Source organism: Thalassospira sp. MCCC 1A01148, assembly GCF_001613795.1.
Taxonomy (GTDB): Bacteria; Pseudomonadota; Alphaproteobacteria; order Rhodospirillales; family Thalassospiraceae; genus Thalassospira.
Window position 1 is genome coordinate 1 of sequence record NZ_LPVZ01000024.1, and the last position, 55,860, is coordinate 55,860.

57 protein-coding genes and 3 tRNA genes (1 of these 60 only partly in view) are annotated in these 55,860 nt (G+C 55.1%); 25 read left to right on the plus strand and 35 right to left on the minus strand.

The features are described from left to right. The 3 genes from AUQ43_RS20165 to AUQ43_RS18975 form a co-directional block, all read right to left on the minus strand. A partial coding sequence (locus AUQ43_RS20165) for a GTP-binding protein (RefSeq protein ID WP_198157154.1) occupies positions 1 to 93 on the minus strand: 93 nt, incomplete at its 3' end. An 81-nt stretch (positions 94 to 174) separates the two neighbouring features. Next, positions 175 to 248 (minus strand) — tRNA-Gly (locus tag AUQ43_RS18970). A 36-nt stretch (positions 249 to 284) separates the two neighbouring features. Then, a tRNA-Tyr gene (locus AUQ43_RS18975) sits at positions 285 to 369 on the minus strand. Between the two features lie 207 nt (positions 370 to 576). Between AUQ43_RS18975 and rlmB the strand changes: the two genes are divergently transcribed. Together rlmB and AUQ43_RS18985 are read left to right on the plus strand one after the other, a co-directional pair. Beyond that, positions 577 to 1,449 (plus strand): 23S rRNA (guanosine(2251)-2'-O)-methyltransferase RlmB, encoded by an 873-nt coding sequence (rlmB, locus tag AUQ43_RS18980; protein ID WP_062957895.1) that lies wholly within the window; start codon positions 577 to 579, stop codon positions 1,447 to 1,449. A gap of 109 nt (positions 1,450 to 1,558) precedes the next feature. Further along, positions 1,559 to 1,635, plus strand: a tRNA-Thr gene (locus AUQ43_RS18985). A 60-nt stretch (positions 1,636 to 1,695) separates the two neighbouring features. On the opposite strand, the gene AUQ43_RS18990 is transcribed toward AUQ43_RS18985, so the two are convergent. The 8 genes from AUQ43_RS18990 to AUQ43_RS19025 all read right to left on the minus strand — a co-directional run bounded on the left by AUQ43_RS18990 (position 1,696) and on the right by AUQ43_RS19025 (position 7,901). After that, complete coding sequence (locus AUQ43_RS18990; protein ID WP_062957896.1) at positions 1,696 to 2,103, minus strand: GFA family protein; 408 nt, start codon at positions 2,101 to 2,103, stop codon at positions 1,696 to 1,698. A gap of 10 nt (positions 2,104 to 2,113) precedes the next feature. Beyond that, on the minus strand, positions 2,114 to 2,998 hold the full coding sequence (locus AUQ43_RS18995; protein ID WP_062957897.1) for an oxaloacetate decarboxylase: 885 nt from the start codon (positions 2,996 to 2,998) through the stop codon (positions 2,114 to 2,116). Between the two features lie 6 nt (positions 2,999 to 3,004). Next, positions 3,005 to 4,276: a TRAP transporter large permease gene (locus AUQ43_RS19000; protein WP_062957898.1), complete on the minus strand. Its 1,272-nt coding sequence runs from the start codon at positions 4,274 to 4,276 to the stop codon at positions 3,005 to 3,007. After that, on the minus strand, positions 4,273 to 4,761 hold the full coding sequence (locus AUQ43_RS19005) for a TRAP transporter small permease (RefSeq protein ID WP_062957899.1): 489 nt from the start codon (positions 4,759 to 4,761) through the stop codon (positions 4,273 to 4,275). Before AUQ43_RS19005 ends, AUQ43_RS19000 begins: the two co-directional genes overlap by 4 nt. Positions 4,762 to 4,940: 179 nt before the next feature. Further along, entirely contained in the window at positions 4,941 to 5,930 is a 990-nt protein-coding gene (dctP, locus tag AUQ43_RS19010; protein WP_062957900.1) for a TRAP transporter substrate-binding protein DctP, read from the minus strand. A gap of 303 nt (positions 5,931 to 6,233) precedes the next feature. Next, positions 6,234 to 6,788 carry a GNAT family N-acetyltransferase gene (locus AUQ43_RS19015; RefSeq protein WP_062957901.1) on the minus strand — a complete coding sequence of 185 codons (555 nt, stop codon included), beginning with the start codon at positions 6,786 to 6,788 and terminating at the stop codon, positions 6,234 to 6,236. 14 nt (positions 6,789 to 6,802) lie between these two features. Continuing rightward, a complete protein-coding gene (locus AUQ43_RS19020) occupies positions 6,803 to 7,357 on the minus strand; it encodes a helix-turn-helix domain-containing protein (RefSeq protein ID WP_062957902.1) in 555 nt (184 codons plus the stop codon). Between the two features lie 139 nt (positions 7,358 to 7,496). Beyond that, a complete protein-coding gene (locus AUQ43_RS19025; RefSeq protein ID WP_062957903.1) occupies positions 7,497 to 7,901 on the minus strand; it encodes a RidA family protein in 405 nt (134 codons plus the stop codon). A 143-nt stretch (positions 7,902 to 8,044) separates the two neighbouring features. On the opposite strand from AUQ43_RS19025, the gene AUQ43_RS19030 reads away from it, so the two are divergent. Next, a complete protein-coding gene (locus AUQ43_RS19030) occupies positions 8,045 to 8,647 on the plus strand; it encodes a TetR/AcrR family transcriptional regulator (protein ID WP_062957904.1) in 603 nt (200 codons plus the stop codon). 73 nt (positions 8,648 to 8,720) lie between these two features. Here the strand turns inward: AUQ43_RS19030 and AUQ43_RS19035 are convergent, their stop codons facing one another. Next, a complete protein-coding gene (locus AUQ43_RS19035; protein ID WP_062958067.1) occupies positions 8,721 to 9,065 on the minus strand; it encodes a rhodanese-like domain-containing protein in 345 nt (114 codons plus the stop codon). A 602-nt stretch (positions 9,066 to 9,667) separates the two neighbouring features. Here AUQ43_RS19035 and AUQ43_RS19040 point away from each other — a divergent pair. The 3 genes from AUQ43_RS19040 to AUQ43_RS19050 all read left to right on the plus strand — a co-directional run bounded on the left by AUQ43_RS19040 (position 9,668) and on the right by AUQ43_RS19050 (position 14,694). After that, positions 9,668 to 11,614, plus strand: coding sequence for a PrkA family serine protein kinase (locus AUQ43_RS19040; protein WP_062957905.1), 1,947 nt, complete (start codon positions 9,668 to 9,670; stop codon positions 11,612 to 11,614). Positions 11,615 to 11,788: 174 nt separating this feature from the next. Beyond that, the gene (locus tag AUQ43_RS19045) at positions 11,789 to 13,126 is read left to right on the plus strand and encodes a YeaH/YhbH family protein (protein ID WP_062957906.1); all 1,338 of its coding nucleotides are present in this window, start codon (positions 11,789 to 11,791) and stop codon (positions 13,124 to 13,126) included. Further along, positions 13,123 to 14,694 carry a SpoVR family protein gene (locus tag AUQ43_RS19050; RefSeq protein WP_062957907.1) on the plus strand — a complete coding sequence of 524 codons (1,572 nt, stop codon included), beginning with the start codon at positions 13,123 to 13,125 and terminating at the stop codon, positions 14,692 to 14,694. Before AUQ43_RS19045 ends, AUQ43_RS19050 begins: the two co-directional genes overlap by 4 nt. Positions 14,695 to 14,783: 89 nt before the next feature. Here AUQ43_RS19050 and AUQ43_RS19055 read toward each other — a convergent pair whose 3' ends face one another. Then, on the minus strand, positions 14,784 to 15,617 hold the full coding sequence (locus AUQ43_RS19055) for a hypothetical protein (RefSeq protein WP_062957908.1): 834 nt from the start codon (positions 15,615 to 15,617) through the stop codon (positions 14,784 to 14,786). Between the two features lie 284 nt (positions 15,618 to 15,901). Here AUQ43_RS19055 and AUQ43_RS19060 point away from each other — a divergent pair, with 284 nt between their 5' ends. The 3 genes from AUQ43_RS19060 to AUQ43_RS19070 are packed head-to-tail and all read left to right on the plus strand — an operon-like array spanning position 15,902 to position 18,669. Continuing rightward, entirely contained in the window at positions 15,902 to 17,032 is a 1,131-nt protein-coding gene (locus AUQ43_RS19060) for a zinc ABC transporter substrate-binding protein (protein WP_062957909.1), read from the plus strand. A gap of 10 nt (positions 17,033 to 17,042) precedes the next feature. Continuing rightward, positions 17,043 to 17,687, plus strand: coding sequence for a DUF1007 family protein (locus tag AUQ43_RS19065; RefSeq protein WP_232310751.1), 645 nt, complete (start codon positions 17,043 to 17,045; stop codon positions 17,685 to 17,687). Then, positions 17,635 to 18,669 (plus strand): nickel/cobalt transporter, encoded by a 1,035-nt coding sequence (locus tag AUQ43_RS19070; RefSeq protein WP_232310752.1) that lies wholly within the window; start codon positions 17,635 to 17,637, stop codon positions 18,667 to 18,669. The genes AUQ43_RS19065 and AUQ43_RS19070 overlap by 53 nt, the downstream gene beginning before the upstream one ends. Here AUQ43_RS19070 and AUQ43_RS19075 read toward each other — a convergent pair whose 3' ends face one another. Further along, positions 18,670 to 19,539: a LysR family transcriptional regulator gene (locus AUQ43_RS19075; protein ID WP_062957911.1), complete on the minus strand. Its 870-nt coding sequence runs from the start codon at positions 19,537 to 19,539 to the stop codon at positions 18,670 to 18,672. Between the two features lie 174 nt (positions 19,540 to 19,713). Between AUQ43_RS19075 and AUQ43_RS19080 the strand changes: the two genes are divergently transcribed. After that, the gene (locus AUQ43_RS19080; RefSeq protein WP_062957912.1) at positions 19,714 to 19,992 is read left to right on the plus strand and encodes a DUF1127 domain-containing protein; all 279 of its coding nucleotides are present in this window, start codon (positions 19,714 to 19,716) and stop codon (positions 19,990 to 19,992) included. 316 nt (positions 19,993 to 20,308) lie between these two features. Here the strand turns inward: AUQ43_RS19080 and AUQ43_RS19085 are convergent, their stop codons facing one another. From AUQ43_RS19085 to AUQ43_RS19100, 4 genes are all read right to left on the minus strand, one after another. Next, the gene (locus AUQ43_RS19085; RefSeq protein ID WP_114129934.1) at positions 20,309 to 20,755 is read right to left on the minus strand and encodes a hypothetical protein; all 447 of its coding nucleotides are present in this window, start codon (positions 20,753 to 20,755) and stop codon (positions 20,309 to 20,311) included. A 123-nt stretch (positions 20,756 to 20,878) separates the two neighbouring features. Then, on the minus strand, positions 20,879 to 21,631 hold the full coding sequence (locus tag AUQ43_RS19090) for an anti-sigma factor domain-containing protein (RefSeq protein ID WP_062957913.1): 753 nt from the start codon (positions 21,629 to 21,631) through the stop codon (positions 20,879 to 20,881). Further along, a complete protein-coding gene (locus AUQ43_RS19095; RefSeq protein ID WP_062958070.1) occupies positions 21,628 to 22,170 on the minus strand; it encodes a sigma-70 family RNA polymerase sigma factor in 543 nt (180 codons plus the stop codon). Before AUQ43_RS19095 ends, AUQ43_RS19090 begins: the two co-directional genes overlap by 4 nt. Before the next feature lie 143 nt (positions 22,171 to 22,313). Beyond that, positions 22,314 to 23,183: a LysR family transcriptional regulator gene (locus AUQ43_RS19100; protein WP_062957914.1), complete on the minus strand. Its 870-nt coding sequence runs from the start codon at positions 23,181 to 23,183 to the stop codon at positions 22,314 to 22,316. 149 nt (positions 23,184 to 23,332) lie between these two features. On the opposite strand from AUQ43_RS19100, the gene AUQ43_RS19105 reads away from it, so the two are divergent. Continuing rightward, entirely contained in the window at positions 23,333 to 23,566 is a 234-nt protein-coding gene (locus AUQ43_RS19105; protein WP_062957915.1) for a hypothetical protein, read from the plus strand. Between the two features lie 122 nt (positions 23,567 to 23,688). Here AUQ43_RS19105 and AUQ43_RS19110 read toward each other — a convergent pair whose 3' ends face one another. The 5 genes from AUQ43_RS19110 to zwf all read right to left on the minus strand — a co-directional run bounded on the left by AUQ43_RS19110 (position 23,689) and on the right by zwf (position 29,419). Next, the gene (locus tag AUQ43_RS19110) at positions 23,689 to 24,330 is read right to left on the minus strand and encodes a bifunctional 4-hydroxy-2-oxoglutarate aldolase/2-dehydro-3-deoxy-phosphogluconate aldolase (protein WP_062957916.1); all 642 of its coding nucleotides are present in this window, start codon (positions 24,328 to 24,330) and stop codon (positions 23,689 to 23,691) included. Positions 24,331 to 24,351: 21 nt separating this feature from the next. Continuing rightward, entirely contained in the window at positions 24,352 to 25,290 is a 939-nt protein-coding gene (gene glk, locus AUQ43_RS19115; protein ID WP_062957917.1) for a glucokinase, read from the minus strand. Then, positions 25,290 to 27,122, minus strand: a complete 1,833-nt coding sequence (gene edd / locus AUQ43_RS19120) for a phosphogluconate dehydratase (RefSeq protein WP_062957918.1) — start codon at positions 27,120 to 27,122, stop codon at positions 25,290 to 25,292. The genes glk and edd overlap by 1 nt, the downstream gene beginning before the upstream one ends. A gap of 5 nt (positions 27,123 to 27,127) precedes the next feature. Beyond that, positions 27,128 to 27,847, minus strand: a complete 720-nt coding sequence (pgl, locus tag AUQ43_RS19125) for a 6-phosphogluconolactonase (RefSeq protein WP_062957919.1) — start codon at positions 27,845 to 27,847, stop codon at positions 27,128 to 27,130. Between the two features lie 84 nt (positions 27,848 to 27,931). Then, positions 27,932 to 29,419 carry a glucose-6-phosphate dehydrogenase gene (gene zwf / locus AUQ43_RS19130; RefSeq protein WP_062957920.1) on the minus strand — a complete coding sequence of 496 codons (1,488 nt, stop codon included), beginning with the start codon at positions 29,417 to 29,419 and terminating at the stop codon, positions 27,932 to 27,934. Between the two features lie 795 nt (positions 29,420 to 30,214). On the opposite strand from zwf, the gene AUQ43_RS20645 reads away from it, so the two are divergent. After that, positions 30,215 to 30,346 (plus strand): hypothetical protein, encoded by a 132-nt coding sequence (locus tag AUQ43_RS20645; RefSeq protein WP_255356139.1) that lies wholly within the window; start codon positions 30,215 to 30,217, stop codon positions 30,344 to 30,346. Between the two features lie 715 nt (positions 30,347 to 31,061). Beyond that, on the plus strand, positions 31,062 to 32,351 hold the full coding sequence (locus tag AUQ43_RS19135; RefSeq protein WP_062957921.1) for a polyhydroxyalkanoate depolymerase: 1,290 nt from the start codon (positions 31,062 to 31,064) through the stop codon (positions 32,349 to 32,351). Between the two features lie 80 nt (positions 32,352 to 32,431). Here the strand turns inward: AUQ43_RS19135 and AUQ43_RS19140 are convergent, their stop codons facing one another. Beyond that, positions 32,432 to 32,815, minus strand: a complete 384-nt coding sequence (locus tag AUQ43_RS19140; RefSeq protein ID WP_062957922.1) for a hypothetical protein — start codon at positions 32,813 to 32,815, stop codon at positions 32,432 to 32,434. 123 nt (positions 32,816 to 32,938) lie between these two features. Between AUQ43_RS19140 and AUQ43_RS19145 the strand changes: the two genes are divergently transcribed. Further along, positions 32,939 to 33,661, plus strand: coding sequence for an SDR family oxidoreductase (locus tag AUQ43_RS19145; RefSeq protein ID WP_062957923.1), 723 nt, complete (start codon positions 32,939 to 32,941; stop codon positions 33,659 to 33,661). Positions 33,662 to 33,667: 6 nt separating this feature from the next. On the opposite strand, the gene AUQ43_RS19150 is transcribed toward AUQ43_RS19145, so the two are convergent. The 5 genes from AUQ43_RS19150 to AUQ43_RS19165 form a co-directional block, all read right to left on the minus strand. Beyond that, entirely contained in the window at positions 33,668 to 34,285 is a 618-nt protein-coding gene (locus tag AUQ43_RS19150) for an NUDIX domain-containing protein (protein ID WP_062957924.1), read from the minus strand. Positions 34,286 to 34,300: 15 nt separating this feature from the next. Next, positions 34,301 to 35,089 carry an alpha/beta fold hydrolase gene (locus AUQ43_RS19155; protein ID WP_062957925.1) on the minus strand — a complete coding sequence of 263 codons (789 nt, stop codon included), beginning with the start codon at positions 35,087 to 35,089 and terminating at the stop codon, positions 34,301 to 34,303. A 165-nt stretch (positions 35,090 to 35,254) separates the two neighbouring features. After that, positions 35,255 to 35,416 (minus strand): RSP_7527 family protein, encoded by a 162-nt coding sequence (locus AUQ43_RS20390; protein ID WP_157088485.1) that lies wholly within the window; start codon positions 35,414 to 35,416, stop codon positions 35,255 to 35,257. Between the two features lie 222 nt (positions 35,417 to 35,638). Then, on the minus strand, positions 35,639 to 35,980 hold the full coding sequence (locus AUQ43_RS19160; protein ID WP_147250489.1) for a hypothetical protein: 342 nt from the start codon (positions 35,978 to 35,980) through the stop codon (positions 35,639 to 35,641). Beyond that, positions 35,949 to 37,487 carry an NAD-dependent succinate-semialdehyde dehydrogenase gene (locus AUQ43_RS19165; RefSeq protein ID WP_084272174.1) on the minus strand — a complete coding sequence of 513 codons (1,539 nt, stop codon included), beginning with the start codon at positions 37,485 to 37,487 and terminating at the stop codon, positions 35,949 to 35,951. The genes AUQ43_RS19160 and AUQ43_RS19165 overlap by 32 nt, the downstream gene beginning before the upstream one ends. A gap of 198 nt (positions 37,488 to 37,685) precedes the next feature. On the opposite strand from AUQ43_RS19165, the gene AUQ43_RS19170 reads away from it, so the two are divergent. Next, on the plus strand, positions 37,686 to 38,153 hold the full coding sequence (locus AUQ43_RS19170) for a cytochrome c (RefSeq protein ID WP_232310753.1): 468 nt from the start codon (positions 37,686 to 37,688) through the stop codon (positions 38,151 to 38,153). 112 nt (positions 38,154 to 38,265) lie between these two features. On the opposite strand, the gene AUQ43_RS19175 is transcribed toward AUQ43_RS19170, so the two are convergent. Further along, positions 38,266 to 38,967: a cytochrome b/b6 domain-containing protein gene (locus AUQ43_RS19175; protein WP_062957927.1), complete on the minus strand. Its 702-nt coding sequence runs from the start codon at positions 38,965 to 38,967 to the stop codon at positions 38,266 to 38,268. Between the two features lie 341 nt (positions 38,968 to 39,308). On the opposite strand from AUQ43_RS19175, the gene AUQ43_RS19180 reads away from it, so the two are divergent. The 4 genes from AUQ43_RS19180 (at position 39,309) to AUQ43_RS19195 (ending at position 44,479) form a co-directional block, all read left to right on the plus strand. After that, positions 39,309 to 40,577, plus strand: coding sequence for an imelysin family protein (locus tag AUQ43_RS19180; protein WP_062957928.1), 1,269 nt, complete (start codon positions 39,309 to 39,311; stop codon positions 40,575 to 40,577). A 91-nt stretch (positions 40,578 to 40,668) separates the two neighbouring features. Continuing rightward, entirely contained in the window at positions 40,669 to 42,132 is a 1,464-nt protein-coding gene (locus AUQ43_RS19185) for a di-heme oxidoredictase family protein (protein WP_062957929.1), read from the plus strand. 55 nt (positions 42,133 to 42,187) lie between these two features. After that, on the plus strand, positions 42,188 to 43,315 hold the full coding sequence (locus AUQ43_RS19190; protein WP_062957930.1) for an imelysin family protein: 1,128 nt from the start codon (positions 42,188 to 42,190) through the stop codon (positions 43,313 to 43,315). Positions 43,316 to 43,339: 24 nt separating this feature from the next. Beyond that, on the plus strand, positions 43,340 to 44,479 hold the full coding sequence (locus AUQ43_RS19195) for a DUF1513 domain-containing protein (RefSeq protein ID WP_062957931.1): 1,140 nt from the start codon (positions 43,340 to 43,342) through the stop codon (positions 44,477 to 44,479). A gap of 456 nt (positions 44,480 to 44,935) precedes the next feature. Here AUQ43_RS19195 and AUQ43_RS19205 read toward each other — a convergent pair whose 3' ends face one another. Continuing rightward, positions 44,936 to 45,694 carry an IclR family transcriptional regulator gene (locus tag AUQ43_RS19205; protein ID WP_062957933.1) on the minus strand — a complete coding sequence of 253 codons (759 nt, stop codon included), beginning with the start codon at positions 45,692 to 45,694 and terminating at the stop codon, positions 44,936 to 44,938. A gap of 41 nt (positions 45,695 to 45,735) precedes the next feature. After that, positions 45,736 to 46,122: a RidA family protein gene (locus AUQ43_RS19210; RefSeq protein WP_062958073.1), complete on the minus strand. Its 387-nt coding sequence runs from the start codon at positions 46,120 to 46,122 to the stop codon at positions 45,736 to 45,738. 315 nt (positions 46,123 to 46,437) lie between these two features. Between AUQ43_RS19210 and AUQ43_RS19215 the strand changes: the two genes are divergently transcribed. Further along, positions 46,438 to 47,484 carry a D-TA family PLP-dependent enzyme gene (locus AUQ43_RS19215; RefSeq protein WP_062958074.1) on the plus strand — a complete coding sequence of 349 codons (1,047 nt, stop codon included), beginning with the start codon at positions 46,438 to 46,440 and terminating at the stop codon, positions 47,482 to 47,484. Between the two features lie 21 nt (positions 47,485 to 47,505). Then, positions 47,506 to 48,417: a sugar kinase gene (locus AUQ43_RS19220; protein WP_062957934.1), complete on the plus strand. Its 912-nt coding sequence runs from the start codon at positions 47,506 to 47,508 to the stop codon at positions 48,415 to 48,417. An 80-nt stretch (positions 48,418 to 48,497) separates the two neighbouring features. On the opposite strand, the gene AUQ43_RS19225 is transcribed toward AUQ43_RS19220, so the two are convergent. Both AUQ43_RS19225 and AUQ43_RS19230 read right to left on the minus strand, forming a co-directional pair. Next, on the minus strand, positions 48,498 to 50,894 hold the full coding sequence (locus AUQ43_RS19225) for a heavy metal translocating P-type ATPase (protein ID WP_062957935.1): 2,397 nt from the start codon (positions 50,892 to 50,894) through the stop codon (positions 48,498 to 48,500). 106 nt (positions 50,895 to 51,000) lie between these two features. Continuing rightward, on the minus strand, positions 51,001 to 51,435 hold the full coding sequence (locus AUQ43_RS19230) for a helix-turn-helix transcriptional regulator (RefSeq protein WP_062957936.1): 435 nt from the start codon (positions 51,433 to 51,435) through the stop codon (positions 51,001 to 51,003). Positions 51,436 to 51,612: 177 nt separating this feature from the next. On the opposite strand from AUQ43_RS19230, the gene AUQ43_RS19235 reads away from it, so the two are divergent. Together AUQ43_RS19235 and AUQ43_RS19240 are read left to right on the plus strand one after the other, a co-directional pair. Continuing rightward, entirely contained in the window at positions 51,613 to 52,167 is a 555-nt protein-coding gene (locus AUQ43_RS19235; protein ID WP_062957937.1) for a DUF2975 domain-containing protein, read from the plus strand. Continuing rightward, complete coding sequence (locus tag AUQ43_RS19240) at positions 52,167 to 52,373, plus strand: helix-turn-helix transcriptional regulator (RefSeq protein ID WP_062957938.1); 207 nt, start codon at positions 52,167 to 52,169, stop codon at positions 52,371 to 52,373. Before AUQ43_RS19235 ends, AUQ43_RS19240 begins: the two co-directional genes overlap by 1 nt. A gap of 53 nt (positions 52,374 to 52,426) precedes the next feature. Here the strand turns inward: AUQ43_RS19240 and AUQ43_RS19245 are convergent, their stop codons facing one another. Continuing rightward, the gene (locus tag AUQ43_RS19245) at positions 52,427 to 54,874 is read right to left on the minus strand and encodes an FAD-dependent oxidoreductase (protein ID WP_062957939.1); all 2,448 of its coding nucleotides are present in this window, start codon (positions 54,872 to 54,874) and stop codon (positions 52,427 to 52,429) included. A 287-nt stretch (positions 54,875 to 55,161) separates the two neighbouring features. Here AUQ43_RS19245 and AUQ43_RS19250 point away from each other — a divergent pair, with 287 nt between their 5' ends. Together AUQ43_RS19250 and AUQ43_RS19255 are read left to right on the plus strand one after the other, a co-directional pair. After that, positions 55,162 to 55,578, plus strand: coding sequence for an MAPEG family protein (locus tag AUQ43_RS19250; RefSeq protein WP_062957940.1), 417 nt, complete (start codon positions 55,162 to 55,164; stop codon positions 55,576 to 55,578). Positions 55,579 to 55,710: 132 nt separating this feature from the next. Continuing rightward, positions 55,711 to 55,860 carry the 5' end (the start) of an SDR family NAD(P)-dependent oxidoreductase gene (locus tag AUQ43_RS19255; protein ID WP_062958075.1) on the plus strand. It continues 612 nt past the right edge of the window, so 150 of the gene's 762 nt are visible here — the first part of the coding sequence; it begins with the start codon at positions 55,711 to 55,713; its stop codon lies off the right edge, out of view.

Genomic DNA, 55,860 nt, shown 5'->3' on the forward strand with positions numbered 1-55,860 from the left:
TGCTGCGGTCAGCGTGGTTTTACCGTGGTCAACGTGGCCGACGGTGCCAACGTTAACGTGCGGTTTTGTACGCTCAAACTTTTCCTTGGCCATTGCCCTCAGATCCTATTATCCGAACCAAAAAAACACGTAGAAACCCACCGCACGAGCCGACGGGTCGCATCATTAGAATATTGGAGCGGGTGAAGGGAATCGAACCCTCGTCGTAAGCTTGGAAGGCTTCTGCTCTACCATTGAGCTACACCCGCATAGTTCTGCTGCGAGCTCTCGCGAGGGCGAGAGAATGGTGGAGGGGGCAGGATTCGAACCTGCGTAGACTAAGTCGGCGGATTTACAGTCCGCTGCATTTGACCGCTCTGCCACCCCTCCATCAGGGTCGTAACGCCATCCGGGTTTGACCCCGGCCTCGTTGCGGCGAGGGAGGGAATACGGTGGACAGCCATGTGTTGTCAACAGCAAAAAAAGCACGAAATCGTATTTCCTTTCCTATATGTTCCCCAAGCTTCGCTTAACAACCGAAACAAAGTGCATTCAGTTCGCCACGTAGTCCCTCAAGGCCCGGAGGTTTCCGCCATCATGTCGCGTCGCAATAAATCCCGTTCAGGAAATCGTCATCAAGGTGATGGTGCGCCCGATGCGCTCCCGCAAGGCGATGAAAACCGTGAAGGCAATTCGCGCCGAGGACGAAAACGTGGCCGTGACGGTGGCGGATCGGGTGGCAATTCGCGCCTGATTCTATTCGGGCGTCACCCGGTGATGATGGCAATTGCCAATCCGCAACGCACGATTCACAAAATCTGGGCGACGGAAAACACCCGTGATGAAGTTACCGCCGCCCTTGCCGATGCAGACCGGACCGACATTGCCGTAGATTCGGCCGGGCGCACCGACCTTGATGAAATGCTGCCGCCAGGCACCGTGCATCAGGGTATGGCAATGCATTGCGCGCCCCTGCCCCAGCTGTCGGTCGAGGAACTGATCGCCGATCACCGCGATTCTGAACAGTGCACGGTTCTGATCCTTGATCAGGTCACCGATCCGCACAATGTCGGCGCGATCCTGCGCAGTGCGGCGGCCTTTGGCGCCTCTGCCGTCATCGTGCCCGACCGTCATGCCCCGCCTGAAACCGGCGTGCTTGCCAAATCGGCCAGTGGGGCACTTGAAACCGTGCCTTATATTCATGCCGGGAACCTGAACCAGACGCTTGATAAGCTTAAAGGGGCGCATTTCTGGCTGGCGGGCATGGATGGCTATGCCACGCAGACACTGGCCGAAGCCAAACTGCATGGCCGCGTCGGGATTGTCATGGGATCAGAGGGTGAAGGGCTGCGTCGCCTGACGCGCGAGAGCTGTGATTTTCTGGTCAAGCTGCCGATGTCAGATCGCATCGAAAGCCTGAATGTATCAAACGCGGCGGCGGTCGCGCTTTACGAGCTGTATCGCAAGTAGGTCACAGCCCGCGAACACGCGCGTTTGAAGGGTTTTCACGGGATGTAAATTTCCCTGCTTCAAACTCTTGCATTCGTCCGCGGCCCGGATTATGTTTCGCGCCGCTCACGCCGGCATAGCTATAATTGGTAGAGCAGCTGATTTGTAATCAGAAGGTTGGGAGTTCGAGTCTCTCTGCCGGCACCATTAAAGAAAACCCCGCAAGCCTTGAGCTGCGGGGTTTTCTTTTGGCGTTGCATCGAAATGTTATTTGGGCAAGCCATCAAGCCCTTCGATTTCATCAAGCCCGTCGTCCCAGCTCGCCTTACTGCCCAGCATGATATGGGCGTTCGGGCGTATCGAGACAGGCGTTTCAAGGCTACCTGCGGGCACCACCAACAGCTTGCCATCCATCTGCGTGTAGGGCACAGCGGAGCCGCATGTCTTGCAAAACGCCTTTTGATGGCGTGTTTCGGGTACGGTGTAGGACTGCGTGTTATCGTAGCCGTCAATCCACGACAGCTTTGCCTTGCGGGAAAACAGGTTGGCCGCATGGGCCGCACCGGTGTCCTTTTGGCAATATTTGCAGTGGCACAGGAAGAACGCATCGAAGCCCCCCGTGACTTCGTAGCGCACAGCCCCACACAGACAACTGCCGTGATGTCTGTCGTCCATTACCTGTCCCCTAGCCGTCGCGTCTGGACGACGCATAGCGTTCCGAAACTTCGTAATAGTCATCAAAGCCGATGCGCTGGCGCAGGTCCGCCCAGCCCATCAGTTTGTCGTCACGTGGCTGGCCGTGCTTCATGGTTTGCAGGCATTCGACCATGGCCTTCATCGCCGCTGCCATCAGCGACAGAGGATAGGCCGCGATCTGATAACCGATGTCCTTGAGTTCTTCGGGTGACAGATCGGGCGTTTCGCCGCCTTCGACGATGTTGGCCATCTTGGGGCCGGGGAGCTCGGCACAAAGGGTGCGCATTTCGTCGACAGATTTCGGGGCCTCGACAAACAGGATATCGGCACCGAGTTCCTTGAACTTCGCCGCACGGTCAATCGCCTCTGACAGGCCGTGCTGATGACGGGCATCGGTGCGCGCCAGGATCAGGATATCTGCCCCGGCCTCGCGGGCGTCGACGGCGGCCTTGATACGGTCAAAGGCCTCGTCGCGACCGACGACTTCCTTGCCCTTGGTATGGCCGCAGCGTTTGGGCGCCAGTTGATCTTCGATCATGACCGCCGCACAGCCCGCCTTGGCAAAGCCGGTGACGGTGCGCCGGACATTCATGGCATTGCCATAGCCGGTGTCGCCATCGCCGATTACGGGGATCGAAACCGCATCGGTGATGTTGCGCGCCTGATCAAGTACTTCGCCATAGGACATCAAGCCTAGATCAGGTTCGCCAATCCGTGCCGCAGAGGTGGCAAATCCCGACATAAAGGTCAGGCCGAATCCTTCCTGTTCGATCAGCTTGGCAGAAAGCGCATCAAAGCAGCACGGCATGGTAATCAGGTCGCCTGTGGCAAGAAGTGCGCGCAGGGCATCGGCAGGTGATTGAGCGTTCGTCATCGGTCTTTACAGCTTGAAGGGAATATAAAGGGCGAGATCGTGCCACAGATACAAAACCGCGGCACAAACAAACATCAGGGCCAGGAACGGCGCAACGCCGCGGGCAACCTCGCCCAGTCGGGCCTTGGCCACGGACTGGATAACATAAAGGTTAAGCCCCACCGGCGGTGTGATCAGGGCACATTCAACCATGATCACCATATAAACGCCAAACCAGATCGGATCGAATCCAAGGGCAAGGGCAGCGGGCAAAAGCACCGGCGTCATGATCAGAACCATGGACAGCGCTTCGAACACCAGTCCCATCACCAGAAGCACGACCGTAACGATCAGTATAAAGGCAAGCTCGGTATCGACCCCTTGGGTGATCATCACCGAAATATCCTGTGGAATGCGATAAAGGGTGATCGCCTTGCCAAAGATTTTAGCCCCGGCAATGATCAAGATGATCGCGACCGTGGTTGCCATGGAATCGAATACCGCCTTTTTAAGGGCATCCCATGTCAGCACCCGCATGATCGGCCCCGTGATGATCAGGGCGGCGGCAAAGCCGATGGCGGCGGCCTCTGTCGGGGTGAAGGCACCGGAATAGATGCCCGATATAATCAGAACCGCCAGAACGACCGATGGCAGCGCGCGGATGGTCGCACGTTTGCGTTCCGCCCAGCCTTTTTTCGGTTCCAGTTCCTGTCCGCCCATGCGGGCATAGATCATCGAGAAGACGATAAAGAACAGCAACAACGCGATCCCCGGACCGATCCCGGCCAGAAACAGCGAGATCACGGATTCTTCGGTGATAAAGCCATAAATGATCATCGGAATGGAGGGCGGGATCAGAATGCCAAGCGTGCCGCCAGCGGCCAGCAACCCGTAAACAAACCGCTTGTTATAGCCACGATTGATCATTTCCGGGATGGCAACCGTGCCGATGGTCGCCGCCGTTGCAACAGATGATCCGGAAATGGCCGCAAACACACCACATGACAGGATGGTCGCCACCGCAAGCCCGCCCGGCCAATGGCCGACCCAGGCACTGACCGCAGCAAAAAGGTCGTTGCCCACACCTGCGCGCAGCAGGATGTTGGACATCAACAGGAACAAGGGCACCGCCAGCAGGATAAAGCCATCAAGCGTGGAAAGAACGGCCTGCGGGGCCATCAGGGGCGAAAAGCCCCCCAGCAACAGCATGGCAAGGCCAAGCCCGCCCAGCGCAAAGGCAACCGGCACACGCATCAAAAGCAGCGTGAACATCGCTGCAAGGGTAAGGACAATCGTCATTCGTGCGCCCCTTTCGGAATATCCTTGCCCCGCGCGAGGCCAACAATCTCGATCACAGCCTGAATGGCAAGCAGCGCAAACCCGATGGCAACCGGCAATTCGGCAATCCACGCAGGCAGATCAAGCATGGTGCCACTGGTGCGGCCGCGTTCGAAACTTTCATAGAAGATTTCCCAGCCCTTGAATGTCACCATCACGGAGAAGGCCAGAATGCAGGTCATGGCGATGATTTCCACAAGACGCTGGATTTTGGGCGAAAGAAGACGGGTGACAGCATCCACCGAAATATGGCGGCGAGCCGAAAGCGCCCAAGGCATCCCCAAAAGCGATCCCCAGATCAGACACAGTTGGGAAAGCTCAGCCGCCCAAATGGTCGGACGGACAAAGAAATAGCGCGCCAGCACTTCATAGGTCAGCATGCAGCCAGCCAGCACAAACAGGATGGCAGCGACCCACGCAAGGGTAAGCGTTAATCGATCAAACATGATTTAAACAGTGCGTGTTGAAAGACGGGGTGTCATCACCGCGACGGGATTAAAGTCCTTTGGAGCCCGTGCGGTGATGACAACAGATCAAATCAGGTTCACTTCACGCCCCGGTCGGCGCCCATATGCAGTCATGTCAGGCATGGCACATGGCACCCGACCGCCGAGCGTTACGGAAATCAGAACTTCTGAGCGGCCTCGAAGACCTGTTTGCCGAGATCACCGGCATCTTCGAGGAAGGCTTCATAGACCGGCTGCGCGACCGAACGCCATTTAGCCAGTTCCTCGTCGGTCGGCTTATAGACATTCATGCCGGCTTCTTCGGCAGCGGCATAAGCCGCGGCTTCGATTTCGCTCATGCGGTTGCGCACATCGGCCTCTGCGTTCATGGCTGCGGTATTGATGATATTGCGCTGCTCATCGGTCAGTCCGTTCCAGAAGTCGGTATTGACCACAACGATGAACTCGATATCGGCATGGTTGGTCACGGTGATGTGGTCCATGACTTCCCAAAGCTGACGCGATTTGACACCGGAAACACCGGTCATACCAATATCAACGGTACCGCGCTGATAGGCGATATACTGCTCGGACCCGGAAATGAGGGTCGGCGCACCGCCCGCGGCAACGGTGAAGTCACCAAGTGTCTTGCCAAACACGCGGACTTTTTTGCCTTCCATGTCGGCCGGACCATGCAACGGAGCATCCTTGGAAAGCATGATCGCACCACCATAGGCCTGCCACCACAGGACGGTCGCACCGGTATCAGCGATTGCGGCATCAAGCGGACCACGCACAGGGGAATCCTTGGCCACCGCCTTGCGGACCTTTTCTTCGGAATCAAAGACAAACGGCTGATAGAAGATATCGACCGCCGGTACATCACCGACATAACGGGTCAGCGATGCCACACCCATTTCAATCGCTCCAGATCCCACTGCTGCCGGGACTTCCTTGTCCTTGTAAAGCTGTGCAGAATCATAGATCTCAACTTCGATGTCACCGTTTGATTTTTCCTCGACCTCGTTCTTGAACATCAAAAGGTTCTGGCCGAGGTGGCTTTTGAGTGGCAACTGAAGCGAAATACGCAGGGTCAGGTCTGCGGCCTGAACGGTGCCGGAAAATCCGACGGCTGCCATCAGGGCGGCAGCAAGAGCAAACTTCTTCATGATGAACGTCCTCCGAGAATTTTTATTCCGTTTTTTTATTCAGGACGGAAAGGATGCGCCCATTTTTCGGCGGTGTTCAACATGTTTTGACTAAGTCGAATCCCTTAGTCAGTTGCCCTTGATGCGGCGCACACAGCTGCCGAAGGCACTGGCAAAAAGACATTGGCAATGTGTGCGCCGGTTTGATTACGGCACTGCGGCAATCAAATTTAGTTGGCCTTGAGTCAGACAAAGACGCCGTTCTGGCATGCCAGAGGGGCTTTTATGAATACAGACCCGAGAATCGTACAGGGTTTCAAACCACTACCTGATGATGCGCTTATACATAACAGTGGTGCCACTCAGCTTTTCTGAGTCCGGATCACGGGCGAAATCGGGGATGATGCCGGTGGTTTCAAAGCCAAGCGATGTATAAAGCACTTCGGCACTGTCCCCCGTGCGAGTGTCGAGCGTCAGAAGCGTTCGGCCAAGTTCACGCGCACGTTTTTCGGCCGCGCTCATCAACAATCTGGCAATCCCGCGACGACGGCAATCGGGGCGGACCATCAGTTTGCTGATATCACCGCGATGGACCTGATTGGGCATGGTGTCGTAATCAAGCTGCACCGTGCCAACCACCCGGTCACCGTCAAGGGCGGCAAACAGAACGCGCTTTCCCCCCATCAGTGCCGGGATGGTCTTGTCGCGCCAGAAGGTGGCAGCCTCGTTTATCGGAAAGGGTTCAATAAAGCCGATGCTGGCCCCGTCATGCACGCAGGCATGGAGCATGTCGGCAAACTGATCAAGGCGGGCTGCGACCTGATCGGCATCAAGGGTGACGACCTTAATGTCAGATGCGAAATGGGCGTTGGACGACATGGCGGCTCTTTCGGTTAGTCGATAATGAAGAGGTGATATTTCGCACCCTGATCAGGCGGCGTTTGGAAGACGTTGCCACCACGCAGCAAATAACGCAGGCAGTCACCCGCCCTTAGCTGGTGTGTTTGTCCGTCGATTTGCATCGCAAGCGCGCCTTCAAGCATCACCAGATGATGTTCAAGGCCGTCACGCGGGGATCCGTCATATTCAATGCGCTGGTCCGGGCCGATTTCGACTTCGATTACCTCGCCCGATAACTGCTTTGATGTCGGGGAGACCAATCGTCTTCGATACCCGGTATCGGGATCGGTCCAAACTTCCTGATCTGCACGCATCACAAGCGGGCCAAAATCATCTTCGACCATCTGCATGAGCCGTGACAGGGTGACACCAAAGGCAACACAAAGCTTTCCAAGCACGCTTGCGGTCGGGCTGACCTCCCCCTTTTCGATCCGTGACAAGCTGGCGCGACTGACCGCACTTTTCTGGGCCAGTTCATCAAGCGACCAGCCCCGCTCAGAACGCAAGCTTGCCAAGCGATGGGCAAGACGTGTTTCTATTTCATCCATAACAAAAACATCCTCGAATCTCTTATCCGGGATTTTTTCCCTATTTTGAGAACAGGTCAAGAAGTAAATACCGGCCCCACTGTCATGTCGGGGCCGGTTCATCACCAAGCCAAAGTGTTATGGCCCAAAAGCCATAGGGTCAGGCATTGCCCGCCGGGATGCGGGCGATGACCTTGATCTCGAAATCAAACCCGGCAAGCCAGTTAACCCCGACGGCTGTCCAGTTCGGATAAGGTGCTTTATCAAACACAGTGCCCTTCACCGCCATAATATCATCGAACTGGTTTTCCGGGTCAGTATGGAAGGTGGTGACATCGATGATGTCATCAAGACTGCAATCGGCCGCTGTGAGGATTGCCTTAAGGTTATCAAAGGCACGCACGACCTGTTGCTTGAAGTCCGGTTCGGGTGATCCGTCTTCGCGACTGCCCACCTGGCCAGAAACAAATAACAGATCGCCGGATTTGATGGCCGGGGAATAGCCATGTGCATCATAAAGTGCATGCCGGTTGGGTGGAAAGACAGGTTGGTTTGCGAGGGCCATGAAGACCTCCTTGTTCGGGTAAAGTTAGTATCTGTGGTATTTCGAATTCGTTTCAGATACGCTGCGTATGTGAAACAGATATATTCACATACGCGACGTACGTCAATTCACATACGTTGCGTATGTTAAATTCGGAGTGCCTGATGGCTGCGAAAACGCGCGCTGAAAAAATGGAAGAAACCCGCATCAAACTGATTGCGGCAGGTCGCAAGGCCTTTGCCGAAAAGGGTTTTGCAGATGCATCAATGGATGAGTTGACCGCAACGGCGGGGCTGACACGCGGCGCGCTGTATCACAATTTCGGAGACAAACGCGGTTTGCTGGCGGCCGTGGTCGATGAAGTGGATTCAGCCATGGCGCAGACGGCGAAGGAAGCTGGCGATGCTGCGGGTGGTGGCTGGAACGGATTGATGGCCGAGGGCCGGACATATATCGAATTGGCCCTTGATCCAGAGATCCAGCGCATTGTGCTGCGTGATGGTCCGGCCTTTTTGGGTGATCCGTCGCAGTGGCCCAGTCAGAACCGCTGTTTGCAGGCAACAATCAAAACACTGACGGAACTGGCCGATCAGGGGGCGATCAAACCGGTCGATATAGAGGCGTTGGCAAGATTGCTGAATGGCGTTGCGATGAATGCAGCCCTGTGGGTCGCGGCAAGTGACAATCCGCAAGACACCCTTCGCAAGGCAATTGCCGCGTTTGAAGTTCTTGCTGCCGGTGCGTTGGTCACGCCTGACAAGAAATGACGTCGCCTGACGGCATCATTCATGCAGGGTGTGCCCGGTCACATTCCGTCCCCTGCCCCGTCATCAAAAAAAGTCAGGTTTCGCTGGCGCCTTCAAGATCAAAACCGGCACGGGTCCAGCTTTGAAGACCACCCTTGAGGTTGCTGACGTCGCAATCAACGTGCTGCAGCACAGCGTTGGCCGCCCCGAAGGAACGCTGACCGACTGAACAGACAAAGACCAGATCGGTGTCACTTTCATCGGTAAGATCAACAAGGGCCGGGATATCGAAGTTTGACGTCGGGATGTTGATCGCGGTTTCAATATGGCCAGTTGCGAATTCTTCGGGTTCGCGAACATCAATGACTGTGACGGCCTCTTCGCCGATCAGGCGATCAAGCTCATGCGGTTCGATAAACTGTACGGTTTCGTCGCTCATTGTGATGTCCTTCGGGGCCGGATCCTGTCTGCCCGTGATAGCGCCGGGCGCGCCCATTACGCAAATGCAAAATATTTTTGGCTTTGGCCTTGGATCAAAAAGCGGCACCAAAGCTGGACTGGTGGTCACTTACATGTGAACAGGGCCACATAATTTTACGGTGTTCGACGGAAGTATCGTCTTGCGAAATCAGTTCCTTATTCCCACGTCTGAATAACAGGGCAATTTGCCTTGGCAGGCTCAAAGGTCACTTTGATGTTCGTTCGACAGAAGCCTGCCCCGACCAGTTCAGTGTCGGTATATCGGTCGCCGCAACGGGGCCCAAAAAAGTCTGATCAAGACTGCAAAACGGCGTAATGGCCGCAACTGCACAATCAAATTTTCAAAGCTTGGCATGTTCCGCCAGAGATTAACCGTGAACGCCTTTTATTAAAACATGACCGTCTGGCGGACTCCCTTCACAGGAGACTTGCCGACGCCACAAAAACAAGGCCGGGCATATCGTGCCCCCTACAAGACAGAACGCATCAATGCGCAAGAACAGGAATGAAACCGGAAACGTAAGTTTGACAGTGCGATAACGTTTGAAAGGAGACCGCGCCATGGCTGAAGACCAGGATATCTTCGAGCTGTATGCGGAAGGCTATGACGGAAAGCAGGAAACTGAACTGACCATCCGCGACTACCTTAATCTGTGTCGCGAAGACCCGACTGCCTATGCCTCTGCTGCTGAACGCATGATCACCGCGATCGGCGAGCCTGAACTGATCGACACCTCGACAGATTCCCGACTTGGCCGCATCTTTCTGAACCGGACCATTAAACGCTATCCGGCTTTCGCCGACTTCTTTGGCATGGAAGAAACCATCGAACGCATTGTCGGCTTCTTCAAATACGCCGCCCAAGGCCTTGAGGAACGCAAACAGGTTCTTTATCTGCTGGGCCCGGTTGGCGGGGGCAAAAGTTCACTTGCCGAACGGCTCAAGGAGCTGATGGAACGTGAACCGATTTACGTGCTCAAGGCGGGCGATGAAATCAGCCCGGTGTTTGAAAGCCCGCTTGGCCTGTTTAACCCGGCCAAAATGGGCGACGCCATCGAGGATAAATACGGCATCCCCAAACGCCGCCTGACCGGTTTGATGTCCCCATGGGCGGTCAAGCGCCTTGATGAATTTGGCGGGGACCTGACCAAGTTTTCGGTCGTTAAACTGATCCCGTCGCGCCTGCGTCAGATCGCGATTGCCAAAACCGAACCGGGTGATGAGAACAACCAGGATATCTCGTCGCTGGTTGGTAAGGTTGATATCCGCAAGCTGGAATATTTCAGCCAGAACGACCCGGATGCCTATAGCTATTCCGGGGGCTTGAACCGCGCCAATCAGGGCATTCTTGAATTTGTCGAGATGTTCAAGGCCCCGATCAAGATGCTGCATCCGTTGCTTACCGCCACCCAGGAAAGCAACTATATCGGCACGGAAAACCTCGGCGCCATCCCGTTCCAGGGGCTGATCCTTGCGCACTCGAACGAGGCAGAGTGGCAAACATTCAAGGCCAACAAGAACAACGAAGCCTTCATTGACCGTATTTCAGTGATCAAGGTGCCTTATTGCCTACGGGTGACCGAAGAAACCATGATTTACGACAAGCTGTTGCAAGGATCGGAGCTTGAACATGGTTCCTGTGCGCCGGGCACGCTTAAGATGCTGGCACAGTTTTCGGTACTGTCACGCCTGCAGGAGCATGAAAACTCCAACCTGTATTCCAAGATGCGGGTTTATGACGGCGAGACGTTGAAGGATGTCGATCCCAAAGCCAAATCCATGCAGGAATACCGCGATACGGCCGGTGTTGATGAGGGCATGGACGGGATTTCGACCCGCTTTGCCTTCAAGGTTCTGTCGGAAACCTTTAACCATGACACGCACGAAGTTGCCGCCGACCCGGTGCATCTGATGTATGTGCTGGAACAGGCGATCCGGCGTGAACAATACCCCGAAGAACGCGAAAAGGCCTATATGGACTTCATCAAGTCCGAACTGGCACCGCGCTATGCCGAATTTATCGGGGCGGAAATCCAGAAGGCGTATCTCGAAAGCTATTCCGATTACGGTCAGAACCTGTTTGATCGCTACGTTGCCTATGCCGATGCGTGGATCGAGGATCAGGACTTCAAGGACCCCGATACCGGTCAGCTTCTGGATCGCAAGATCATTGATCAGGAACTGTCAAAAATCGAGAAACCGGCAGGCATCGCCAATCCCAAGGACTTCCGTAACGAGGTCGTCAAGTTTGCCCTGCGTGCACGCGCCAATAACAAGGGCAAGAACCCGTCCTGGACGTCCTATGAGAAACTGCGCGAAGTGATTGAAAAACGCATGTTCAGTCAGGTCGAGGACCTGCTGCCGGTGATTTCGTTCGGCTCGAAGAAAGACAGCGAGACCGAGAAGAAACACAACGAGTTCGTAAAACGCATGATTGATCGCAAATATACCGAGCGTCAGACTCGCCGTCTGGTCGAATGGTACATGCGCGTCAATAAGGCCGGTTAAGCTCCCCCCTTGTCTTTCCGGCCCGACCGGGCGGGCTTGTCCCTTGTCCGCCCGGTTGCTTCTTCGCCGCAGGATGTGGCTTTGGCCCATCACCCGATGTCACATCCTGCGGACATTCAAGGCGACAACGATCTGCACAACGCGCCTTTGAACCGTGCAAGGATGTGACTGCCCATGCTTTATATTGTTGACCGTCGCAAGAACCCGACCGGCAAGAGCCTTGGCAACCGGCAACGTTTCATGCGTCGTGCCAAGGCCCAGATCAAAAAGGCGGTTGAGAACACCATCCGATCGCGTGGCATTACCGATATCAGCAGCGGCGATCAAATCACCATCCCCGGCAAAACGTTAAAGGAACCGGGTTTTCACCACATGGGACGTGGGGGCAACCGCAACTATGTCCTGCCGGGCAACAAGAAGTTTGTGCAGGGTGATCGCATTGCCCGACCGCAAGGCGGCGATAGCGGTTCTGGCGGATCACAAGCCAGCCCCGATGGTGAAGGCGAGGATGAATTCCAGTTCACCCTTACCCGTGACGAGTTCCTTGATATCTTCTTTGAAGACCTGGAACTGCCCGATCTTCTGAAAAAGAGCCTGAAGCAGACCACCGCGTTTCGAAATGCGCGCGCGGGCTTTTCGGTTGAGGGCACACCATCGAACCTTAGCCTTGTGCGCACAATGCGCAATTCACTGGCACGGCGCATTGGGTTGCGTCGCCCGAAAACGGCCGAGGTACGCGAGCTTGAAGAAAAGATCGCCGCCCTTCAGGTCAAGGCGGAAAAGCGCCCGAATGGCAAGTTGACCAAATCGGATGACGAAACGCTTCATACCCTGTTGGCCGATCTTGAAGAGGCCAAACGCCGGATGAAGGCGATCCCGTTCATTGATCCGATTGATACCCGCTATAACCAGTTTCAACAGATCCCCGATCCCAATACACAAGCGGTGATGTTCTGCTTGATGGATGTGTCGGGCTCAATGTCGGAGCAAATGAAGGAACTGGCCAAGCGGTTCTTCATGTTGCTTCACCTGTTCCTGCATCGCAAATACGAACATGTCGACGTGGTCTTTATCCGCCACACATCGCGCGCGGCCGAGGTTGACGAAGAAACGTTCTTTTATTCGCGCGAAACCGGCGGGACGATTGTTTCCACCGCGTTAGAGGAAATGAAAAAGGTTCTGGCAGACCGTTATCCCACCGATCAGTGGAACATCTATGCCGCGCAGGCATCAGACGGGGATAACTATTCCAATGACGGGGCGAAATGCACCGCCCTTCTGGCAGAGGACCTTTTGCCCAAATGCCAGTATTACGCCTATATCGAAATCACCGACGAGCGCGAGGCCGAGATTTTTGCCGCCGCCGAAGGTGAAACAGCGCTTTGGAAAGCCTATGCGCCGCTGGCGGCAACCCATCCGCAATTTGCGCTGAAACGGGTCACGAAAGCCGCCGATATCTTCCCGGTCTTCAGGGAATTGTTTGCCAAAAACCGTGCGGAGGCGACGCGATGAGCAGCAAGACCAAATCCGCCGACAAACTGCTTTTCACCAGTGCCGACTGGGACTTTGGGACACTCAAAGCCACATATGACGCGATTGAGGATATCGCGCTGAATGAGCTTAAGCTTGATGTCTATCCCAATCAGATCGAGGTGATCACGTCCGAGCAGATGCTCGATGCCTATTCATCGATCGGTATGCCGTTGATGTATCACCACTGGTCATTTGGCAAACGCTTCGTGCGCGATGATGTCATGTATCGCAAGGGCTATCAGGGGCTGGCCTATGAGATCGTGATCAATTCCAACCCCTGCATTTCCTATGTGATGGAAGAAAACACCATCGTCATGCAGGCGCTGGTGATGGCGCATGCAGCATTCGGGCATAATCATTTTTTCAAGAACAATTACCTGTTCAAGCAATGGACAGATGCCGAAGGCATTCTTGACTATCTGCAATTCGCCAAAAGCTATATCGCCAAGTGCGAGGACCGCCATGGCTTTGACGCGGTTGAACGGGTCCTGGATGCCGCGCACGCCCTGATGGAACAGGGGGTCAATCGTTATTCCCGACCAGAAAAACCCAACCTTGCCGCCGAGCTTGAGCGTGAACGCGAACGCGCCAAGTATGAGGACGAGACCTATAACGATCTTTGGCGGACCCTGCCCCAACCGGATCAGGGCGATCAGGACATGGATGAACTCAAACGCAAAATGCGCGTTGAGGAACGCCGTGCGCAGTTCGGTTTGCCAGAGGAAAACCTGCTTTATTTCCTTGAAAAGAACGCCCCGACTTTGCAAGCGTGGGAACGCGAGATTTTGCGTATCGTGCGGAATATCGGGCAGTATTTCTATCCGCAGAAACAGACCAAGATGATGAATGAAGGCTGTGCGTGTTATGTTCACTACGCCATCATGAACAGTCTGTATGACAAGGGCCTGATTTCCGAAGGGGCGATGATGGAATTCATCGATTACCATTCACGCGTGGTGTTTCAGGCCGAATATGATGATCAGCGTTATTCAGGGTTCAACCCCTATGCGCTTGGCTTTGCCATGATGCAGGACATTCATCGCATCTGTGTCGACCCGACCGAGGAAGACCGTGCATGGTTCCCCGACATTGCCGGCAATAACGAACCGGTCGAGACGCTCAAGGAAGCATGGGCGCATTACCGCGATGAAAGCTTCATCCTGCAATTCCTGTCACCCAAGCTGATGCGCGACATGCGGATGTTCATGATCGATGATCAAAGCACGTCACCGCATCTTGAGGTCGCCGCGATCCATGACGACAACGGCTATCGCAAAGTGCGCCGGTCACTTGCCCGCATGCACGACGTTTCAGTCCGCGAACCGGACATGCAGGTGGTTGATGTCGACATCCGTGGCAACCGGCAGCTTTACATCCAGCACACCGAACATGAAGGCATCCGGCTTGAAAAGTCCGAAGCGGAAATGACGCTGGGCTATATCGGGCAGTTGTGGGGGTATGGTGTAACGCTGCAATCTGTCGATTATCAGAGCGGCGAAATCCTGCATGAGACGACTTACACGCCTGATGATTTGACGTCGGCTTGATCAGGCAGCGACACCAAAACACATATGCAGATTTTTCATTTCCGAGGTGGAATAATCTTATTTGGATCAGGCAATGAACCTTAACAGGGTCAATTCCCGGGCCAGTATCGGTAGATATTGGCGCTGTTGCCATCCGTCATTTCCGGGTTATCCAGATCAATGATTTGCAAGTCTGGATGTTCTTTCAGGAACCGGAGTGCATAACCAATCCCGGGATGCTCCTGAAAAGACCTGTCTATCGCCCCATCCTGTGTTGCGGCATGAAATCCTTGTTCGATCAAGTCATGAACGGGTTTGCTGTCCTTGCGAACATAAAAATAGAAATCGTACGGATAGCGCAGCAGCAATTTCGGATAGACGACAAGGTTATGCTGCCTCAACATCCTTTGGACATTTTCTGTTCCGAGTTCATGGATTGCCAGATGCATTACGTCGAACCGGCGCATTTCGAGCATGCCATAAAGGCTAGGTCCCGGCCCTTCCACAACACACAAATCCGCCTGTTTGAGGATAAGGGTATCAACCCAGGAGTGACCGGAACCGATACAGATATCTTTCAGGAGCTCAAGGCTTTCAACACGATCAAATTCTTCGACCATGTCAGCACGGGTGATCAACAAACGATAGCCCTGCAAACCCTTGGTCAAGGGATAATCGATCTGAAGCAGGTGGCGTTCGGCATATCGGTTATATCCGGCAAGGGCCACATCGACCTGACCTTCGTCAAGCATGGCAAGCCCCCGTTTTTGAGACAAGCGATCCGCGTGGATGATTTCCAGTCTGTGATCCCCCGGCGCGTATTGCAACGCCAGTTCGAGCAAGTCTACCTGAAGGGCAAAGTGCGTCTCGCTACCGGTCGGGAGCGGCAACTTGAATGTGTCAGCATACAGGGGCGTGGCCAGTATGAAGGGAAGAATGGCCAAGCCGCACAAACATCTGAAAAAAGAAAACATTACGCTCGCAACTATTCCCCGAAGTTTTAGAAACTTACCTTTGCTAAGTCAGGTGGGGATTGCCACGTTTGGAAACACCCCTTGTGGTCAGTTCGGATCGTAAAAAACGCATCAATCACAATTGATTCGACCCAAATGACAGATCACTGGCGATCATTTTTCCCGATCCTCCGTAATTCTTCTTGACCATTTGTTATGTTATATCATAACAAAGCATATCAAAGATCCAACACTCCTCAAAGCGGACCAGCCACATGCCTTCCTTGTACCCAGCCCTTCGTCGAATTCTGCTAGCAGCCCCGATCATTGTTGCCGCTCCGCTGTCGGCCACCGCCCATGGGGACGATGCCCCGAAAGTTGTGACCTCCATCAAACCGATTCATGGCATCACGAGCGCCATCATGAAGGATATCGGCGAACCGGTACTGCTGATTGACGGGGCATCTTCGCCGCACACCTATGCTTTGCGCCCCAGCGAAGCACGCGCGCTAAGTGACGCCGATCTGGTGATCTATGTGTCGCACGCGCTTGAAGGTTTTCTCGAAAAGCCGCTTCAGAGCCTTTCGGGGCACAGCCATCAACTTGAATTGGTTTCGCTGAGGGAACTGGCACTGCGTGACATGCGTGAAGGCGGTACATGGGAAGGCCATATGCATGATCATGACGGTGATACGCATGAAGAACATGCGGACCATGATGATCATGACGATCACGACGAGATCGCTCATGACGATGACCATGGTCACGGCCACGAAGCCGAACATGAGCACGAAGAGCATGAGAATGAAGAGCATGCGCATGCCCCTGCGCCAGAGCATGCCGAACATGATGACCATCACGAAGTCGACCACCATGAACATGAAAGCGTAGACCCGCATATCTGGATGAACCCGGCCAATGGCGCAACCATTGCAATTGCCATTGCCGATGAACTGGCCGAGATCGACCCGGAACATGCCGACGACTATCGCGCCAACCTGCAGACATTACTTGCAAGCCTTTCAAACCTTGGTAATGATCTTGAGGCTAAGGTTGCACCGGTCCGGGACAAACCTTATGTCGTGTTCCATGATGCGTATCAGTATCTGGAAGCCGGCTTTGGTTTGAATGCCGTCGGATCGATTACTGTTTCGCCAGATCAGAAGCCCGGAGCCAAACGCCTTCATGAAATCGAAGACAAAATCAAAGATACCGGCGCTGTGTGCATTTTTGCCGAACCGCAGTTCCGCCCGGCCATTGTTCAGGCCGTTGTCTCGGATACTGGCATCCGGACCGGCACGCTCGATCCGCTTGGCTCTGACATTCCTGCTGGACCAAACGCCTATCAGGACATTCTGGCACAAAATGTCGACGCCCTTGTCGATTGCCTTGGTAACGGTTCGTAAGCCAGCTTCAATGACGATGGTTGCCGGCATGACCATGCTGGCAACCGCCCCTTCGGCATTTGCGCATCCCCATGTATGGATCGACGCGAATGCCGAATTCGTTTTTGAGGATGACAAGATCACCGCCATTCATGTGCGCTGGTTGTTTGACGACCTGTTTAGCATGGCCGTGATTGACGAGTTCGACCAGAACCATGACACGCGGTTCTTTGGCGATGAAAACACCGCCGTGCGTGACAATGCCTTTGCCGCCCTTGCAGAGTTTTCGTGGCTGACCCATTTGCGTCGCAACGAGGAACTTGTGTCCTTTGCTGGCGCAACCGATTTCCAGGCAGATATCACCGATGATCGCCGGGTAAGTTATGACTTCAAACTGACCCTTGAAACACCGCTTGACCCGATGAAGGATGCCATCAGTCTGTCGGTCTATGATGCCGAATATTATATTGATGTCGCCTACACTCAGGTCGATCCCGTGCTGTTTTCGGGGACAAAGAGCCTGTCCTGTCATTTCGAGATGAGCGAAGATGAAAAGAACCGCATCTATTTTGACCTTGTCGCGCCGGTCCGTGCCGATGTTATTTGCGCGACCAAGGTGGCAGATGGCGGCAGTTCTGGCGGCCTTGCTCCTGGCGATTTCGTTCTCGTCGAGTAATCTGGCATTTGCCCAGTCTTCAAACCTTCTGGGGCGCGGGGCCGTCGATAGCAGCGAAAGCCCCCCTTCTCCGACGCCGGAGCCAGCTGAAGAAAGCCTGATCACCCTGCCCGACTGGTTATCGGGCATTATTGGTCAGACTGTGATCCTGCAAACCAAACTTAACCGTGAAATCACATCCACCCTGCGCGAAGCTAAAAATGGCGACAGTTTTTGGCCGGGCATGGTCATCATTGCGCTGTCATTTGCCTATGGCGTGTTTCACGCGGCGGGCCCCGGCCATGGCAAGATGATCACCACAACCTATTTCCTGTCACGCGACGCCGGGTGGAGACAGGGTGTCGCCATGGGCAGCCTGATTGCCGCCGTGCAGGCCGTATCAGCCATCGTCATGGTTGGTGGACTTACCCTGATCCTTAATCTTGGCCCGGCCGCTGTCACCCGAAACGGCCTTATTCTGGAAGCGGTTTCATATGCCCTGATTGCCGCATTGGGCGCCTTGATGGCGCTTCGCATCCTTCAGGGGCGCGATGACTGCTGCGATCACCACGGACCGGGTGCGCATCACCATGATCACGCCCATCATCATGATCACCACCACAGCGATACCGGTCATCACGATCACGGTCATGACAGTGTCGCTGCCACCCAGTCCAGCTGGCAGATGATCTCAACGGGTATTGTCGCTGGATTGCGCCCGTGTACCGGATCGATCCTTGTTCTGTTGTTTACGCTTGCCAACGGGATGTTTCTGATCGGGGTCGGGGCTGCGTTTGCCATGGCGCTTGGGGTCGCGATTACCATCAGCCTGATTGGACTGGCCGCTATTGGCATTCGCATCGGCACGCAACATCTGTTTAGCTTGTCAGAAACATCATCTGGAATCATCCGCCGTACTGTCGGCTTTGCCGGGGCTGCAACCATCACCCTGTTTGGTGTGATGCTGTTGCTGGCGTCTGCCCGACAACTGGGCTGGTTATAATCAGGATTTGTATGCGGCCGGGATGCTTTCTGTTGCCTTGATCAGGGCATCCATCACCATACGCACCCCGGGCGAGCGGCGCATATCAGGATGCACCACCAGCCAAACCGGCTTGCTTAGTTCGGCCAGACTGTCGTCGGCAACAACTTCCAGACGGTCATCTTCATCTGCCATATAGCGCGGCAGCAGCCCCAACCCGTGGCCTGTGGCAACAAAGGCTTGTACCGTCTGGGTATCATCGGCCTTTACCCGCACGGGCAATTCCCGTTCAAGCGTATCCCAGACCCATCCTTGCTGATAATCGCCAAATGTATTGCGACCATCGGCACAGAATTCCCAGTGTTCCTTTGGTACACGGTCGGTGTAGCCCTTGGCCGCGTAAACGGCATACCGCAAGTCGATCAGTTTGCGGACAATCAAACCGCTTTGATCGGGACGTACCATGCGCACGGCCAGATCGGCCTCACGCCGTGCCAAATTGGCAACAACGCTTGAACCCAGTATCTCATATTCAAGGTTTTTCTGATCACGAAGCAACTCTGCCAGACGGGGCGCAAACAACAGGCGACCCGCACTTGGTGGAACGGCAATCCTGACCACACCGTGGGCTGTCTCGTCCCCGCGTGCCTGTCGTTCGAAAGCCAGAACATCTTCTTCGATCCGTCCGGCAACCGGCACAAGGTTTTCACCTGCGTCGGTCAGCTTCCAGCCTGTCGCAAGACGATCAAACAAACGCGCCCCAAGATCTTCTTCCAGTGCGTCTATGCGTCGGGAAACAGTTGTGTGGTCCTTGCCAAGACATCTTGCTGCGCCCGATAGAGTTCCTTCCTTTGCCACAGCAACAAAAAAACGCAAATCATTCCAGTTCATGACCCCATCCCGGCAAGGGTTACTCAAAATCCATGGCGTGCGTAACGCCGCAAGCGATGTTTCACCATTGCGCAAATTTGCACAACTGTAGCGCATTTTATCGGAATTCATTTGTGTTTTTGCGCATGGCAACCTTGTCGACATCACAAAGCCCCACGATCAAGGAGCATCAAAATGGCTGTATCAAACCATCTCAAATGTCATCCCGTCGTTGGTCAGTTGTCGAACAAGTCATCGTCGGAGATGCTCGCACAATGCCTGAGCTCCCCTGCCTCGCGCCCCCATGCCACCCGGGGTATTTGTGCGATCATCCCGACGATCCTCGATGCGTTGATTGTCGCATACAAGCGTTATCAGGGTCGAAATGCGCTGGATCGGCTGAGCGACGATCAACTCCGCGACATCGGGCTTGAACGTACCCGTGACGGGTATGAAACGCGCGGCTGGTATTGATTTTTCTTCAATGCCATCCCCCGAAACATCAAAGCGGCCCGGTTTCGAACAGAGCCGTTGGCAATCGACACGCTTTGATGCCGCCAACCTGGGAACAAGATAGTTACCAAGTTGGCTGATGCCTCCCTCAAGGCAGACAAAGGCCCCTGCAGCGCAGGGGCCTTTTGTTCATTCGTCGAAATTGCCCGAATTCCGGCGTTCCCGACATGTGTGATGACGAATTTCACCAACCGTAACGTGGAAATAGAAACAGCCCGCAAGGTTGACCTTGCGGGCTGAAAACGATGTCAGTGGAATGGATAAGGTGATCGGTGCCTTACTTGGCCGATACAACCTTCATCACAAGCTTCCCGTCCGGCTTGATCGGGCCGTCTTCCTTGGCACCCAGGGTGTATTCGAATACGCCGGTTTTCATGCCACCAGCTTCGGAATGCACCATCAGCATCAACATTTCGCCGGACTTGACCGGTTCCTGCAGGATGGCAGATACATCCATGTTTTCACCCTTTTTAAGCGGTGCATAGCCAACGACCGGTCCCGGCTTCATATCGCTGTCAGTGCGATGGACAACCAGCCAGCCGTTTTCGCCAGCCATGATTTTTGATGCGGTCACCACGCCAGCCGAAACATCCTGATCCATGGCTTCGACCATCGGACCCATTGCGTTTGCCGAACCGGCACTGCCGAAAACAAACCCGGCACTTAGCATCATTGCCGTGATCACGCCGGTTGCTTTTGCAGTTGCTTTGCCCTTGAAGGTCATGTGAAGTCTCCTTTGCTTTTGATCTGGAAGGCGCTGTTTTCTGCGCTTCGCTCATGTCATGTGTTTCAACACACACAGAAGCTACGCAGCCAAATCAATCGGGTTTCAGCAAAGGTGATTTTTTTACTGTGCGACTGAAATCAGACGCCCATGGATCGCAGGACCGGTTGGCTGACCGGTTGGTGAACCGCCTTCGGGCTCCAAGCTGATGCCAAAGGTCGCGTTGCGCAACATGGCCGGATCGAACCCGCCAAGCTGCTTGGTCGTCGGATTGGCGATGTTTTCAAGCAGACCCAGTGATTTGGGTTTCGGCCCGGTTTCCTCCGTCACGATCCAGAGCTGATAGGTCTTGCCTTCGGGCATGGTTGCCTCGACCGGGCGGATGGTGACTTCGCGGGTTTCGAGATCGACACTCATGACAAAGGCCGGTTGTGTGTCATCACGATGGAAAACGGCAACAAATTGCCCATTCTCAACCGGCAGATTTACATCGTTCGAAAGCAGAACAACAACCATGCTGGCCGCAATCGCCGCAGCCCCAAGCGCACCTGCACGCCATATGGCCAGTTTGCGTTTGAGCTTGGCAAATTCAACAATGCCGGGCGCCTGTTGGCTGGCGGCCTGGGACGCAGCTTGGGTCCCGGCCTGTGCGGTGCTTTCGATCCGGGCACGAACGCCGGCAAACAGATCGCGCGTCGGGGCCACCGGATCATAATGGGCATTCAACGGCGACAAGCGCGCTTCCCAGTCAGAAATCGCGCGATCAAGTTCGGGTTCCTGGCTGCGACGTTTCTCAACGGATTGGCGTTGCGCGGGATCGAGAGTCCCCAGCACATATTCTGCCGCCAGCATGTCAATGTCATCCCGGTCCGTCATGTTCCCAGGCATTCCTTTAATTGTCGCAGGCTGCGATGCAGCCACGTCTTGATCGTTCCCACCGGCTGGGCAAAGCGTTCGGCCAGTTCGGCACGTGACCAACCTTCGAGATAGGCCAGCTTCACGATTTGCTGACGATCATCTTCAAGATCGTTCAGGCAATACTCAAGCTGACGCATCTCGTCTGCAACCGCCATCTGATCAAATGCAGAACCGGATGATATCAGCATTTCAATATCTGCATCCTCGATATCAGCTTCCGGGCGTTGGCGCCGGACGATATCAATTGCACGGTTGCGGGCAATCGTTGCCATCCATGTGATGATCGAGGCACGACCGGGTTCGAAATCCCCTGCCTTTTGCCAGATACGCACATAGATGTCCTGAAGGGCGTCCTCGCTTTGAGCGCGATTTCTCAAGATACGCAGGACAATGCCGAAAAGTTTCGCCGAGGTCGCATTATAAAGCTGCTCGAAGGCATCTGTATTGCCCTCGACTGATTGCCTTAAGAGGTTTTCCAAATCCCGGGTCGATGTCATCGCCACCGCCAGCTGCATGCAGACAGGCAAAAGCACCGCCGCACGAATAAAACAAATATGGGATTTTTATCCCGAGCCAACAGTTGGTACGCAGCCTGACGCCAACCTGATCAGTTTTGCTTAAAACGAAACCACGGCACGACTCAGACCTGATATTCCTCGGCAATGTTGTCTGCGGCCCGGATCAACGCATCCATCACAAGGCGCACCCCCGGCGAGCGACGCATATCGGGATGCACGACCATCCAGACACTCTCGCGGCTGCGGCCGTCAGTATCAGCGTGGATCAGTTCAAGTTCCTCGTCCTGATCGCCAAAGTACCGGGGCAAGACGCCAACACCATGCCCTGCAGCAATGAACTGTCGCACGGTTTCTGTGTCATCAGCACGGAAGCGGCACGGCAATTCACGATCAAGGACGGTGCGCACCCATTCGCGCTTGGAGGCACCATAGGTGGTGTCTTCGTAACCGCAGAATTCCCAATACATTTCCGGCACGCGTTCCTGATAGCCGACCGCGCCATACAGCCCCACCCCCAGTTCGACCAGCTTGCGGGTGATCAGGCCGGGTTCACGCGGCGTGATCATGCGCACTGCTATATCGGCCTCGCGCCGGGCAAGGTTGACCACATTGGCGGCCCCGACGATTTCAAATTCGAGTCCCTGATGCGCCTTGAGCAAGCGGGCCAGACGCGGGGCAAACAACACACGCCCCGCCACCGGGGGCACGGAAATACGCACAACGCCATGTGCGGCTTCATCGCCCTTTGCCTGTCGCTCGAATGTCAGGGCTTCTTCTTCGACTCGTTCGGCCACAGGAACAAGATTCCGGCCCGCCGCAGTGAGCTGCCAGCCACGCGGCAAACGGTCAAAAAGCTTCGTTCCAAGGTCCCCCTCGAGCGCCTCAATCCTTCTTGCAACGGTGGTATGCTCTTTACGCAGACGTCGCGCGGCACCTGACAGGCTATTTTCTTCCGCAAGAACAAGGAAGTAGCGCAAATCGTTCCAATTCATATGCGTTATCTCACCCCTTGGAATCAGTCCAAATATTCGTGCATTTTTGCACAGATACTATGCAAAACAAAGTAGTTCCCGTTTTATTTCGCATATGACATTTTCCGCAAATCGAAAGACACACCAACCGTAGATCAAAGGAGGCCACTATGGCACACACGGTTTCCGCTGCACCGCAGTTCAACGTCGCGAACGACCCGTTCACCAAACGCATGCCGTTTGGTTCGCTTTTCGGTCAGATCGTCAGCAAGATCGGCCCGGCACGTGCCCACAAGGCTTCGAGCTACGGTTGGGATTCGCTGAGCCACGCAGAACTTGCCGACCTCGGTCTGCAGCGCAAGTTCAACGGTTCGACCTGGTATGTCGACCGTATCAAAGGCTAGGCCTTGAATCGGTTGCGACACCGAAAAAGTCGCATGGACTACCCTGATGAAAAAAGGGACCCGTTTCGGTCCCTTTTTTTGTTTCTGATATCAGTGTCATCAAACACCAATCTGATGGATGATCAGCCGCGCAGCGCCTTTACCTTGTCGGTCGCTTCCTGTGCCAGCTTCGTGATCTTGCCCCAGTCACCGGCCTTGACCGCATCCTTGGGAGCCACCCACGAACCACCCACTGTGATGATGTTTGGCAGGGCCAGGTAATCGGCAAGATTGTTCAGCGAAACGCCACCGGTCGGGCAGAAAGATACCTGGGGCAGTGGACCGGAAATGGCTTTGAGCATCGAAACACCGCCCTGCTGTTCAGCCGGGAAGAATTTCAGAATGTCATAGCCATGATCAATCAGGTTCATGATTTCCGAGGGCGTACCAGCACCCGGAAGCAATGGGCATCCGGTGTCTTTGGCAGCTTTCAGAAGGCCTTCGGTATGGCCCGGCGAAACAGCAAAAGCACAACCGATCTCGGCCATGCGTTCCATCTGCTTGGCATTCACAACCGTTCCCGCCCCGGTAATCGCATCAGGGACTTCGGCGATGATGCGCTTGATGCTTTCTTCGGCTGCGGACGAGCGCAGGGTGATTTCAAGCACCGGCAGACCACCAGCAACCAGCGCCTTGGCCAGCGGCACGGCATCGTTGACGTCTTCGATCACCAGAACCGGAACGACCGGTGCCTTGGACAGAATTTCACGCGATGAAAGGCTCATTAAGTTTCCTCCAGGTTTCGATTACGCCGTTAAAATCTTGGCGCAACCGATCAGGGCCGGGTATTTCGCCGTCATCAGGCGCACCGGCACATCATTCATCAAATCACGGAACCGCCCCTTGGCGATCATGCGCTCCTTGAGCGCGCTTTTCTTCATGTAATCGGTAATACGCGGACCAATACCGCCACCGATAAACACCCCGTCAAAGGCCCCAAGGGTCAAAACCAGATCCCCGGCAACGCCGCCAAGGAACATGCAGAACCGGTCCAGCACCTTCAGACACAAGGCGTCACCGTATTTAAGGGCACCATCAACGACCTCGGCCGCCGTTTTGGGTTCGACATCAAGTCCATCAATCGCGGCAAGCGCCCGATAGAGGTTTTCAAGCCCCATCCCCGAAAGCACACGTTCGGCTGATACACGATCAAGTTCGCGGCCCAGGAATTTGACGATCTCGTAATCAAGATCATCAATCGCGGGCAGCGATACATGCCCGCCTTCGCCCTGGATCGGAAGCCATTTGCCTTCGTGTGGCAAAAGCCCCGAAACACCAAGCCCCGTGCCCGCCCCGACCACAGCAAGCGGCAACCCCGGACGGCCCGGACCATCAAACAGCGTGATCAGGTCTTCGTCCCCGAGATAAGGAACAGACATGGCAAGACCGGTGAAGTCATTGACCACCACAAGCCGATCCAGATTGAATTCGGCCTTGAGCGCTTCTTTCGAGAACACCCACGGATTATTGGTGAACTTGACCGTATCAGCCATGGCAGGGCATGCCACAGCCACGGCAAATTCACGCAAATCCGTGCAATTGGTCCTGGCCATGAAATCGCGCATGGCATCACCGATGGTGGCATAATCACGCACCGGCAATGTCATGGGTGTATAGGGATCGCCAGCCTCGTCCAGCCAGGCAAAGCGGGCGTTGGTCCCGCCAATATCACCAACCAGCTGCATTACGCGACTTCAGCCTCCCCCGGGAAGGCTGCAGAGGCGCCAAGTTCAGCCAGACCAACATGTTCGCGGAAGACACCAAACATCTCGCGACCAAAGCCATCCTGATGTTCTGCCTTATGATCAAAGGTCGCAAAGTCACGCTTGGCCAATTCGGCATCGGTAACGTTCAGCAAAAGCTCGCCAGTTTCGGCATCCAGACGGATGATATCACCATCCTGAACCTTGGCGATCGGACCATTCATCATGCCTTCGGGTGTCACGTGAATGGCAGCCGGGACCTTGCCCGATGCACCCGACATACGGCCATCCGTCACAAGGGCGACCTTGTAGCCAAGATCTTGCAAGACACCCAGCGGCGGGGTCAGTTTGTGCAGTTCCGGCATGCCGTTGGCTTTCGGCCCCTGGAAGCGGACAACGCAAACCACATCACGATGCAGTTTGCCTTCCTTGAAGGCCTCCATCATTTCTTCCTGGGATGTAAACACCGCAGCCGGGGCTTCGATCACGCGGTTTTCCGGCTTAACAGCGGAAACCTTGATCACGGAACGGCCGAGATTGCCCGAAAGCATGCGCAGGCCGCCATCAGCACTGAACGCCTTTTCAGCCGGACGCAGGATTTCCTCGTCATGGCTGGTTTCCGGTGCATCACGCCATGCCAGCTTGCCATTATCAAGATACGGCTCGGTGCCATAGGCCGCCATTCCACCAGTGTGAATCGTTTCAAGATCCGGGTGCAAAATACCGTTCTTGAGCAGATCGGAAATTACAAAGCCCATACCGCCAGCCGCATGGAAGTGGTTCACATCCGCCTGACCGTTCGGATAAACGCGGCAAAGAAGCGGCACCACACGCGACAGTTCGTCGAAATCATCCCAGCGAAGCTCGATCCCGGCCGCACGTGCCATGGCCGGAAGATGCAGGGTGTGGTTGGTTGAGCCACCAGTTGCCAGAAGACCAACGATCCCGTTCACAAACGCCTTTTCATCAAGGATCTTGCCGATCGGACGATAGTCATTGCCAAGCTTGGTAATCTGCATGGCGCGACGTGCGGCTTCTTCGGTGAGCGCATCACGCAGGTCCGTATTCGGATTAACGAACGCCGCCCCCGGAAGATGCAAGCCCATGACTTCCATCAGCATCTGGTTGGAGTTCGCCGTGCCATAGAAGGTGCACGTGCCCGGGCTGTGATAGGACGCGGTTTCGGCCTCAAGCAATTCCTTGCGGCCAACCTTGCCCTGGGCATAAAGCTGACGAATGCGGGCCTTTTCATTATTCGGAAGGCCTGATGGCATCGGACCGGCCGGAACAAACACCGCCGGGATATGGCCATATGACAATGCGCCCATGACAAGACCCGGAACGATTTTGTCGCAGACACCAAGATACATGGCAGCGTCAAACACATCATGCGACAGCGACACAGCCGTCGACATGGCAATCACATCGCGTGAGAAAAGCGACAGTTCCATGCCCGGACGGCCTTGGGTCACGCCATCACACATGGCTGGAACACCGCCGGCCACCTGTGCAGTGCCGCCGGCTTCAAACACCGCCTTTTTGATGCGGTCCGGGTAAACGCCCAGCGGCTGATGGGCCGAAAGCATATCGTTATAGGACGTCACAATACCAAGGTTCGCGCCGTCTTCGCCGTTAATGCGCTGCTTTTCCGCAGCCCCGCAGCCAGCCGATGCATGGGCAAGGTTGCCACATGACAGGGCCGCGCGATGCGGACGATCAGAGGCCGCGGCCTCGATCTTGGCAAGGTATGCTTCGCGGGTTGGTTTGGAACGCTCGATAATGCGTTTGGTAATTTGTTCGATTTCACGTTTCATGGGGTTCAGCCTTTCGGGTTCTCGGCGCTCCACCACAGATCGACGGGGACATCGTTCTGCTGCAAGATGGCGCGAACCGGCATCTCTTCGATTTCCGTGCCGTTTTTCGCGGCCTCATAGGTCGACCATTTGGACTGTCCGGTAATATGGATCCCAATATACCGGGCATTGAGGATGGCAGGCAAAGTCATGCTGATACGCGGGACCGGGGATACGGTCGGGCGGGCAGCAGCAACCAGTTCGCCATGCTTGGGATAAAGCCCCTTATCAAGGGCTTCGGGGGTTGAGGACGGGAAAAGCGATGCGGTATGGCCGTCATCCCCCATCCCCAGAAATACGATATCAAGCGGCCAGTGCATTTCGATGCGCAGGCGTGCGCTGACGGTTCCCACTGCGTCTTCAGGGCTGCTGTCAGATGTTTTCAGCGACACAAAGCGGGCATTCTGCGCTTCGTTGATAAACAGGTTGTCACGGACCAGCTTTTCATTGGACTGATCATCATCAAGACCGACCCAGCGATCATCACCAAGGGTGACGATCACCTTCGACCAGTCAAGGCGCGCCTGTGAAAGGGTCTGAAACAGCGGCTTGGGAAAGCGTCCGCCGGCAACAGCCATGCTGGCGTGGCCGCGGGTGGCGATGGCAAATTCCAGCCGATCAATGGTTTCCTTGACCATTGCCGCAAGCATTTCATCGCCGCTTTTGAATGTGCGTTCGTTTGTCATGTCTTCTTCCCGAAGTTGGGGTCATGGCGCGGCTGCGCAAGCCCCCGGCAACAAGCATTGCGGCCCGGACCGGGCTGCACAATTCTAGGACCCGGCTTCTTCGTTCCAGGTCCGGCCATCACGTTCGATCAGGGCGATGGCAGCAGACGGGCCCCAGGTTCCGGCGGTGTATCCTTTGGGCGTGACGTGATTGTTCTGCCACGCATCCTGGATGGCGTCGACCCACTGCCAGGCAATGTCCTGTTCATCGCGGCGGACAAACAGGGTGTTGTTGCCATCAATCGCATCCAGCAAAAGACGCTCGTAGGCATCCGGGCTGCGGCCACCAAACGCCTCGGCAAAGGACAGGTTCAATGCCGTCGGGCGCAAACGCACAAGCCCTGGCCCCGGGTTCTTGTTATTAAGCACAAGATGGATACCGTCATCCGGCTGCAGGCGCAGGACCAGCCTGTTGGCCTGATAGTTGGTCATGGATTTTGCCAGCGGGAAAATCTGGTGCGGGACATCGCGGAACTGGATGACAATTTCCGAATGGCGTTTGGGCAAACGTTTGCCCGTACGCAGATAGAACGGAACACCCGACCAACGCCAGTTATCAAGTTCGGCCCGGATCGCAACAAAGGTTTCGGTGGTGCTGTCGGTATTGGCACCTTCTTCTTCAAGGTAGCCCGGAACTTCCTTGCCGCCCACAGCGCCCTTGCGGTACTGGCCACGCACGGTGGAGCTATCGATGTTGCTGTCATTGATCGGCTGAAGGGCCTTGAGCACTTTGACCTTTTCATCGCGGACCGCATCCTGATCAAGGACATAGGGCGGTTCCATCGCAACAAGGCAAAGAAGCTGCAGCATATGGTTCTGCACCATATCGCGCATCGCACCGGCATCGTCATAATAGGACCAGCGGCCCTCGACCCCGACTTCCTCGCCGACCGTGATCTGAACATGGTCAATATGCGCACTGTTCCACAGCGGTTCGAACATCGCATTGGCAAAGCGCAGAATCATCAGGTTTTGCACCGTTTCCTTGCCAAGATAGTGGTCGATACGGAAAATCTGGTTTTCCTCGAACACTTCACCGATCTGGCCGTTGATTTCACGGCAACTGTCCAGATCATGACCCAGCGGCTTTTCAAGCACGACGCGGGAATTCGGTGTCACCAGGCCGGCCTTTTTCAGGTTAAAGGCCATGTCGGCAAACAATGCGGGACTGGTAGAGAAATAAAAGACGCGATCACGATCAGGCTGATCGGACAGCTTTTCATGCAGGACCTTGAACCCGGCTTCATCCCCGGCAGAGACCTGTACATAGGCGATGCGATTGGCGAATTTCGCCCAGATTTCCGCATCAAATTCACCTTCGGGAATGAATTTCTTCCCGGCTTCATGCAGTTTGGCCCGGAAATCTTCGTCGCTATGTTCGCTGCGCGATGCGCCAAAGATACGGGTTTCATCATCGAAACGCCCGGTGCGTTCCATTTCATACAGTGCGGGAAAAAGTTTACGTAGCGCCAGATCTCCGGTCCCACCGAAAATCACGATATCCGCGATACGATGCTTAAGCCTTTGTTTCATTATGCCCTTAGCCTTCCAACGTTTCCTTCCCGTCGCCAAGGTGGGACCCCGGATCTTGCGATCCTGGCAGACAATCGGGGCACGGCCGATGCCGTGTTGCAGAACCGGGTTCTCCGGTCCTGTCTGCTATTTGTCACCCGACAGGAATATGCCCCTGCCTGTGACCGATAATCGGTCGCCAGTTTCCTGACCACCGGACTGTGACGCCGTGTCCTGCTGTGTCCTGATCAGCAAAACCGCATCACCAAATCCTATTGCGCACTGTTACACGATCCATCGGGGCAAGACCACTGCGATCACACGCAATCGAAGCCGTTTTACTGAAATTCAGTTTAACCGTAACAGTTTGTAGCAAAACCACCGTAAGAACAGCCTGATTTCCTGTATTTTAGGACAGTTGAAACATCGTGCAACAATTTGATTCCAGCGATGCATTTGCGTTTGCGGCGCAAACAGTTTGCGAATTTCACGGGTCGCGCACCGCTTATTGCAAAAACCGGCCTCGTTGATCGGCGCGGTAGACCATCCAGCACCAACGACCAACGGTTACACGACGAACATCCTGATCAAGACTCGCACGGACTCGCAGTTTTCCGGGAGTTTGTGAACCAGAACCATGAACAAATGCTGCTCTGGCTTGTGTTTTCAGCCCGAAATGAGAACATTTGTGAACATTATTTATTTAAGCAAAATCAATTACTTGGTTGCACTCAGGCTCATTTGTTCCAATTTTGTTCTTGCTGGAACAAAATCAGAACATTATGGTTTCTTCAGACAGATTGAGGAGGACAGACCATGTTGAAACTGATTGATAACCCGACCCGCTTGAACGAGCTTTGCAGCACGGTCGCTGTTGTCGGCAGCACAGGATTTTTCCTGTTCGTCATCGGACTTGGCATGGCCCAAACCCTTCGCGGTCTGGTCTAGGATCTAATTCTACGAATTCCCAACACACTTTATCTGTGTTGACGAGGCCCGGACCATAAGCCACCAAGCTTTTGTCCATCACGGGCGTTTGACCGGCAGGCAACCCCGCACCCAAACCCTGTCCCGCCTGTCGGTCAGACCTTCCCTACGCCCGGTCTTCCCCAAGGGGCCTCTTCAAGTACAGTAATGAATTCCGCATACTCCGCATACTGGCGCCGCTATCTCCCCGATAGCGGCGCTTTTTTTGACATGTGCATATGCAAGGCCGGCCTTCCCCGCACATGACAAACGAGTCTGCTTTGCACCTGGCAGATGAACCAGCACAACATGCGCCTGACGCCAATCCGGCTGAAAACATTTATTGCAACGCAACAACTTGCGCTGCATTGCAAAATTTTACTCGACAATACGGGGAATATTCGGTTGAATCAGAGTGAAAAACGATAATTTGGAATTTCATCATACTTAATGGCTATTGCATGAAAGTCGAACTAACGTAGGCTTCATGGCAATTACTGGATTTCTGCATGCTGCTACCCAGCCGTTTTCCGCTGTGCATCAGATCAGCCTTGGCCATTTGGCAGCTCTGATCAGAAATCTGAAAAAATGCCAAAGTGCGTGCACACATACGAACTGTGCACGAAAACAGGATGAAAAGCCGTAAACCAGGTTGGTGACCACACTAAGTTTGTGGGTCACCCGGGAGTGAGAGTTAATGCTGTATCACCTTTATGAATTGCAGCACGCCACGATAAGCCCGCTTCGTATGGCAGCAGATGCCAGCAAAAAGTGGCTGCGCAATCCGGCCAATCCGATGTCCTACACCCATCAGGGTCGGGCCGCAGCCGCAGCATGTGACGTGTTCACCCATATCACCCATCGTTACGGCAAACCGGAATTTGGTCTGGACACCACAGTGATTGACGGCGAAACCGTCCCGATCACCGAGGAAGTCGTCCACAGCGAAGCTTTTTGCAACCTGTTGCATTTCAAGCGCGAAACCGACCACCTGAAAAAACAGCCCGATGACCCGCGCCTGTTGATCGTCGCCCCGCTTTCCGGGCACTTTTCAACCCTTCTGCGCGGGACGGTCGAAGCCCTTTTGCCCGATCACGATGTCTATATCACCGACTGGGTTGACGCCCGTCTGGTACCGGTTCATCTGGGGCATTTTGATCTTGATACCTATGTCGATTATCTGATGCGCTTCCTGCGCAAGCTTGGCCCGAACACCCACATGATGGCCGTTTGCCAGCCGTCTGTTCCGGTGGTCGCTGCCGCATCATTGATGGCAGCAGGAAACGAAGCATGCCAGCCGGCCTCTATGACGTTGATGGGCGGGCCGATCGATACCCGCGAAAACCCGACCGAGGTCAACAAATTCGCCAAGCAGCACAGCCTTGAGTGGTTTGAACGCCATGTGATTTCACATGTGCCCCTGCCCCATGCAGGTGTGATGCGCCGTGTGTATCCGGGCTTCATGCAACTTGCCGGCTTCATGAGCATGAACTGGGACCGTCACGTTTCGGCCCATCACGACATGTTCAACCACCTTGTCGAAGGTGATGGTGAGAGCGCCGAAGCAAAACGTAGTTTCTATCAGGAATATCTGGCTGTCATGGACATGACGGCCGAGTTCTATCTTCAGACACTTAAGGCCGTGTTCCACGAACACAGCCTGCCCGAAGGCACCATGCGCTGGCAGGGGGTTCCGGTTGATCCATCCGCCATCACCAAAACCGCCCTTCTGACCGTCGAGGGCGAGCGCGATGACATTACAGGCATGGGCCAGACCCGTGCCGCACACAAGCTTACCACCAACCTGCCAGACAGCATGCGCATGCACCATGTGCAGCAGGGTGTTGGTCATTATGGTGTGTTTAACGGGCGGCGCTGGCGTGAACAGATCAGCCCACGGATCAAGGAATTCATCCGCCGTCACGATCACGAGGGCAAGGGTGCCCGCAGCGCGCCAAACGTTACCCATATCAACGCTGCCGAATAACGCACCGAAGCCAATACGCAAAAACCAAAAGCCGCCCGTTGCAAGACAGGCGGCTTTTTCTTTGGGTCATTACAGCATGATCAGACGTATTCTGGCTGCACCCGACCGTTACTGACCGACCCGCCATAGGTCCCGTCGCCATAGGCGTATTGCTCAACCGGGTTAAGGGCATCAACAAGATGGTCAAACACAGCCGATGCGCTGGCCTTCCAGGCACTGACGGCACCGATGATTACCGGATTTGCGGCACCATCAAGCAATGCAATCGCGGCATCGATATCATCGTTGGTCACCGCATTCGCACCATCACGCAGCGGCAAGTGCACACCGATAACCTGATCATCCTTGATCCCCATCAGTCCGATACAGGATGTAAACGTGGTGAACATGACCGTATCGGCCTTCGCCCATTGCAGCTCGGCGACTGCCTGTGCATCCTGAGCCTCGGTATACGCATATGCCATTTTCGAAATCCTTTGTGCTTGTGAAGATAAGAGCGTTCGACGACGCACCGCCCAAGCACATGTGAACCGCAGTGATTGCCAAGCCGTAACCAGAATATCGATCACAAAACCGAGCCCGCCGATATGAGCACCGCGCCCGCATTCGAAAGCTTCCCCCGAGATGGTCTTGCCGTGGTCTGCGGTGCAACAGGCGGCATCGGGCAGGCCTTTGTGGCCCACCTGCAAGCAAGCCAGCAGTTCGCGGGCGTGATTGCACTTTCGCGCTCCAGCAGCCCGGCGCTTGATTTTGATCGTCCGGACTCCATTGCCGAATGCGCGAGCTTTATCAAAACACTGGGCGGCGAGGTACGGCTGATTGTTGATGCCACAGGCTATCTGCATGACGAGACATTCCAGCCCGAAAAATCCCTGCGACACATTGATGCCGACTATATGGCCAAGCAGTTTCACATCAACGCCATTGGCCCTGCCCTGTTGATGAAGCATTTCTGCCCGCTATTGCCACGGTCAGGCAAATCGGTGTTTGCCACCCTATCGGCAAAGGTCGGCAGTATTGGCGACAATCGCATGGGCGGATGGTATGGGTACCGTGCGGCAAAAGCAGCACTTAATCAGTTGGTGAAATGCAGCGCGATCGAAATTGGCCGCAATAAACGCGAAGCGGTCTGTGTCGCCCTGCATCCCGGCACGGTTGATACCGGCCTTTCCGGGCCGTTTGCCAAATCGGGCCTTCGGGTTCAGAGCCCCGAAGAGGCTACTGCGAATATGCTAACGGTGCTTGATCAACTCACCGCAGAAAGCTCTGGCGGGTTTTATGCCTATGACGGCAATGCATTGCCCTGGTAACGGCAATTACTTGCCAAGCAGGCCGGTCAGAAGCGCGTGCTGCAAAAGAATGACCGTCTTGGCATCGCGGATGCGACCATCGGCCAACATCGAAAGGACGTCGTCAAAGCCGATCTCAAGAACATGGATATCCTCGCCCTCTTCATGCAGACCGCCGCCATCCCCTTTGCGGTGATCGCGGGTGACTTCGGCAACAAATAGATGCAGACGCTCGGTTACTGAACCCGGGCTCATGAACAGGTCAAAGACCTGACGGGGTTTTCCGATCTTATAGCCGGTTTCTTCCTCCACCTCGGCAATGACGGCGGCGGCGGGGTCACGATCATCAAGCACACCTGCGGGCACTTCGATCAGCATGCCGTCTTCGTTGCCATTAACAAAACTTGGCAGGCGAAACTGCCGCGTCAGGATAACGGTGCGATCAGTGCGATTATAAAGAAGAATGCCCGCCCCATTACCCCGTTCATAGGCTTCGCGCGTCTGGCTTTGCCATGATCCGTCTGTGCGTTTCAGATCAAAGCTGACGCGATAAAGCCGATACCAGTTGTCCGACAAACATTCGATATCACTGACACGCACATGATCCTGATCGGGGACAGACCAGCCTTTGGGAACATCGAACATGCTGGCAATACCGGACTAGCGTTTCAGGAAGGCAGACAGTGTCAAAAGCACTGCATCGGGTTTCTCGGCATGCACCCAGTGGCCTGCGCCCTTGATGCTTGTAAAGGCCGCCTTGGGAAACAGCGCCTTGATGTGATCGCGGTCCTTGGGATCGACATAGTGCGAGTTCGCACCCGAAATAAACAGCACATCGCCATCATACTGTTCGGCAAGCCCGTCTTTTGGCCAGCCGGTAATATCATCAAGATGGTTGGCCATGGCATCTATATTGACCTGCCATGACATCGCACCACTATCCTTGTCGGTTGCGACATTCTGGGCAAGGAACTGGCGAACGCCTTTTTCAGACACCCCGGACGAGAGCGCGTCCTCAACCTCGGCGCGGCGCGAAATGGCCGAGAAATCAACGCCACGCATGGCATTGATAAAGCCGCTATAATCGTGGTCATAGGAAACCGGGGCAATGTCGACCACCACAAGATCGGCAACCAAAGTGGCATCGGCCGAAAGTGCCAGCACCATGGACGCCTTGCCACCCATGGAATGCCCGACCAAATGCACCGGCTTGTCGGAAACATCGCCGATCAGTTCAGCCAGGTCAGAAGCCATGGCGGGATAGGTCATCTCCGCATCCCAGTCGGAGCGTCCGTGATTGCGCAAATCGGCGGTGACAACGTGATACTTTTCCGCCAATCGCCGGGCGATGGCCGTCCAGTTCCGCGCCTGACCAAAAAGGCCATGGACAATCACGATGGTGCCGTTGTCACGGTTTTCTTCGCCAAAGGCGTAATGGGCAAGCTTCATGGAAACCAACTTCTGCGCAATTCGAACGGGGGTCGATCCCCCTTAATAGCGGTGCAAACTGCGAAGGTGAAGTGCCCAAACAAAAACACCTCCGCAACAACGAGATGCGGAGGCGTTTTTAAGCGTACCGATTGAACGGTCGCAGGGTGTGGTCAGCCGCGGCAATTACGCGCCAGCAGCAACACCACCGTGGGGCTTGTTGTGTGCGCCAAACAGGGCACCAACTTTGCGTACCAGTGCAACAAGCATCTGACGCATAGCCTGTGCACGGAGATGTTCAGCTTCACGCTGCAGGGCAACCAGGTCATAATCACGATACATTTTCATGTCCGTTTCCTCATAAAATCATCCGGCATTGTTCCCGCCGGGGTTTCGCGATGTGTTTCGTTAAACCCGGTGTACGCCTGTTTGATCATACCGACGAGAAGAGTTTTATCACCCCAAACATGCATTTGGCGCATACCTATTTATCCTGCGGTCACATTTTTGCCATGCGCGGTCATCATGTTTGTTTCATGACAAATAAGGCCCTTGTTTCTCTTGGATTTTTCACAAAAAACCCACTACCACCAACGCATCCGGAGACACCTTCGTGACATAATCATCGACTTTGGAGCCCTTTGACATTGCAACCGCAGAAGAAAAACCAACGAAAACTGTTTTTCTCAGGCGGGATTTTCTCTCAATTCGGTCGAATTTGGTGACGTTTTCGCCAGACTCCGGGCAAACAATTTTGCATAGCTCTTCAAAAATACAAAAACGGCAATATTCAATATTGATATTGCCGTTCTGCGATCTTTCAAGTTGCTTGCCAATATCGCGTATCAAACCGCTTTGGCTAGCTGACAGGCTTCGAGTCTTAAAGCGCGTAGTTGAGATATTTGGGTTCAAGATATTCCTCAAGCCCCCAATGCCCGCCTTCCCGGCCCTGACCGCTTTCCTTTACCCCGCCAAACGGCGCGCCTTCGTGGCTTGTCGTGCCATCATTGATGCCGACCACACCGGTCTCAAGCCGGTCTGCCAGACGTTGAATGCGACCGATGTCACGACTGTAGATATAAGATGACAACCCGGTTCGCACACGATTGGAAAGTTTGATTACTTCGTCCTCGGTGCCAAACCGATAGATCGGCGCAACCGGGGCAAACAGTTCCTCGTCAAAGCAATCCGCATTATCGGGCACATCGGTCATGACAAGCGTGCGGGTGAAGAAGCCTTCTTCGGGCAAGGGGGCACCATAGATCAGGGTTGCTCCGCGTTTTTGGGCATCGGCCACAAGGCGTTCGACCTTCGCCACCGCCTGCCGATTGATCAGTGGCCCCAATTCCGCACCCGGCACAAACCCGTTGCCGATTGTTTGTGCCTTGCTGGCCGCAACAAACTTTTCGACAAAGGCATCATAAACACCGTCCTGGACGAAAATGCGATTGGCGCAAACGCAGGTCTGGCCACTGTTGCGGAACTTTGAAATCATCGCGCCGGCAACAGCCGCGTCAAGATCAGCATCGTCCATGACGATAAAGGGGGCATTGCCGCCAAGCTCCAGCGACAACTTTTTCATCGTTGGTGCGCATTGTTCCATCAACCGTTTGCCCACCGATGTTGAACCGGTGAAGGAAAGCATGCGCACACGGTGATCGCCTGTCAGGGCCTCGCCTATCGGATGGGGAAGACCAGTCACGACGTTAAACACCCCGGCAGGGAAACCGGCCTGTTCGGCCAATTTGGCTGCTGCCAGCGCGGACAGCGGGGTATCCTCCGCCGGTTTGACAATCACGGTACACCCTGCCGCCAGCGCAGGCGCACATTTACGCACCACCATGGTCAGCGGGAAGTTCCATGGTGTAATGGCCGCAACCACACCCACCGGGTGCTTTTGGACGACAACACGCCGATCACGCTGGGTTGCCGGCATGGTCTGACCGTAGGCGCGCTTGGCTTCTTCGCTGTACCATTCGGCATAGGCAATCGCACCGACCACTTCGCGCCTTGCCTGATCAAGGGGCTTGCCTTGCTCAAGGGTGATGAGGGCGGCCAATTCTTCCTGATGGGCTTCGAGCAAATCGCGCCAGCGGTGCAAAATAGCCGCCCGTTCGCGCGCAAGCATTCCAGACCAGGACGGAAAGGCTGCATGGGCCGCGTCAATCGCCTGACGCGCCTCGGATGTACGCATGAACGGCACAGCACCTATGACATCGCCCTTGGCAGGATCAAGGACATCGAGCGTTTCGCGGCTATCCGCCGGGCGCCAGACACCATTGATATAGGCGTGCTTCAGGTTCCAGTCCCGGATAACCGCACGCGCGCGTCCGCGGCCTTCCTGAATAATGGCGTCAAGAGCCTGAGAGTCCGGGGCAGACTGCGTAGGCGATGCGTTATTGCGGGTGGCAGCAGGCATGGGCGAACGTTTCCTTGGCGCGCAATGACAGAACAATCATGAGATCACGCGCTTGTGATTACGGTTTCGGGGGCGTTGCTGGGACACTAAGCCTTGCGGCGGGTCGATGGCAACAACATGCTTACATCCCAACATAATAATCCAAACTGTACGCTGCACCCGGAGAGACACATTAACGCGTTTTTAGAGAGAGAACACATGATGAAGAACCTCCTTACCGCAGGAATCCTTGGAACAGTGATGTTCGCAGGGGCCGCTTTCCCGATGATGGCACAGGCTGATGAGGCATCCGACAATGCGTTGGTCGAGAACCGCAAGATGTTGATGGATGGGATCGGTGGTGCGATGGGTACATTGGGCTGCTTTATGAAAGGCCAGTGTGAACTGCCTGACCCGGTTCTGGCCAATCTGGCAAAGGGTATTGCTTTTTCGGCGGGCGCTGCCCCGGAAGCATTTGAACCGCAAACCCCGGATGCGTCCGTAAAGACCACCGCAAGTGCCGACATCTGGTCCAATTGGGATGATTTCGCCGGTCGCTTCCCCGAATTGCAGCAGGCCGCCCTCGCCCTTGCCGATGCGGTCGGTGACAAGGGCGCCATGGGGGCCGCGATGGGCAATCTTGGCAAGTCATGCAAGGGCTGCCACGACGAGTTCCGCACCAAATAAAGTTTGATCTGGCGCCCCGGCCAGATCATGGGGCTTACTTGCAAATCAAAAAGGCCAGCGTTCCTTCGACAGAACGTTGGCCTTTTTTTATTGTCCGGGATCTTACCCCGAACTAGCCACGCGCCAGCGTAACACCACCCCAAACCACAAGCGCACAGACAATCAGGATCGCAATCCCCAGCAAGGGTGAAGCAAACCGAATGTTTGCAAAGCGCCCTGCCAACTCGGCGGGCACGCGGCGGGTGCCAATCACAATCGCCCGGATCAGGTTTTCGCGTTTGACGGCCAGATAGAACAGGGCGGCAAAAACGTGCAATCCGACCGCCCCATAGATCAGATTGATATTGGTTTGATGGATCCAGTTCATGGTGCTGGTAAAGTCGGAACTGACATAGGCAACAAGCGGCCCGTCAAAGAAAAGGAAAGTATTCTCGCTGGCAAACAGGCCAGATACCGCTTGCACCCCGACCAGAAGAATCATCACCGCGACCATCCAGCCCCCGGCGGGATTGTGCCCGGCATATGTCAATTCAGACACAGAACCGTTGGGCAATTTGCGCAAGTAATCGATAACCCGACGTGGACCGGTCAGGAAATCAGCAAAGCGGGCGTTTGAGCTGCCAACAAAGCCCCAGATGAGGCGAAAGATCACAAGCGCCAGAACGCTGTATCCGGCAATGGCATGGACATCAATCATCACCTCCCGATTGGCCCACCAGGCAGTGACGATGGCAATAACAAGAGCCCAGTGAAACAGGCGAACCGGGAAATCCCAGAGTTTGACTTTCTTTTCTTCCGACGTCTGGTTGCTCATCGGGCCTCTCTCTTTGCACGATCAGGGGTTATATGGTTTTGAAAATGCCAACCCGCACTTTCGGCCAAGAAGCTTAAAAACAGGTCAACTTCCATATCAGATGCTGATCAGCCCTAAGAACGGCGTCAACCAAGGATTACAACATTGCTGGAACGCAAAATTTGGCAAACTCATGATTCTTTAATTGAAAATCATTCTCACAAGCAGTATCAATTGGCGGAAGCAGAGTGATCAGGGTCACAGTTCATGTGCGCGTTCAGTCGTTGGGCGTGACGGATTTTCACCTTGATCGAAGGGGCTTTTGCCCTTGGCTCACCATTCAGGGATAGATGGGAACTCCTATGAAGATCGCAAAGATTCTGGGTACGGCCGCACTGGTCTCTACCCTTGGCGCGCAGGCATATGCCGCACCGGCCGCCAAAGACGTGCTGACCACTTATGCCGATATCGCGCATGCCGGTTACGAGGACTCACTGATCACCGCCAAGGAATTGCAGGCGACGATTGATGAACTGGTTGCAAATCCGTCGGCTGCGACCTTTGATGCCGCGAAATCCGCATGGCTGGCGTCGCGCGTTCCCTATCAGCAGACCGAAGTTTATCGTTTCGGCAACGCGATTGTTGATGACTGGGAAGGCAAGGTTAATGCCTGGCCGCTTGATGAAGGCCTGATCGACTATGTCGAAACCGGCCTTTACGGCGAAGAAAGCGAAGAAAACCCGGCATACACCGCCAATGTGATTGCCAATCCGACGCTGACCATTTCGGGCGAAACCATCGATGCCTCGACCATCGATACCGCACTGCTTGAAAGCCTGCATGAAGTTGACGACGTCGAAGCAAACGTTGCCACCGGCTACCACGCCATTGAATTCCTTCTTTGGGGTCAGGACCTCAACGGGACCGATGCCGGTGCCGGCGAACGTAAATGGACCGACTATGCATCGGGTGATGCCTGCACCAATGGTAATTGCGACCGTCGTGGTGAATATCTTCAGGCAGCAGTTGATCTGATGGTTTCTGATCTTGAATGGATGACCGCGCAGTGGGCCGAAGGCGGCGAAGCACGCGAAACCGTTCTTGAAGGTGATGGCGTTCCGGGCCTGACTGCGATTGTAACCGGCATGGGTTCGCTGTCTTATGGCGAACTGGGCGGCGAGCGTACCAAACTCGGCCTGTTGCTGCATGATCCGGAAGAAGAGCATGACTGCTTCTCGGACAACACCCACAACAGCCACTTCTATGACGCACTGGGCATCCAGAACGTTTACCTTGGCCGATACACCCGTGTTGACGGTTCGGTTGTTGAAGGTCCGTCGCTTTCTGATCTGGTTGCGGCCAATGACGCGGCACTCGACACCGAACTGCGCGCCAAGCTGGCGGCATCGGTTGTTGCCGGTAAAGTCATGGTCACCCGCGCACAGGCTGGCGAAGCCTTTGATCAGCTGATCGCCATGGGCAACGAAGATGGCAATGCCGTCGTTCAGTCCTTTGTTGATGCGCTTGTCGATCAGACCAAATCGATCGAACAGATCATCGCTGCGGTTGGCATTGACGGGATTGAGTTCGAAGGTTCTGACAGCCTCGACAACCCGGCTGCCGTGAACTAATCGTGATCATCAGGCACCTGCCTGACTGACTGTGAACGGCGGGGGATGAAGTCTCCCGCCGTTTGCTTTTACCCCGAACTAGAAGACTTCCATGAACCGTCCCGCACCGAGATCTTCGTTTTCACCTGCATTCTGCTTGGCGGCAATTGGCTTTCTCCTTGCGCCAATCGCCGTCAATGCACAAACCATCGGTGACCCTGCCCTGCCCGGCGGCGAAACAAGCTGGACCGGGGCAAAGGGGCGCAATGCCTTCATGCACCAGTCAGCCAACATGAGCTTTGAAAAGCGGCTTGATTTCAAGCTGGGTGAAGCCCTTTTTCAAAGATTGTGGGTTACCGCCCCGACCCGGACCAAGGCGGCAGACGGTTTGGGACCACTGTTTAATTCACGCGCCTGCAGTGGATGCCACATCCGAAATGGCCGCGGTCATCCGGTTGACGAAAGTGATAGCGACGCCGGGGCAACATCAATGTTGCTACGCCTGTCCATCCCACCACAAACCACCGCGCAACTCCGCGATCATCTGGATGGAAAGCAGGCCACCATTCCCGACCCGGTTTATGGCGGCCAGTTTCAGGATTTCTCGATCCCCGGCATTCAGGCCGAGGGGCGGGTCACGGTAACCTACACAACGACCGACGTTCTCTTGGCCGGGGGTGAGACGGTTACCTTGCGCAACCCAACCTATGAAATGACCGATCTGGCCTATGGGCCACTGCATCCCGACATCATGGTGTCCCCGCGCCTTGCCCCGCCGATGATTGGACTTGGGCTGCTGGAAGCCATTCCTGACAGCACTCTGATGGCGGCCAGTGATCCGCAGGATGACGACGGCGACGGCATTTCCGGGCGGTTTAATCAGGTTTGGGACATTTCCAAATCAGAAATGGCGATTGGCCGGTTTGGCTGGAAGGCTGGCATGCCGACCCTGGATCAGCAAAACCAGAATGCATTCCAGTTCGATATTGGCCTTTCCACCCCGCTTTATCCAAATGCCAGCGGTGACTGCACGACTGCGCAAACGGATTGCATTACAGCACCCGATGGCAATGATGATGAATTCGAGGGGCTGGAAGTCCATTCGGTGATGACCGATCTGGTGCTGTATTACGCCCGTAACATCGCCCCGCCGGCCCGCACGAATGCCAATGACGCCGATGTTCTGGCCGGCGAAACGATCTTTGCAGCAATCGGCTGCGCATCCTGTCATACGCCGCGTTACGCGTTGCCCGAACGAGCCAACATGCCCGAACAGTCCGGGCAGATCATCTGGCCCTATACGGACTTGTTGCTTCATGACATGGGCGACGGCCTTGCAGATCACCGGCCCGAGGCACAGGCATCCGGCACTGAATGGCGCACGCCGCCTCTTTGGGGCATCGGCCGCGCGCAAGAGATTGATCCACGCGCCCGCTTCCTGCACGACGGCCGGGCCAGAACCATTCTTGAAGCGATCCTGTGGCATGGTGGCGAGGCCAAAAGCGCGCGCGATGCTGTCACAAGGATGCCACCGTCAGAGCGCAGTCAGTTGCTGGCGTTTCTGAAATCATTGTGATGCGCTACACCTTGCAGAACACGACATCAACCAAGTGGATATCGGGAAACGTGATATGATCTTCAAACCCAACTGGCGCAGTTTGCTGCTTTCGACCACGACAGCAATGGCTTTTGGTCTGGCAAGCCCCGGTGCCCATGCCGATATCCCCGATGAAAACTATCAAGCGGTTTTGGCACATTTGCTGGGCACCGTCATGCCCCCCAAACTGGATGAATTTCATGCGTCAACCGAGACACTGACACAGGACTTCGAGAATTTCTGTTCTGACCCGGATGCGGGCGGACTTGAGGACGCCCAAACCGCCTTTCACGCCGCGATGGATATCTGGCAGGAAATCCAGCCTTGGCGGATGGGGCCGCTGGTTGCGAACGGCCGTGATCAGCATATCGAATACTGGCCGGACAAACATGGCACGGCGGCCCGTCAGTTCCGCAAACTGATGTTTGACAAACCAGCGGCCTATACCGATCCCGAAAAGCTTGCCGGTGCCAGTGCAGCACTTCAAGGATTCCCGGCGCTTGAGGAAGTCCTTTTTGCCGATGATCACGGCGACCAGATGATTGCCGCTGATGAAGATGGCGTGTTCCTGTGCCAATATGGCACCGCGATTGCCACCAACCTTGGTACCCTATCGGCTGAATTGCAGGAAGAATGGCCTGCATTCGCCACTGCCATGGAAAATGCTGGCCCGGACAGCATGGATTATCCCACTGCCAAGTTTGCCGCGACCGATCTGTATCGTGCCCTTCACGAAGGCCTTTTGATCATCTCGACACAGAAGCTTGCCCGCCCGCTTGGCGAGAATGCCGAAGATGCACGCGCAAGCCGCGCCGAAAGCCCGCTTTCGAAGCGTTCACTTCGCAATATTGAGCATAACCTGATTGGCCTGTTTGCGATCTATGACGGCAAATGGGGCGACATCGGTGAAGAAGGCAAGGGTCTGGCGGCCTTGATTGAAAACAGCCTGCTGGATCGGTCCTTCCGTCTTAACTGGCAAACAGTCGGTGACAGCGTTGCCAAGCTACCCCCCTCGGTCACCGAGGTTCTGGAACAGCCGGATGGCTATGAGACGCTAACAGACCTTAAGGGGCAAATCGAATTCCTGACCACGCTTGTTGAGAACGATGTGGGCGGCAACACCCAGCTTGGCGGCGGCTTTAACGCCCTTGATGGTGACTAAGGCACAGGGCGCAGGAGATCAAAGATGGAAACTCAACGTCGTTCCTTTCTGAAGCTTATGGGTGTAGGCGGGGCGTTCACCCTGTTACCGGTGGGACTTGCCCGTGCGGCAACCACGCCAAACCCCGAAGACCGCGCGGTTTATATCTCTGCCAGTGCCGGGGATCATGGCGATTATTATGTCAGCGCGTTCAATGCGTCGGGCAAAATTCTGTTTGAACAGCCCCTGCCCGGCCGTGGTCACGACATCGGCCTTCGCCCCGACCATGCTGATGTGGCAGCGGTTGAACGCCGTCCGGGGCTTTATGGCCTGATCCTGGATCGCCATACGGGGGATGTTCGCGCCAAACTGCATTGCCCGGAAGACCGCCGGTTTTATGGCCATGCGATCTATTCCAATGACGGCCGTTATCTTTACATCACAGAAAACGACTTTGATCATGCCCGCGGGGTGGTTTCCGTCTGGGATGCGAAGGATGGCTATCGCCGGGTGGCGGAATTCGATAGCTTTGGCACCGGCCCGCATGAATTGCATCTGATGCCGGATGGCGAACATCTGGTGATTGCCAATGGCGGGTTGCACACCCACCCCGATCAGGACGGGCGCACACCACTTAATATCAGCTCGATGCAACCAAACCTGTCGATCATCGATCGGCGCACTGGCAAGCTTGTTCATCAGGCAGCGCTGAAACATGACTGGCACAAACTTTCGATCCGCCATCTCGATGTCGCATCGAATGGCACGATTGCCGCAGGCTTCCAGTATCAAGGTGATCTGACCGATCAGGTGCCACTTGTCGGCATTTGGCACCCGGGATCAGATATCCGCCCGATAGAGGCCCCGGATACGGTTCAGTACCGCATGCGGCAATATTGCGGGTCGGTGCGATTTGATGCATCGGGCCAGGTATTTGGCATTTCCTGTCCGCGCGGCGGGCTTGTGACCTTCTGGGATGCCCGAACCAATGACTTCCTGACCCACATCGCCGCCCCGGATGGTTGCGGACTTGCCGCAACGGATCGGGCCGGTGAATTTGTTGGCACCAGCGGCCTTGGCAATGGCTGGCGGTTGGATGCGATTCGTCGCAAACGGGTTGAACTGCCCGACGATTCCTTGAAATCGCAACACTGGGACAATCATTTACGGCGGATCATTGCCTGAACAAATCCGACGATAAAACCATTCAAAACCCGCACAAACACTGCGGGTTTTTCTATTTCCGACATCTGAATATCGCGGAAATCCGGGCATAAGCGCCGCGATTAACCAACTGTTTTTGTCGGGATATTTATATCAGAAAGGCATCAACCAAAAGTTTTTCGCAAATGAGAACGATTTTCACTTGCGTTGATATTTTTTCTTACCTATAACGGGTCTCGACACAGCCCGCGAATGCAACCCATTCGCACTTATCCCCAAGCGGCTTGTCTCTCAGACCTATGGGTCCTCTCTCCCCATAGGCCTCTCAAGGTGGAAATGCGGTGGTTATCGATGCGGGAAACGATAACCGCCGCTTTCTCTTTTCAGGCAAAATACGTCATCAACACACTGACGCAGAAACAAAAACACCCGGACGATTAATCCGGGTGACGCGTTGCAGATATATGCCATCTGTGTTCAGGCAGTTTTGGAAAGCTTGTCAGCTGCCGCCTGAAGGGCGTTCTTGTACTGTGCATAGTTTTCGCGCGCGTCGTCCTTGGGCGCGACAATACACAGCGTGGCAGAACAGATACCGCTTTGATTATAGACCGGTGCGGCAAAGCAATGGGTGAAGGTGTCCACAATGCTGTCGAACGAAAAAAAGCGTTCTTTATGGGCACGGCGGATTTCGGCGATATAACCATCAATATCCATTTGACTTCCGTCGGGCAGGATAAAATCTTCGGCGGGAATCAGATCGCGAATTTCCTGATCATCAAGATGGCCTAGCAACAGCCTTCCAGATGCCGTCCAGGGAATTGCCGTACGCTCCCCAACATCGGCAGAAATGCGAAACGGGCGGCTGCCTTCGCGTTGCAGGGCCACGGTATACTTGTTGCCGTCCAACATGCAAAATTGGGAGGTTTCGTTGGTACTCGCCGTAATTTCGTCAAGCACCCCGGCTGCCTGCCGGGTCAGATCGAAATAGTCACGATAGGCAAGACCAAGGAAATAAACCCGCCGCCCCAAAAAGACCGAGCCATTGGCATCGGTCACTTCAAGCATGCCATGATCAATCAGCGTGCCAATCAGATCATAAACCGTCGAGGTCGGCGCGCCCAAAGCCTGGGCAATCTCGGCAGGACGCTGAGAGGTTCTGACATCGCGCAGATGGTCCAGAATATCGAACGCGCGATCAATGCCGCGCGCGCGCTTTCGTATCTGCTGTTCCGTCATAAACCCCTCATTTAACGTCTTAGCGCAATAATTGCAGACTGTTATGCCTTACAAAAGGCGATGCAGTCGACTTCTACTTTGCAGTCGACAACCATCGAGGACTGCACGCAGGCACGCGCCGGGGGATTTTCGCCGAAATATTCCTCGAACACGCCATTGAAGGACCAGAAATCACGCGCGTCATCAAGCCAGACACCAATGCGCATGATGTCAGCAGTGCTGTAACCGGCATCTTCGACAATCTTGATCATGTTTTCGATCGCAATGCGGGACTGTTCGACAATGCCGTTGCCGACAACTTCACCGTCACGCATCGGAGTTTGTCCGGACACATAAAGCCAGCCGTCCGCCTCGGTTGCCTTGGCAAATGGCAATGCCTTCTGCCCGTTGCCCTTACCTTCGCCAACACCGTGTCTTTTAATCGTCATCGTAATTTTTCCTGCTTTCAAAATTTCGGGAGTTGCAAGAAAGACATGCACGCTCCCGGGTTCCCAATTGATCGAAACCTTCATTGAATGCGACATCCTCAGGAACGTCGCTTTCGCCATCCTCGCGGATCTATCGAAGCGCCCATGGGGACATCCCGATTTTTCGCAAAATCGATGGGAACCACATTGTTTATTTCCGTTATAACGGAATGTCTGCCGTTATTTCGGATTTACCCTAGCAACGGGGTTCAGGATATGTCAATTTCGTTTTGCAAAAAGCTGAGAGCGCCAAACTCAAACCAACCAGGAACCAGCATGCTCGACACCCCCTGCCTTGTTATTGACCTGCCCGTTGTTGACGAAAACATTGCGCGTTTCCAAAACCTTGCGGACGCAGCTGGCCTAAAGACACGACCGCACATCAAAACGCACAAACTGCCGTTTTTTGCCAAACGACAGATTGAGGCTGGGGCAATCGGCATCACCTGTCAGAAGATCGGCGAGGCCGAGGTTATGGTTGAAGGGGGACTGCGCGACATTTTGCTGACCTACAACGTCATCGGTGATGCCAAACTTGATCGTTTGGCGGCACTGGCACGCAAATGCACGCTGTCGGTCACCTGTGACAATCTGACCGTCGCAAAGGGTTTATCGGCGCGCTTTGCCAATGAAGACGCCGAATTGACCGTACTTGTGGAATGCGACACCGGTGCCGGACGGTGTGGCGTGCAAAGCCCCGCGGATGCCAGCGAACTGGCATCCATGATCAATGAGCTGCCCGGACTGAGATTTGGTGGCCTGATGACCTATCCACCGATGGACCATGCAGACAACATCGATAAGTGGCTGAGTGATGCCAAACAACGTCTTGAGGACGCTGGGCTGTCATGCCCTGTTGTTTCGACCGGTGGCACGCCAAACCTGGACGCCCTGCCCGCATTTGATCACGCAACTGAACACCGCGCCGGGACCTACATTTACAATGACCGGTCCCTGATTGCGCGTAGCGCATGTGGTGTTGAAAACTGTGCCGCGGTCGTCAAGACCACCGTGGTTTCCCGCCCGACGAAAACCCGTGCCATCATTGATGCCGGATCAAAGGCGCTGAGTTCCGACCTGCTCGGCCTGGAGGGTTTTGGCATGGTTCGCGAAGCACCGGATGCGTCAATTGTCAGCCTGTCCGAGGAACATGGCATCGTCGAGCTTGGTGACAGTGACTGGGACCCGGCGGTCGGTGACGTGATTTCGATCATCCCCAATCATATCTGCGTCGTGACCAACCTGTTTCCGACCATCTGGATCAAGGATCAGAACGGCGAAATGACAGAAATGGCGGTCGCCGCACGTGGCAAGCTGCGCTAGTTCACCTCAGGGAGTTTTGTGATGTCTGTTGATGTCATTTGCATTGGCGAAGCCATGGGCGAAATTTCATTCGACCCGACCGGTGATGCAAGCGTCAAGGTTGGCGGTGATACGTTTAATACTGCGGTTTATCTCGCCCGACTTGGGATCAGGTGCGCTTTTGCCTCTGCCGTCGGTGAAGACCCGTTTGGGGAACAGATCCGGTCTGTGCTGAAAGCCAACCGCGTCAGCGATGAATTCCTGATCAGCACGGATACGGCAAATACCGGACTTTATTCGATCACCAACCGGGCGGATGGCGAACGCTTTTTCCACTACTGGCGCAATCAGTCGGCCGCACGCAAGATGATTTCACTGGCAAGCCCGGCCTACCTAAAGGCACTTGAAGATGCGCCATGGCTGTATCTTTCCGGGATCAGCTTGCATGTACTTGAAGATGACACGACGCCTCTGTTCCAGACACTTCAGTCCCACAAAGACAAGGGTGGCAAGATCGCCTTTGATGGCAATTTCCGGCCCAAGCTTTGGTCTGACAAGGAAGAACAGGCGCGTAAGACATACGCACGCATCACCGCCCTTGCTGATGTCATGATGCCGACGTTTGATGATGAACAGCTTCTTTGGGGCGATGAAACGGCACAAGACACCGTGAACCGGATTGCCAAGCTGGGTCCTGCCCTGATTGTCGTCAAACAGGGAGAGCAAGGTTGCATGCTTTATGAAGACGGGGAAACCCGACACGTCCCGATCCCGGATCCGGTCATCCCGATAGATACGACGGCCGCCGGTGACAGTTTTAATGCAGGCTTTATGGCAGGCTTGCTCAAGGGACAGAACGGCGTGACAGCAACACTTGCCGGACACAAGCTCGCCAGCAAGGTCATCACCCACCGCGGTGCCATCATTCCATCTGAGATGATGGCAGACCTTTAAGCGCCGGGACAAAACAATATCAAAGCAAAAGCCCGGCATCATGCCGGGCTTTATTTGTTGTTGCCTGCGTTCTTTGTGACCTATGCCTTGCGCAAGGCAATCAACAATCTCAGCGAATTGATCGTCACCAGAACCGTCGCCCCGGTGTCGGCCAGAACGGCAAGCCAGAGTCCGGTCAGACCGGTGATGGATGTCACCAGAAAGACCGCCTTGAGCCCCAAGGCAATCGTGATGTTTTCACGGATCACCCGGCGTGCTGCACGCGACAACTTCACCAGATTAACCACATCACCCAAGCGATCCTTTACTGCCACCGCATCGGCGGCCTCAAGGGCGATATCGGTCCCCCCGCCAATCGCGATACCAACATCGGCGGATTTCAGTGCCGGGGCATCGTTGATGCCGTCACCGACCATCGCCACGGGGCCTGATCGTTTCGGATCATCCCGCAGTTCTGCCAAGGCGTTCAGTTTGTCTTCGGGCATCAGTTCGGCGCGATACTCCATGCCAAGCTCCATGGCCATGCGTTTGGCAACCCGATCCGCGTCACCCGTTAACATAACAGGCATGATGTTGAGCTTTTTAAGTTCGGCAAGCGCACTCTTCGCATCACTGCGCGCAACATCGCGCAAGGCCAATGCACCAATGACCTCCCCGTCCTTCAGGACCACAACGGCGGTGCTGCCGTCATCTTCTTGCGAGGCAAGCCAGTCGTTCATTTCACCATCGGGCACGCCGTTCAGGCGCTTGGCCGCACCGATCTGGTACAAGGCGCCGTCAATGCGACCTTCCACACCGGCACCTGCGATGGTTCTGGCCTGCTCAAGCACGGGAAGATCCAGATTGCGGTTTTCGGCAGCTTCAACAACAGCACGCGCCAGCGGATGTGATGTGACGGTCTCAAGTGTTGCGGCAATCGTCAAAATGCCATTCTCGCCATATCCTGGTGCAGCCTTTATGGCACCAAGTTTGGGTTTGCCCTCGGTCAGTGTACCTGTCTTGTCAAATGCCAAGGTACGCACAGCACCAATCAGCTCCAACCCGGCTCCGCCCTTGACCAGAAGGCCGATCTTTGTCGCCCGCGCCAGTGCCGACGTAACAGCCGCCGGTGTCGAGATCACCAAGGCACACGGGCAGCCAATCAGAAGCAGGGCCAAACCACGATAAATCCATTCTTCCCAGCCTTGGCCAAACAGCAACGGCGGGATTACGACCGTCGCCAGGGCAAGGCCCATAATGATCGGGGTATAGATGCGGGCAAACTTGGCAACAAACCGTTCAACAGGCGCCTTGTGCTTTTCGCTTTGCTCAACCAGCTCAATCACGCGGTCCAGCATCGTATGCCCGGCGGCCCGGGTGACAGAAATCCTTACCGGGCTGTCTGTTACGATGGCACCGGCAAAGACTTCCGCGCCGACTTCGCTATAAACGGGAACGGATTCACCTGTCAGGTGACTGTTATCGATCTCCGCCGCACCGGCTTCGATCACGCCATCGGATGGCACACGCTCGCCGGGGCGCACTTCAATGACATCGCTGATTGCAAGCTGGTTTGGAGAAACGGTCTCAAACCCGTTGCCTGCGACCCTTCGCGCAGTCTCCGGCGCCAGCTTCATCAGTGCCTTAACGCCGCTTCGTGCCCGCCCCGCAGCAACACCTTCGAGGCGTTCACCAATGGCAAACAGCAACACAACCATCCCGGCCTCAAGGCTTTCGCCAATCGCCACCGCACCGATAACGGCAACCGACATCAAAAGCTCGATCGAGAATATCGCCCCGCTTTGCGCCAGACGGACCGCCTTTTTCATCACGGGCAGCGCTGCCAAAAGGGACGCCACCGACATGGCATATGGTGCCGCTGCCGGGACGACCACACCAATCAGCCCCCCCAACGCAAGACAGATTGTAGCAAACGCAATCTCGTCATTCTCTGAAGACCATGGAAGCAGGCGGCGCAACAGGCCTTGTGTCGGTGTGGGCTTGTCAGCCGCACTCACGTCATCCACAGTTTTCCCGCCGCAACAGGACGTCCCGCAGGATGTTTTCGCACCAACGGAGGTGCCTATCTGTTCTGCCGGATAACCAAGCTTACCAAGGGTCGGCGAGACAGACTGGTTCTGGTCAGCCTTGGCAGCAGCAAAGCCCAACGTCACGCTTTCACGCATCATCGAAACATCAACACAGGCAACACCATCCATGCGGCCTAGCGCGGTTTCGATCTTCGCGACACAAGACCCGCAATCCATACCCGAGACATGCCATTGGTAATGGACAACGCCCTTTTCATGGTCCTTGAGAATTTTCGTAAAGGTGGCGCGGTCATCGTCACCCAGTTGGGCCGGGACAGATATCCCCTGCCCGTCATCAGAAAAGCTCTGATGCGGCATCGCCTGCGTCAGTGCATCAATAACGCTTTCACGACAATGCGCACAGGAACCCACAGTTGGCAGGTCCGACCATTTCGCGATGAAAGACATCCATCACCTCAAACAATCAAATATTCATTCATATGTTAAGGCAAACCTATTTTGCAGGTATGGTTCTGTCAAGGACATTCAAATGAATATTTGAATGTCGAACCAATTAGTCGTGTGTCACATGCGCAAAGGTATCGCGCACCACGCGCGAGATATGATCATCATCGATCTGATAAAGGATGTGCCGCCCGCGTCGCTCGGATGCCAAAATGCGCTGATCACGCAAATGGCGCAGATGATGGCTGCAAAGCGATTGCGACATGTTCGTCGCCTCTGCCAATTCCGATACAGTCTGAGGCTTTTCCATGCAGCGCAAAACAAGCTGCAAGCGTCCGGCATCGCCCAAAAGCGCAAAAATCTTTGCTGCCGCCTCTACATCGGGCAACGACAGTTGTGCGCCGACCACCCGTGAAGCATCACGGGTAACAGCTTCACCCTGCTCGGAGCTCAGACCAAGACGGGCAGCTGTATCGCATTCCTGACAATCATCAGCATCGATTTCTGTAACGGGTGTGCGGGGTTTTGTTTTGCTTTCAGACATGGGGACTATTTTCCATGCCTGCCCGCACAACGCAAGCGACACATGGACATTTGCGCAAATCGCGACTGTTTTTGACAGATCGCAAACAATGAAGATTGACTCATTTCGATAATTTATTCATGTTTTACATGAATTAAATGACTTGATTCGAAATTGATCCATTCAGGAGCCCCACAGATGACCGCCCCACAAACAGCCAGCACGCTTAAAAATGTCCGCACCATCAGCACCCTTCTTTACTGGGTCTGCGCGATGGCCATCATTTTTCAGATCCTGGTCGTGCCACTGGTCTGGTACGCACCAGGCTGGGTCGAAGCCAGCACCAGTCAAATGACCGTCAGCATTGCCGATCTGCACGCGCTGTCAGGCTGGCAGAAATACGTCACCATGGCAGTGATGATGATCCCGTCACTTGTTCTGGCCTATGGCCTGTATCGCCTGCGCAAGATGTTTGGCGCCTTTGCACATAACGCCATTTTCCAGACGGAGCCGATCCGCCATCTCAAAGCATTTGGCTTTGCCCTTCTGGCGCAAACCCTGACCAAACCACTGACCGGTGCTGCCACCTCGGTGCTTGCGACTTTCCACCGCCCGGCCGGTGAACGGGTTCTGTCAATCGGGCTGAGTAATGCCGAGGCCAGCACGTTGTTTCTGGGCGGACTGATCATTGTCATTGCGTGGGTACTGGGCGAAGCAGCCCGCATTGATGACGAAAACCGGAGTTTCGTCTGATGGCCATTATCGTTCGGCTGGACGTCATGCTGGCCACCCGCAAGATGAAGTCCAAGGACCTCGCCGCACGGATCGGAATTAGCGAACAGAACCTGTCGCTTCTGAAGTCCGGCAAAGTCCGCGGTGTGCGATTTGAAACGCTGGCTGCCATTTGCAAGGAGCTTGATTGCCAACCCGGTGACCTTTTGGAGTTTCAACCAGATTAGTGCCCGACCAACCCACGCAAGCCGAGCACCATAACTCGCCAGTTGCGGCCGTTTTACGACTTCGTCCGATCCCCGGACGGGTCGTAGAACGGCCGCAAGGATGCTTCGGCACCAACCACTGTTCCAGCGACATCGATGCTGTAACTTGATGCCAGAATGTCGCTGGCCGTTTCGCCCGCGCATCCAATATAGCCCATCCCGACAGCCGCTCCGACATGATGACCATAGGCCCCTGATGTCAGATGACCGACGATCTTGCCGTCGCGCAGGATCGGTTCGTTGTGGAACAGAAGCGGTTCAGGATCATTCAGGCGGAATTGCACTATCCGACGCGTCAAACCAGTTTCACGCTTGGCAAGCACGGCGTCTCGGCCAACGAAATCCGGCTTGTCGGTTTTAACCGCAAAGCCAAGTCCGGCTTCAAGCACATGATCCTCGCAGGTGATGTCATGACCAAAGTGACGAAAGCCCTTTTCGATCCGGCACCCATCCATCATATGCAAACCACATAATTTCAGGCCATGGTCTTCGCCAGCCGCCAGTAGTGTTTCAAACACATGGGCAGCCATGTCGGAACTGACATAGATTTCCCATCCGAGTTCCCCGACATAGGAAACACGATGTGCACGCGCGATCCCCATGCCGATTTCGATTTCCTGTGCCGTGCCAAACGGATTGGCCACACTTGAGAAATCGTTGGGCGATACAGTGGATAACAAATCACGCGATTTCGGCCCCATGACGGCCAGCACTGCCTCGCCTGCTGTAACATCTGTGATGACGACCAAATAATCACCAATATGGCGACGCATCCACGTTTCATCAGCCAGCCGCGTTGCCGCCGGTGTGACGACAAGATACGCCAGCTCCGAAAGTCGGGTGATGGTCACATCAGCCTCTATACCACCCCGCGCATTGAGAAACTGGGTATAAACAATCTTGCCAACCGGAACGTTCATTTCCCCACCACAGATGTAGTTGAGGAAGGCGGTCGCATCCGGGCCATCGATCCGGATTTTGCCGAAGGATGACATGTCGTAAAGACCAACCCCGGTTCGGATCGCCAAATGCTCTGCTTTGGCATTGTCAAACCAGTTGGGATGTTTCCAGTTATACTCATATTCCGGTTTCTGGCCGGGGTTGGCAAACCAGTTGGCGCGTTCCCAGCCTGCTAGCTCACCAAAGACCGCGCCGTTTCGTGCCAGATGTTCATGCAGGGGCGAGCGACGAATGCCACGTGACGTTGCCTTTTGCCGGAATGGATAGTGATCGGCATACAGCAAGCCCAACGTTTCTGACACACGTTCAGTCAGATAGGTCTTGTTGCCCTGAAAAGGCTGCATGCGGGCGATATCGACATCACCAAGATCAAACGGCTTTTCGCCGTCTTCCATCCATTGCGCCAATGCCATCCCCGCCCCACCGGCCGATTGAATGCCGATGGAATTGAACCCTGCCGCCACCCAGACATTATCCATGTCCGGCGCCAGACCAAGGTGATAGGCATCATCGGGCGTGAAGCTCTCAGGGCCATTAAAGAAGGTATGAATGCCGGTTTGCCCCAAAAGTGGCAGGCGATTAATCGCCAGTTCAAGGATCGGTTCGAAATGTTCGAAATCTGCGGGCAGTTCATCAAATTCGAAACTGTCGGGAATGCCGTCCATGCCCCACGGCTTTGCCTTAGGCTCGAACATGCCGAGCAGGATCTTACCGGCGTCTTCCTTGTAATAGGCGCACTCATCGGGCACACGCAAAACCGGCAGATCACCGAGATCGGGAACATTATCGGTGACGATGTAATAATGCTCGCACGCATGTAGCGGCACATTGACCCCGGCCATCTTGCCGACATCGCGCGCCCACATACCGGCACAGTTAACCACCATGTCGCAGGCGATTTCACCCTGATCACCATCCTCGGATTGCCAGGAAACGGCTGTGATGCGCGATCCCTGTTTGCGCATACCGGTGACTTTGGTGCGGCTATGGATTTTCGCACCGCGTTTGGTCGCACCGCGCGCCAGTGACAACGCGATATTCCCCGGATCGCCCTGCCCGTCCTTGGGCAAATACACGCCTGCGGTCACCCCATCCAGATTGACATGCGGATAGCGTTCCCCGACCTCAGCTGGCGAGATTTCTTCAATCTCCACCCCGAAGGCACGGGCCATGGCAGCCTGGCGAAACAGTTCTTTCTTGCGATCCTCCGTCAGGGCGACGGTGATGGCACCAACGCGTTTGAAGCCTGTAGCGACCCCGGTTTCATCTTCAAGCGTGCCGTATAGTTCCTGAGAGTATTTGGCAAGGCGGGTCATGTTGGCGGTTGCGCGCAACTGGGCAATCAGGCCCGCCGCATGCCATGTGGTACCAGATGTCAGTTCCTTGCGTTCGAGCAAGACAACATCTTTCCAGCCAAGTTTGGTCAGGTGATAGGCGACCGAACAACCAATCACACCACCGCCGATAATGACCACACGGGCCTCGTCCTGAATGTTCTCCAACGCCTTAGCCCCTTATTCGAAATGCACTGAACGTCCCGGAACGGTTTCCTGATATGGTGGCATACCTGATTACAACAACTGGATGCTCATATTGTTGTGCTGACGCTAGACAACAAGCATGACGGCGACAAGTGGGGATGGAGCCAAAAGATAGTTTGGCACTATAAAATCATACGATCTGGCACCACGAAATCGTTTATCATCCAGGGCTTAAAGGTCGCCATGACTGATCTATCGACTGCTTTGACAACGTAAATCAGATACCGTCCTCAAAATCAGGATTTCCAGTGACTTATGAATTAACCATTCTGGTTCTCAACGCGCTGCTCTGCCTGGCTTTCCCGTGGGCCTGTAACTATGCCTACGCCAAGCAGCCCGGTGTTGGGAGCAAACGCCTCATGGGCAACCGTGATTCCCTGCCCGAACGGACCGGCATGGCCGCACGCGGGGCGCGGGCCCATCAAAACCATCTGGAAAACCTTGTTCCCTTTGCGATTATCGTTCTGACTGCACATGCCATCGGTGTCTCCAATACTGTTACCGCTGTCTGCGCCGCCATATTCCTTGCAGCACGCATTGCACATGGCGGGTTTTATCTTGCCGGCATTACCCGGCTTCCGGGCATCAATGGCGTACGTTCAATTGCCTATTTCGTCAGCCTGTTTTCCATGCTGGTTTACGCATCCCAACTGTTTTTGGCATAGGTTACCGCGATCATTTACGCTGGCGATTGATCCCATGCTTGCCGGCCGTCCTTAGTTTTGCCTAAATGCATACCAACAATGCCGCGCACAAAGCAGCGGCAACAGGGAATGCTTCAGGAAAGGACGTTTTACATGACGCAGAAAGTCGCACTGGTCACCGGCGCCGCACGCGGGATCGGACTTGCCACCACCAAACTGTTTATCGATCAGGGCTGGAAAGTCGCCATGATTGATCGCGACGGACCCGAACTAAACGCTGCGTCAAAAGCCGTGTTGGATGCG

What these genes read in the sequence shown, in the direction of transcription:
- AUQ43_RS19105 (WP_062957915.1), top strand. Translation starts at nt 23,333, where the DNA reads ATGGCACACACGGTTTCCGCTGCACCGCAGTTCAACGTCGCGAACGAC.
- AUQ43_RS19080 (WP_062957912.1), top strand. Translation starts at nt 19,714, where the DNA reads ATGGCTGTATCAAACCATCTCAAATGTCATCCCGTCGTTGGTCAGTTG.
- AUQ43_RS19240 (WP_062957938.1), top strand. Translation starts at nt 52,167, where the DNA reads ATGGCCATTATCGTTCGGCTGGACGTCATGCTGGCCACCCGCAAGATG.
- AUQ43_RS19065 (WP_232310751.1), top strand. Translation starts at nt 17,043, where the DNA reads ATGACGATGGTTGCCGGCATGACCATGCTGGCAACCGCCCCTTCGGCA.
- AUQ43_RS19050 (WP_062957907.1), top strand. Translation starts at nt 13,123, where the DNA reads ATGAGCAGCAAGACCAAATCCGCCGACAAACTGCTTTTCACCAGTGCC.
- AUQ43_RS19185 (WP_062957929.1), top strand. Translation starts at nt 40,669, where the DNA reads ATGAACCGTCCCGCACCGAGATCTTCGTTTTCACCTGCATTCTGCTTG.
- AUQ43_RS19155 (WP_062957925.1), bottom strand. Translation starts at nt 35,089, where the DNA reads ATGAAGCTTGCCCATTACGCCTTTGGCGAAGAAAACCGTGACAACGGC.
- AUQ43_RS19100 (WP_062957914.1), bottom strand. Translation starts at nt 23,183, where the DNA reads ATGAATTGGAACGATTTGCGCTACTTCCTTGTTCTTGCGGAAGAAAAT.
- AUQ43_RS19205 (WP_062957933.1), bottom strand. Translation starts at nt 45,694, where the DNA reads ATGACGGAACAGCAGATACGAAAGCGCGCGCGCGGCATTGATCGCGCG.
- AUQ43_RS19165 (WP_084272174.1), bottom strand. Translation starts at nt 37,487, where the DNA reads ATGCCTGCTGCCACCCGCAATAACGCATCGCCTACGCAGTCTGCCCCG.
- AUQ43_RS19215 (WP_062958074.1), top strand. Translation starts at nt 46,438, where the DNA reads ATGCTCGACACCCCCTGCCTTGTTATTGACCTGCCCGTTGTTGACGAA.
- AUQ43_RS19210 (WP_062958073.1), bottom strand. Translation starts at nt 46,122, where the DNA reads ATGACGATTAAAAGACACGGTGTTGGCGAAGGTAAGGGCAACGGGCAG.
- AUQ43_RS19020 (WP_062957902.1), bottom strand. Translation starts at nt 7,357, where the DNA reads ATGGATGAAATAGAAACACGTCTTGCCCATCGCTTGGCAAGCTTGCGT.
- AUQ43_RS20645 (WP_255356139.1), top strand. Translation starts at nt 30,215, where the DNA reads ATGTTGAAACTGATTGATAACCCGACCCGCTTGAACGAGCTTTGCAGC.
- edd (WP_062957918.1), bottom strand. Translation starts at nt 27,122, where the DNA reads ATGAAACGTGAAATCGAACAAATTACCAAACGCATTATCGAGCGTTCC.
- AUQ43_RS19140 (WP_062957922.1), bottom strand. Translation starts at nt 32,815, where the DNA reads ATGGCATATGCGTATACCGAGGCTCAGGATGCACAGGCAGTCGCCGAG.
- AUQ43_RS19005 (WP_062957899.1), bottom strand. Translation starts at nt 4,761, where the DNA reads ATGTTTGATCGATTAACGCTTACCCTTGCGTGGGTCGCTGCCATCCTG.
- pgl (WP_062957919.1), bottom strand. Translation starts at nt 27,847, where the DNA reads ATGACAAACGAACGCACATTCAAAAGCGGCGATGAAATGCTTGCGGCA.
- AUQ43_RS19225 (WP_062957935.1), bottom strand. Translation starts at nt 50,894, where the DNA reads ATGTCTTTCATCGCGAAATGGTCGGACCTGCCAACTGTGGGTTCCTGT.
- AUQ43_RS19235 (WP_062957937.1), top strand. Translation starts at nt 51,613, where the DNA reads ATGACCGCCCCACAAACAGCCAGCACGCTTAAAAATGTCCGCACCATC.
- AUQ43_RS19110 (WP_062957916.1), bottom strand. Translation starts at nt 24,330, where the DNA reads ATGAGCCTTTCATCGCGTGAAATTCTGTCCAAGGCACCGGTCGTTCCG.
- AUQ43_RS19230 (WP_062957936.1), bottom strand. Translation starts at nt 51,435, where the DNA reads ATGTCTGAAAGCAAAACAAAACCCCGCACACCCGTTACAGAAATCGAT.
- AUQ43_RS19015 (WP_062957901.1), bottom strand. Translation starts at nt 6,788, where the DNA reads ATGTCGTCCAACGCCCATTTCGCATCTGACATTAAGGTCGTCACCCTT.
- AUQ43_RS19040 (WP_062957905.1), top strand. Translation starts at nt 9,668, where the DNA reads ATGGCTGAAGACCAGGATATCTTCGAGCTGTATGCGGAAGGCTATGAC.
- zwf (WP_062957920.1), bottom strand. Translation starts at nt 29,419, where the DNA reads ATGAAACAAAGGCTTAAGCATCGTATCGCGGATATCGTGATTTTCGGT.
- AUQ43_RS19095 (WP_062958070.1), bottom strand. Translation starts at nt 22,170, where the DNA reads ATGACATCGACCCGGGATTTGGAAAACCTCTTAAGGCAATCAGTCGAG.
- AUQ43_RS19070 (WP_232310752.1), top strand. Translation starts at nt 17,635, where the DNA reads ATGGCGGCAGTTCTGGCGGCCTTGCTCCTGGCGATTTCGTTCTCGTCG.
- AUQ43_RS19175 (WP_062957927.1), bottom strand. Translation starts at nt 38,967, where the DNA reads ATGAGCAACCAGACGTCGGAAGAAAAGAAAGTCAAACTCTGGGATTTC.
- AUQ43_RS19075 (WP_062957911.1), bottom strand. Translation starts at nt 19,539, where the DNA reads ATGAACTGGAATGATTTGCGTTTTTTTGTTGCTGTGGCAAAGGAAGGA.
- AUQ43_RS19150 (WP_062957924.1), bottom strand. Translation starts at nt 34,285, where the DNA reads ATGTTCGATGTTCCCAAAGGCTGGTCTGTCCCCGATCAGGATCATGTG.
- rlmB (WP_062957895.1), top strand. Translation starts at nt 577, where the DNA reads ATGTCGCGTCGCAATAAATCCCGTTCAGGAAATCGTCATCAAGGTGAT.
- AUQ43_RS19180 (WP_062957928.1), top strand. Translation starts at nt 39,309, where the DNA reads ATGAAGATCGCAAAGATTCTGGGTACGGCCGCACTGGTCTCTACCCTT.
- AUQ43_RS19220 (WP_062957934.1), top strand. Translation starts at nt 47,506, where the DNA reads ATGTCTGTTGATGTCATTTGCATTGGCGAAGCCATGGGCGAAATTTCA.
- AUQ43_RS19195 (WP_062957931.1), top strand. Translation starts at nt 43,340, where the DNA reads ATGGAAACTCAACGTCGTTCCTTTCTGAAGCTTATGGGTGTAGGCGGG.
- AUQ43_RS19190 (WP_062957930.1), top strand. Translation starts at nt 42,188, where the DNA reads ATGATCTTCAAACCCAACTGGCGCAGTTTGCTGCTTTCGACCACGACA.
- AUQ43_RS19060 (WP_062957909.1), top strand. Translation starts at nt 15,902, where the DNA reads ATGCCTTCCTTGTACCCAGCCCTTCGTCGAATTCTGCTAGCAGCCCCG.
- glk (WP_062957917.1), bottom strand. Translation starts at nt 25,290, where the DNA reads ATGCAGCTGGTTGGTGATATTGGCGGGACCAACGCCCGCTTTGCCTGG.
- AUQ43_RS19145 (WP_062957923.1), top strand. Translation starts at nt 32,939, where the DNA reads ATGAGCACCGCGCCCGCATTCGAAAGCTTCCCCCGAGATGGTCTTGCC.
- AUQ43_RS18990 (WP_062957896.1), bottom strand. Translation starts at nt 2,103, where the DNA reads ATGGACGACAGACATCACGGCAGTTGTCTGTGTGGGGCTGTGCGCTAC.
- AUQ43_RS19090 (WP_062957913.1), bottom strand. Translation starts at nt 21,631, where the DNA reads ATGACGGACCGGGATGACATTGACATGCTGGCGGCAGAATATGTGCTG.
- AUQ43_RS19170 (WP_232310753.1), top strand. Translation starts at nt 37,686, where the DNA reads ATGATGAAGAACCTCCTTACCGCAGGAATCCTTGGAACAGTGATGTTC.
- AUQ43_RS19085 (WP_114129934.1), bottom strand. Translation starts at nt 20,755, where the DNA reads ATGACCTTCAAGGGCAAAGCAACTGCAAAAGCAACCGGCGTGATCACG.
- AUQ43_RS19135 (WP_062957921.1), top strand. Translation starts at nt 31,062, where the DNA reads ATGCTGTATCACCTTTATGAATTGCAGCACGCCACGATAAGCCCGCTT.
- AUQ43_RS19025 (WP_062957903.1), bottom strand. Translation starts at nt 7,901, where the DNA reads ATGGCCCTCGCAAACCAACCTGTCTTTCCACCCAACCGGCATGCACTT.
- AUQ43_RS19035 (WP_062958067.1), bottom strand. Translation starts at nt 9,065, where the DNA reads ATGAGCGACGAAACCGTACAGTTTATCGAACCGCATGAGCTTGATCGC.
- dctP (WP_062957900.1), bottom strand. Translation starts at nt 5,930, where the DNA reads ATGAAGAAGTTTGCTCTTGCTGCCGCCCTGATGGCAGCCGTCGGATTT.
- AUQ43_RS19045 (WP_062957906.1), top strand. Translation starts at nt 11,789, where the DNA reads ATGCTTTATATTGTTGACCGTCGCAAGAACCCGACCGGCAAGAGCCTT.
- AUQ43_RS18995 (WP_062957897.1), bottom strand. Translation starts at nt 2,998, where the DNA reads ATGACGAACGCTCAATCACCTGCCGATGCCCTGCGCGCACTTCTTGCC.
- AUQ43_RS20390 (WP_157088485.1), bottom strand. Translation starts at nt 35,416, where the DNA reads ATGAAAATGTATCGTGATTATGACCTGGTTGCCCTGCAGCGTGAAGCT.
- AUQ43_RS19000 (WP_062957898.1), bottom strand. Translation starts at nt 4,276, where the DNA reads ATGACGATTGTCCTTACCCTTGCAGCGATGTTCACGCTGCTTTTGATG.
- AUQ43_RS19030 (WP_062957904.1), top strand. Translation starts at nt 8,045, where the DNA reads ATGGCTGCGAAAACGCGCGCTGAAAAAATGGAAGAAACCCGCATCAAA.